55 protein-coding genes, 1 tRNA gene and 1 riboswitch (1 of these 57 running past the window's edge) are annotated in these 55,831 nt (G+C 73.7%); of the genes, 21 read left to right on the top strand and 35 right to left on the bottom strand.

The genetic code is table 11. The features are described 5' to 3' along the window. Positions 1-850 precede the first annotated feature (850 nt). Positions 851-1,171, top strand: coding sequence for a hypothetical protein (locus STTU_RS19410; protein ID WP_043255734.1), 321 nt, complete (start codon positions 851-853; stop codon positions 1,169-1,171). A gap of 267 nt (positions 1,172-1,438) precedes the next feature. On the opposite strand, the gene STTU_RS19405 is transcribed toward STTU_RS19410, so the two are convergent. Continuing rightward, positions 1,439-1,705, bottom strand: coding sequence for a GlsB/YeaQ/YmgE family stress response membrane protein (locus STTU_RS19405; protein ID WP_007825966.1), 267 nt, complete (start codon positions 1,703-1,705; stop codon positions 1,439-1,441). 126 nt (positions 1,706-1,831) lie between these two features. Continuing rightward, positions 1,832-2,455, bottom strand: coding sequence for a GNAT family N-acetyltransferase (locus STTU_RS19400; RefSeq protein ID WP_010279292.1), 624 nt, complete (start codon positions 2,453-2,455; stop codon positions 1,832-1,834). A gap of 78 nt (positions 2,456-2,533) precedes the next feature. On the opposite strand from STTU_RS19400, the gene STTU_RS19395 reads away from it, so the two are divergent. Beyond that, positions 2,534-3,880, top strand: a complete 1,347-nt coding sequence (locus STTU_RS19395) for a diaminopimelate decarboxylase (RefSeq protein WP_007825964.1) — start codon at positions 2,534-2,536, stop codon at positions 3,878-3,880. On the opposite strand, the gene STTU_RS19390 is transcribed toward STTU_RS19395, so the two are convergent. Further along, on the bottom strand, positions 3,864-4,268 hold the full coding sequence (locus STTU_RS19390) for a hypothetical protein (protein WP_043255732.1): 405 nt from the start codon (positions 4,266-4,268) through the stop codon (positions 3,864-3,866). The two genes, STTU_RS19395 and STTU_RS19390, sit on opposite strands and share 17 nt — an antisense overlap. Before the next feature lie 83 nt (positions 4,269-4,351). Between STTU_RS19390 and sigJ the strand changes: the two genes are divergently transcribed. The 5 genes from sigJ to STTU_RS19365 all read left to right on the top strand — a co-directional run bounded on the left by sigJ (position 4,352) and on the right by STTU_RS19365 (position 7,779). Further along, positions 4,352-5,260, top strand: coding sequence for an RNA polymerase sigma factor SigJ (sigJ, locus tag STTU_RS19385; RefSeq protein WP_043255730.1), 909 nt, complete (start codon positions 4,352-4,354; stop codon positions 5,258-5,260). Positions 5,261-5,624: 364 nt separating this feature from the next. Further along, positions 5,625-6,068 carry a hypothetical protein gene (locus STTU_RS19380; RefSeq protein WP_043255728.1) on the top strand — a complete coding sequence of 148 codons (444 nt, stop codon included), beginning with the start codon at positions 5,625-5,627 and terminating at the stop codon, positions 6,066-6,068. A 2-nt stretch (positions 6,069-6,070) separates the two neighbouring features. Further along, positions 6,071-6,925: a DUF4388 domain-containing protein gene (locus STTU_RS19375; RefSeq protein WP_007825960.1), complete on the top strand. Its 855-nt coding sequence runs from the start codon at positions 6,071-6,073 to the stop codon at positions 6,923-6,925. 38 nt (positions 6,926-6,963) lie between these two features. Then, the gene (locus STTU_RS19370) at positions 6,964-7,398 is read left to right on the top strand and encodes a roadblock/LC7 domain-containing protein (RefSeq protein WP_007825959.1); all 435 of its coding nucleotides are present in this window, start codon (positions 6,964-6,966) and stop codon (positions 7,396-7,398) included. Between the two features lie 6 nt (positions 7,399-7,404). Then, a complete protein-coding gene (locus STTU_RS19365; protein ID WP_007825953.1) occupies positions 7,405-7,779 on the top strand; it encodes a hypothetical protein in 375 nt (124 codons plus the stop codon). Between the two features lie 24 nt (positions 7,780-7,803). Here the strand turns inward: STTU_RS19365 and STTU_RS19360 are convergent, their stop codons facing one another. Together STTU_RS19360 and STTU_RS19355 are read right to left on the bottom strand one after the other, a co-directional pair. After that, on the bottom strand, positions 7,804-8,388 hold the full coding sequence (locus STTU_RS19360) for a hypothetical protein (RefSeq protein ID WP_007825949.1): 585 nt from the start codon (positions 8,386-8,388) through the stop codon (positions 7,804-7,806). A 93-nt stretch (positions 8,389-8,481) separates the two neighbouring features. Next, a complete protein-coding gene (locus tag STTU_RS19355; protein WP_007825948.1) occupies positions 8,482-9,321 on the bottom strand; it encodes a MurR/RpiR family transcriptional regulator in 840 nt (279 codons plus the stop codon). A 337-nt stretch (positions 9,322-9,658) separates the two neighbouring features. Here STTU_RS19355 and STTU_RS19350 point away from each other — a divergent pair, with 337 nt between their 5' ends. Next, complete coding sequence (locus tag STTU_RS19350) at positions 9,659-10,063, top strand: hypothetical protein (protein WP_007825947.1); 405 nt, start codon at positions 9,659-9,661, stop codon at positions 10,061-10,063. A 370-nt stretch (positions 10,064-10,433) separates the two neighbouring features. Here STTU_RS19350 and STTU_RS19345 read toward each other — a convergent pair whose 3' ends face one another. Beyond that, positions 10,434-11,822: a cystathionine beta-synthase gene (locus STTU_RS19345; protein WP_007825946.1), complete on the bottom strand. Its 1,389-nt coding sequence runs from the start codon at positions 11,820-11,822 to the stop codon at positions 10,434-10,436. Between the two features lie 166 nt (positions 11,823-11,988). On the opposite strand from STTU_RS19345, the gene STTU_RS19340 reads away from it, so the two are divergent. The 4 genes from STTU_RS19340 (at position 11,989) to STTU_RS19325 (ending at position 16,024) form a co-directional block, all read left to right on the top strand. Further along, positions 11,989-13,044 carry an SGNH/GDSL hydrolase family protein gene (locus tag STTU_RS19340; protein ID WP_234019272.1) on the top strand — a complete coding sequence of 352 codons (1,056 nt, stop codon included), beginning with the start codon at positions 11,989-11,991 and terminating at the stop codon, positions 13,042-13,044. A gap of 182 nt (positions 13,045-13,226) precedes the next feature. Further along, positions 13,227-14,447, top strand: coding sequence for an acetyl-CoA C-acetyltransferase (locus STTU_RS19335; RefSeq protein WP_009066292.1), 1,221 nt, complete (start codon positions 13,227-13,229; stop codon positions 14,445-14,447). Between the two features lie 287 nt (positions 14,448-14,734). Then, positions 14,735-15,586: a hypothetical protein gene (locus STTU_RS19330; RefSeq protein WP_007825943.1), complete on the top strand. Its 852-nt coding sequence runs from the start codon at positions 14,735-14,737 to the stop codon at positions 15,584-15,586. Positions 15,587-15,712: 126 nt separating this feature from the next. Beyond that, positions 15,713-16,024 carry a hypothetical protein gene (locus STTU_RS19325; RefSeq protein WP_007825942.1) on the top strand — a complete coding sequence of 104 codons (312 nt, stop codon included), beginning with the start codon at positions 15,713-15,715 and terminating at the stop codon, positions 16,022-16,024. Between the two features lie 131 nt (positions 16,025-16,155). On the opposite strand, the gene STTU_RS19320 is transcribed toward STTU_RS19325, so the two are convergent. Together STTU_RS19320 and STTU_RS19315 are read right to left on the bottom strand one after the other, a co-directional pair. Then, the gene (locus STTU_RS19320) at positions 16,156-17,064 is read right to left on the bottom strand and encodes a Bax inhibitor-1/YccA family protein (RefSeq protein ID WP_007825940.1); all 909 of its coding nucleotides are present in this window, start codon (positions 17,062-17,064) and stop codon (positions 16,156-16,158) included. A 134-nt stretch (positions 17,065-17,198) separates the two neighbouring features. After that, positions 17,199-17,804, bottom strand: a complete 606-nt coding sequence (locus STTU_RS19315; RefSeq protein WP_043255726.1) for a hypothetical protein — start codon at positions 17,802-17,804, stop codon at positions 17,199-17,201. Between the two features lie 333 nt (positions 17,805-18,137). Here STTU_RS19315 and STTU_RS19310 point away from each other — a divergent pair, with 333 nt between their 5' ends. Together STTU_RS19310 and STTU_RS19305 are read left to right on the top strand one after the other, a co-directional pair. Beyond that, the gene (locus tag STTU_RS19310) at positions 18,138-19,583 is read left to right on the top strand and encodes a catalase (RefSeq protein ID WP_007825936.1); all 1,446 of its coding nucleotides are present in this window, start codon (positions 18,138-18,140) and stop codon (positions 19,581-19,583) included. A 425-nt stretch (positions 19,584-20,008) separates the two neighbouring features. Beyond that, the gene (locus STTU_RS19305) at positions 20,009-20,722 is read left to right on the top strand and encodes a serine hydrolase (RefSeq protein WP_234019271.1); all 714 of its coding nucleotides are present in this window, start codon (positions 20,009-20,011) and stop codon (positions 20,720-20,722) included. 174 nt (positions 20,723-20,896) lie between these two features. On the opposite strand, the gene STTU_RS19300 is transcribed toward STTU_RS19305, so the two are convergent. From STTU_RS19300 to STTU_RS19285, 4 genes are all read right to left on the bottom strand, one after another. After that, a tRNA-Leu gene (locus STTU_RS19300) sits at positions 20,897-20,983 on the bottom strand. 332 nt (positions 20,984-21,315) lie between these two features. After that, on the bottom strand, positions 21,316-22,620 hold the full coding sequence (locus STTU_RS19295; RefSeq protein WP_007825923.1) for an SAM-dependent methyltransferase: 1,305 nt from the start codon (positions 22,618-22,620) through the stop codon (positions 21,316-21,318). Between the two features lie 433 nt (positions 22,621-23,053). Then, positions 23,054-24,475, bottom strand: coding sequence for an NAD(P)/FAD-dependent oxidoreductase (locus STTU_RS19290; RefSeq protein ID WP_029397462.1), 1,422 nt, complete (start codon positions 24,473-24,475; stop codon positions 23,054-23,056). A 783-nt stretch (positions 24,476-25,258) separates the two neighbouring features. Next, entirely contained in the window at positions 25,259-25,924 is a 666-nt protein-coding gene (locus STTU_RS19285; protein ID WP_007825919.1) for a TetR/AcrR family transcriptional regulator, read from the bottom strand. A gap of 98 nt (positions 25,925-26,022) precedes the next feature. Here STTU_RS19285 and STTU_RS19280 point away from each other — a divergent pair, with 98 nt between their 5' ends. Next, positions 26,023-26,928: an SDR family NAD(P)-dependent oxidoreductase gene (locus STTU_RS19280; RefSeq protein WP_007825913.1), complete on the top strand. Its 906-nt coding sequence runs from the start codon at positions 26,023-26,025 to the stop codon at positions 26,926-26,928. Positions 26,929-27,681: 753 nt separating this feature from the next. Here STTU_RS19280 and STTU_RS19275 read toward each other — a convergent pair. The 3 genes from STTU_RS19275 to STTU_RS19265 form a co-directional block, all read right to left on the bottom strand. Continuing rightward, positions 27,682-27,891: a DUF397 domain-containing protein gene (locus tag STTU_RS19275; protein ID WP_008747448.1), complete on the bottom strand. Its 210-nt coding sequence runs from the start codon at positions 27,889-27,891 to the stop codon at positions 27,682-27,684. Positions 27,892-28,015: 124 nt separating this feature from the next. Then, positions 28,016-28,204 carry a DUF397 domain-containing protein gene (locus STTU_RS19270; RefSeq protein WP_043255723.1) on the bottom strand — a complete coding sequence of 63 codons (189 nt, stop codon included), beginning with the start codon at positions 28,202-28,204 and terminating at the stop codon, positions 28,016-28,018. Further along, entirely contained in the window at positions 28,191-29,078 is an 888-nt protein-coding gene (locus STTU_RS19265) for a helix-turn-helix domain-containing protein (RefSeq protein ID WP_007825908.1), read from the bottom strand. Before STTU_RS19265 ends, STTU_RS19270 begins: the two co-directional genes overlap by 14 nt. A 235-nt stretch (positions 29,079-29,313) precedes the next feature. Between STTU_RS19265 and STTU_RS19260 the strand changes: the two genes are divergently transcribed. Genes STTU_RS19260 through STTU_RS19250 form a run of 3 tightly spaced genes read left to right on the top strand, consistent with a single transcriptional unit; the run spans position 29,314 to position 30,202 of the window. Continuing rightward, the gene (locus STTU_RS19260) at positions 29,314-29,730 is read left to right on the top strand and encodes an ATP-binding protein (RefSeq protein WP_007825906.1); all 417 of its coding nucleotides are present in this window, start codon (positions 29,314-29,316) and stop codon (positions 29,728-29,730) included. Continuing rightward, positions 29,727-30,017, top strand: a complete 291-nt coding sequence (locus STTU_RS19255; RefSeq protein WP_234019270.1) for a hypothetical protein — start codon at positions 29,727-29,729, stop codon at positions 30,015-30,017. The genes STTU_RS19260 and STTU_RS19255 overlap by 4 nt, the downstream gene beginning before the upstream one ends. A 26-nt stretch (positions 30,018-30,043) precedes the next feature. After that, positions 30,044-30,202 carry a hypothetical protein gene (locus STTU_RS19250; protein ID WP_007825903.1) on the top strand — a complete coding sequence of 53 codons (159 nt, stop codon included), beginning with the start codon at positions 30,044-30,046 and terminating at the stop codon, positions 30,200-30,202. Position 30,203: 1 nt separating this feature from the next. Here STTU_RS19250 and STTU_RS19245 read toward each other — a convergent pair whose 3' ends face one another. From STTU_RS19245 to STTU_RS19205, 9 genes are all read right to left on the bottom strand, one after another. Further along, complete coding sequence (locus STTU_RS19245; RefSeq protein WP_007825902.1) at positions 30,204-30,659, bottom strand: hypothetical protein; 456 nt, start codon at positions 30,657-30,659, stop codon at positions 30,204-30,206. A gap of 29 nt (positions 30,660-30,688) precedes the next feature. Beyond that, entirely contained in the window at positions 30,689-31,630 is a 942-nt protein-coding gene (locus tag STTU_RS19240) for a Ppx/GppA phosphatase family protein (protein WP_043255717.1), read from the bottom strand. Beyond that, positions 31,627-32,175 (bottom strand): DUF501 domain-containing protein, encoded by a 549-nt coding sequence (locus STTU_RS19235; protein WP_043255715.1) that lies wholly within the window; start codon positions 32,173-32,175, stop codon positions 31,627-31,629. Before STTU_RS19235 ends, STTU_RS19240 begins: the two co-directional genes overlap by 4 nt. A 136-nt stretch (positions 32,176-32,311) precedes the next feature. Then, a complete protein-coding gene (locus STTU_RS19230; RefSeq protein WP_007825900.1) occupies positions 32,312-32,800 on the bottom strand; it encodes an FtsB family cell division protein in 489 nt (162 codons plus the stop codon). A 163-nt stretch (positions 32,801-32,963) separates the two neighbouring features. Next, positions 32,964-34,250: a phosphopyruvate hydratase gene (eno, locus tag STTU_RS19225; protein WP_009066343.1), complete on the bottom strand. Its 1,287-nt coding sequence runs from the start codon at positions 34,248-34,250 to the stop codon at positions 32,964-32,966. Between the two features lie 518 nt (positions 34,251-34,768). Next, positions 34,769-35,479: a transglycosylase family protein gene (locus STTU_RS19220; RefSeq protein ID WP_007825893.1), complete on the bottom strand. Its 711-nt coding sequence runs from the start codon at positions 35,477-35,479 to the stop codon at positions 34,769-34,771. Positions 35,480-35,482: 3 nt separating this feature from the next. After that, a riboswitch (cyclic di-AMP (ydaO/yuaA leader) is annotated at positions 35,483-35,660 on the bottom strand. 188 nt (positions 35,661-35,848) lie between these two features. Then, entirely contained in the window at positions 35,849-36,895 is a 1,047-nt protein-coding gene (locus STTU_RS35925; protein ID WP_007825885.1) for a LysM peptidoglycan-binding domain-containing protein, read from the bottom strand. Between the two features lie 139 nt (positions 36,896-37,034). After that, the gene (locus tag STTU_RS19210) at positions 37,035-38,324 is read right to left on the bottom strand and encodes a cytochrome P450 family protein (RefSeq protein WP_007825884.1); all 1,290 of its coding nucleotides are present in this window, start codon (positions 38,322-38,324) and stop codon (positions 37,035-37,037) included. 233 nt (positions 38,325-38,557) lie between these two features. After that, positions 38,558-39,514 (bottom strand): quinone oxidoreductase family protein, encoded by a 957-nt coding sequence (locus STTU_RS19205; protein ID WP_043255713.1) that lies wholly within the window; start codon positions 39,512-39,514, stop codon positions 38,558-38,560. Positions 39,515-39,589: 75 nt separating this feature from the next. Between STTU_RS19205 and STTU_RS19200 the strand changes: the two genes are divergently transcribed. After that, positions 39,590-40,324: a TetR/AcrR family transcriptional regulator gene (locus STTU_RS19200; RefSeq protein WP_007825879.1), complete on the top strand. Its 735-nt coding sequence runs from the start codon at positions 39,590-39,592 to the stop codon at positions 40,322-40,324. Positions 40,325-40,396: 72 nt separating this feature from the next. Here the strand turns inward: STTU_RS19200 and STTU_RS19195 are convergent, their stop codons facing one another. From STTU_RS19195 to STTU_RS19180, 4 genes are all read right to left on the bottom strand, one after another. Next, positions 40,397-41,071, bottom strand: coding sequence for a response regulator (locus STTU_RS19195; protein ID WP_010276817.1), 675 nt, complete (start codon positions 41,069-41,071; stop codon positions 40,397-40,399). After that, the gene (locus tag STTU_RS19190) at positions 41,068-42,324 is read right to left on the bottom strand and encodes a sensor histidine kinase (protein WP_043255711.1); all 1,257 of its coding nucleotides are present in this window, start codon (positions 42,322-42,324) and stop codon (positions 41,068-41,070) included. Before STTU_RS19190 ends, STTU_RS19195 begins: the two co-directional genes overlap by 4 nt. A gap of 260 nt (positions 42,325-42,584) precedes the next feature. After that, entirely contained in the window at positions 42,585-43,796 is a 1,212-nt protein-coding gene (locus tag STTU_RS19185; RefSeq protein WP_043255709.1) for an acyltransferase family protein, read from the bottom strand. After that, the gene (locus tag STTU_RS19180) at positions 43,793-44,902 is read right to left on the bottom strand and encodes an alpha/beta hydrolase (RefSeq protein WP_007825874.1); all 1,110 of its coding nucleotides are present in this window, start codon (positions 44,900-44,902) and stop codon (positions 43,793-43,795) included. The genes STTU_RS19185 and STTU_RS19180 overlap by 4 nt, the downstream gene beginning before the upstream one ends. Before the next feature lie 283 nt (positions 44,903-45,185). On the opposite strand from STTU_RS19180, the gene STTU_RS19175 reads away from it, so the two are divergent. Then, the gene (locus tag STTU_RS19175) at positions 45,186-47,555 is read left to right on the top strand and encodes a GH92 family glycosyl hydrolase (RefSeq protein ID WP_007825873.1); all 2,370 of its coding nucleotides are present in this window, start codon (positions 45,186-45,188) and stop codon (positions 47,553-47,555) included. A 69-nt stretch (positions 47,556-47,624) separates the two neighbouring features. On the opposite strand, the gene STTU_RS19170 is transcribed toward STTU_RS19175, so the two are convergent. From STTU_RS19170 to STTU_RS19155, 4 genes are all read right to left on the bottom strand, one after another. Beyond that, complete coding sequence (locus STTU_RS19170; protein ID WP_007825872.1) at positions 47,625-48,680, bottom strand: nucleoside triphosphate pyrophosphohydrolase; 1,056 nt, start codon at positions 48,678-48,680, stop codon at positions 47,625-47,627. A gap of 33 nt (positions 48,681-48,713) precedes the next feature. Continuing rightward, a complete protein-coding gene (locus STTU_RS19165) occupies positions 48,714-49,547 on the bottom strand; it encodes a SurA N-terminal domain-containing protein (protein WP_007825871.1) in 834 nt (277 codons plus the stop codon). A gap of 286 nt (positions 49,548-49,833) precedes the next feature. Next, positions 49,834-50,682: a glycoside hydrolase domain-containing protein gene (locus tag STTU_RS19160; RefSeq protein WP_007825870.1), complete on the bottom strand. Its 849-nt coding sequence runs from the start codon at positions 50,680-50,682 to the stop codon at positions 49,834-49,836. Positions 50,683-50,830: 148 nt separating this feature from the next. Then, positions 50,831-51,589, bottom strand: coding sequence for an HNH endonuclease family protein (locus STTU_RS19155; protein ID WP_007825869.1), 759 nt, complete (start codon positions 51,587-51,589; stop codon positions 50,831-50,833). A 118-nt stretch (positions 51,590-51,707) separates the two neighbouring features. On the opposite strand from STTU_RS19155, the gene STTU_RS19150 reads away from it, so the two are divergent. After that, positions 51,708-51,974 (top strand): DUF6199 family natural product biosynthesis protein, encoded by a 267-nt coding sequence (locus STTU_RS19150; protein ID WP_007825868.1) that lies wholly within the window; start codon positions 51,708-51,710, stop codon positions 51,972-51,974. Between the two features lie 50 nt (positions 51,975-52,024). Here STTU_RS19150 and STTU_RS19145 read toward each other — a convergent pair whose 3' ends face one another. The 3 genes in view from STTU_RS19145 to STTU_RS19135 are tightly spaced (each overlapping or abutting the next) and all read right to left on the bottom strand, a layout consistent with a single transcriptional unit that may run on beyond the window. Further along, positions 52,025-53,272: an ABC transporter permease gene (locus STTU_RS19145; protein WP_009066374.1), complete on the bottom strand. Its 1,248-nt coding sequence runs from the start codon at positions 53,270-53,272 to the stop codon at positions 52,025-52,027. Beyond that, positions 53,269-54,099, bottom strand: coding sequence for an ABC transporter ATP-binding protein (locus tag STTU_RS19140; RefSeq protein WP_043255706.1), 831 nt, complete (start codon positions 54,097-54,099; stop codon positions 53,269-53,271). The genes STTU_RS19145 and STTU_RS19140 overlap by 4 nt, the downstream gene beginning before the upstream one ends. Further along, positions 54,096-55,831 carry the 3' portion of a hypothetical protein gene (locus STTU_RS19135; RefSeq protein WP_007825865.1) on the bottom strand. The gene runs 55 nt beyond the window's last position, so 1,736 of the gene's 1,791 nt are visible here — the last part of the coding sequence; its start codon lies off the right edge, out of view; the stop codon is at positions 54,096-54,098. Before STTU_RS19135 ends, STTU_RS19140 begins: the two co-directional genes overlap by 4 nt.

The following is a 55,831-nucleotide window of genomic DNA, read 5'->3' as shown; positions in this document are numbered from 1 at the left end:
GCCGGAGACGGCGCCGAGGCCGGAACGGGTGACAGGGTCGGTGGGGCGGGAACCGGCGGCCGGGCAGGACCGGCCTGTGCGGCGGGGACGGCCGGGCGGACAAGTGCCACCGCTCGCACGGGACCAGCCCTCCGGACCTCAGCCACCGGCCGAGCGAGCGCAGCCCGCCGGGCAGTACCAGCCCGTGAAGCGGGGACGGCCGACCGGGCAGACGCCGCCGGTCGGGCAGGAGCCACCGGCCGAGCAACCACTGGCGCGCAGGCAACCGCCACCCGCCGGGCAAGCACGGCACGTGCGGCAGGGACGGCTCGTACGGCAGGGGCGGCACGTGCGGCAGGCATGGCTCACGCCGCAGGCACGGCCGACCGGGCAGGAGCAGCCAGCCGAGCAACCATCGCCGACCAGACAAGCGCCACCCGCAGAGCAAGGACGTCCCGCGCGGCAGGCACAGCCAACCGAGCAGGAACCCCAGGCCAGGCAAGCGCCACCCTCAAAGCAAGGACCGCACGTGCGGCAAGGACGACCCGTGCGGCAGGCACGGCCGACCGAGCAAAAGCCCCCGGCCGCGCAAGACCCGCCCGCCGCGCAGGACCCGTCCGCCGCGCAAACACGACCCGCCAGGCAATCGCCACCCGCCGGGCAAGCGCCCCCCGCGCGGGAGGCCCCCGCCGAGCAACCGCCCCCCGCGCAGGAACCCCCCGCCCCCCAAGCGCGGCCCGCCGTTCCGTCCCCGCGTCCCGACCCTCGTCCGCCCGTCACCGGGTACCGGCTCTTCCTCACCGCCCCGTGGGAGAAGGTCTCCGCCGAGGACAGCGCGGGGTGGGGTGCTCTCGGGGGTGTCGCGGGTGGGGTGGATGTGTACCGGCCCGCCGCCGGTTCGGGGGTGCCCGCCGCTCTGGTCGTCGGGCTGGGGGACGGGGTGCCCGGTACGGGGTGGGAGGCCGCCGAGGTGGCGGGCGGGCCGGGCGTACGGCGCGAGAGGCCCGTTCCCGCGGGCGAGCGGCTGCCGGTGTCCGGGAGGGAGGTCGCGTACGCCGTGAAGGTGCCGGGCGGGCGCGGGCGTTGGTGCGTGGCCGTGTTCTCGGTACTGGACGTGGCGGAGCCGCTGGGCGCGACGCTCGTCGAGTGGTTCGACACCGCCATGGAGACCTTCGGCTGGACCTACGACTGACCCCCACTCCGAAGGCCCACACGCGCAAAGCCCCCACGCGCAAAGCCCCCCCGCGCAAAGCCGCCACACCCGAGGCCCCCGCCCAAGGCCCGTACGCCCCAAGCCCACCCGAGCCTTCGCCCAAGGCCGCCACACCCGAGGCCCGCACGGCCCAAGCCCCCCGGCCCCCGACCCCCGGCCCCCGGCCCCCGGCCCCCGGCCCAAGCCCCCCACGACGAAGGCCCCCGCCCGTACCTACGGACAGGGGCCTCGGCGGGCGCGGTGGGGTCAGCGGCGCGTGGACCTGGAGCGGTCCAGGGCGGCCACGCCGACACCGGCGAGCACGACCTGGATCGCGAGTTCTATCCAGTCGATGCCCTTCGTGTCGGCCACGTCGAAGGCCGCCGCGATGAACGTGCCGACGAGGGCGGCGACGACGCCGACCAGGATCGTCCAGATGATGCCGATGCGCTGGCGGCCGGGGACGACCAGGCGGCCCAGGATGCCGATCACGATGCCGATGATGACGGCGCTGATGAACCCTGAGATCTCCATGGCTTCTGCTTCCTCCGTTGTCGCGGTGACTGGCGCGGTGGCCGGCTCGGTGTGCGGCGGTGCCGGACCGCTTGGCACCACGCTCTACTACACGTGTGTAGAGCAGTGTGCCCCGGGCGAGCCCGCTCAGTCCTTGTTCCCCGCATCCATGCTCCGGAACTCGTCCTTCAGCAGACCGAAGAGAAGGACGTCCCGGTACGCCCCCTCCGTGTAGTCGTGCTCCCGCAGCCGCGCCTCCTCGACGAAGCCGAGACGGCGTTGCAGCGCGACCGACGCCGTGTTGTGCGCCCACGCCTCCGCGACCGCCTTGTGGTAGCGCCGCTCCTCGAACATGAAGCGGAGGACGAGCGTGACGGCCTCGCGCGCGAAGCCGCGCCCCTGGAAGCGGGGGTCGATCTCGATCCCGTACGCGAAGTTCCCCTGCCCCAGCTCGACGTGGTGCGTGCTGACCGTGCCCGCCCAGGCCCCGGTCGCGCGGTCCTCCACGACGAGGTGGAAGGTGTCGTCCTCCGCCTTCCTCGCCGCTGCCTCCTTGAGCCAGGTGCGATGGCGCTCGGCCGACCGCGGCACCTCCAGGCGGTCGCCGAAGCGCACGTGGGCCGAGTGCTGCCCGTACCGCATGAAGTGCGGCCAGTCCTCGGGCTCGACGGCCCGCAGGCGTACGCGCTCGCCGGTCCAGAAGTCGATCGCGGGGTCCGGGGGCGGGGGCGGGACAAGGGGTTCGGGGGTCGTGCGCGCGTCCGGCGTCATGGCGGGCATCCCATCAACCGCGCCCCGCACGGTCCACCAATTTTCGCGCCCCGCCGCCCCCGGTGGTCTGATGACGGCATGAGCGAAGCCGCGCCGGAGGAGGGTACGGGCGGCCCTTCCGAGGGCGGGCTGCGGCGGGAGCGCGCGGTGCGGGCCGCGGTCGTGCAGGGGATCGTCGGCGAGGACCGTCCGCTCGCCGGACTGCTCGACGTGACCGGTATCCGCCGCACGGCCCGCGCGCTCCAGTCGGCCTTCGCCCCGCTCGTCGCCGAGGGCGGACCCGCCGTACGGCACACCTTCGCGGTGCGCGCGACGCCGCTCGTGCCCGTCCTGCGGCTGCTGTACGAGGACCGGATCGGCGCCGAGGTCGCGAGCGCGGCCGAGCTGGCGCTCGCGCGGGCCGCCGGGGTGCAGCCGGGGCACACGGTGCTCGACTCGCCGACGAAGACGGTCGCCGAGCTGCGCGAGGCGCTGGGCAGCGGGGTGCTCGTGGACGTGGACGACGCCCAGGAGCTGGAGCGGCTCGACGCGCTGCGCGGCGAGGCCGCGGCGACCTCGACGTTCGGGGTGCGGGTCGATCCGCACGCGGGCGCGGAGCGGCGGGCGGTCTTCGGGGTGGCGCTCGGGCACGAGGGCGCGCGCGAATGGATTCTCTCGGCGTTCGCCGAGCGGCCCTGGCTGACGCGGCTGCACGCGCACTCCGAGGTGAAGAACGCGGGCGGGGTGGCCCCCGAGCGGCTCGCCGAGGGGGTGCGGAAGGTGTACGAGCTGGCCGAGGAGATCAACGCGGCGGCCGGGCGGCGGCAGGTCGACGCGCTCGCGCTCGGCGGCGGGCTCGCGGCGGGAGCGCGCGAGGGGGACACCGGGGACGGGGACGGGGCGGACTTCGCGGGGTACGCGGCGCTGCTCAAGGAGACGGTGCCGGGGCTCTTCGACGGGCGGTACGCGCTCGTGACGGGCTTCGGGCGCTCGCTGCTCGCGGGCCACGGTTTCCTGCTCGCGCGGGTGGAGTACGTCCGGGCCATGGGCGGGCGGCGGCTCGCGGTGACGCACGCCGGGACGCGGATGGCGGGGCACGCGTGCGGGCGGCGGCTCGCCGCGTACGACGCGCAGGGACGGCCCAAGGAGGGCCCCGCGCTCGCCCAGGACCTCGCGGGGCCCGCCCAGTTCGACGGCGAACTCCTCGCCTCCGGCGTCGAGTTGCCCGAGCTGGAGCAGGGCGACTGGCTCGCGGTGCTCGACACGGGCGCATACGGCTTCGCGCGCCACCAGGCGTACGACAGCCTGACCCGCCCGGGGATTCACGGGTTCGCGGCGGGCGCGGAGGGCGTGCGCTTCGCGACCGTGCGGGCCGCGCAGACGCTCGCCGAGTTCGTGGCGGAGTCGGGCGCGGCCCATACCCGTGCCCTCACGGACGACCTGTGACGTCCCGGCGCGAGGGCACCCACCGGAACGCCAGCGCCAGCACGCTCAGCGCGAACATCGTGACGCCCAGCGGGACATGGACCTCCGCGACGTGCCGGATGCCGAGGACGACCTGCGCCGAGGCGAGGGCGAGGAAGCCGGTCGCACACCAGATCTGGCGGGGCGAGGCGCCGCCCGGCTTCCAGGCGAGGACGGCCGCGAGCACGTAGAGCATCGCCGCCGCGTACATGACGCGTGCGCCGACGCTGTGCAGGGTCTCGCCGTAGGGGGCGGTGAGGAGGAGCCCGGCGGAGACGGCCTGGAAGAGGACCGTGAGCGTCTGGAGGGCCAGCGCGAGGCGCAGGAAGCGCTCGTGGGAGGTGGGCGCGGTCACCGTCTGCGCGGTCATGGGGTCCCCCTGTGCGGGTCGGTCGGTAAGGTCTCACCGGTCCGACGAGACGGGCCCGCGAAATGTGAGGCGGGGGACGGGACATGGACGCGGAGACGGGCACGGACGCGCGCGGGGTCGCCGGGGAACGCGGTCAACTCCTCAACGTCGCCTACCGCTTGCTCGGCTCGCTGACCGAGGCCGAGGACGCGGTGCAGGAGGCGTACGCGCGCTGGTACGGGCTCGCGCCCGCGCGGCGCGCGGCCGTTCTGGCGCCGGGCGCGTGGCTCACGACGGTGACGGCGCGGGTCTGCCTGGACGTGCTCGGCTCGGCGCGGGCGCGCAGGGAGCGGTACGTCGGCACGTGGCTGCCCGAGCCGCTCCCCGGAGCGCCCGACGCCGCCGACCCCGACGACCCCGCCGCGCGGATCGTGCTCGACGAGTCCGTGTCGATGGCCTTCCTCGTGGTCCTGGAGGCGATGACGCCCGCCGAGCGGGTCGCCTTCGTCCTGCACGACGTCTTCCGCTACCCCTTCGCCGAGATCGCCGGTGTCCTCGGCCGCAGCGCCGCCGCGTGCCGCCAGCTCGCCTCCTCGGGACGGCGGCGGCTCGGTGCGGCGCGGAGCGCCGGTCCCGTTCCGCTCGCGGACCGCGCGGCCGTCGTGCGGCACGTCAAGGAGGCGTGGGAGTCGCGGGACATCCCCGCGCTCGTCGGCCTCCTCGACCCGGCGGCCGTGATGACGGCGGACGGCGGGGGCCTGGCGGGCGCGGCGCTCCACCCCGTCGAGGGCGCCGCCGGGATCGCCCGCTACATGGTCGCGATCGCGGACCGGGCGCCGGGGCTCTCGCTCCGGCTGTGCGACGTCAACGGGCTTCCGGGGCTCGCGGCCTCGCAGGGCGGGGTCGTACGGACGGTCGCGGCCTTCGAGCTGGACGCGGGCCGCGTGGCGCGGATCTGGGTGATCCGCAATCCGGAGAAGCTGGGGCCCTGGGTGCGGGGCGCCGAGGAGTAGGGCCGTCCGCGGCCTGACGCGGTCGCACCGCACGCGCGCCCGTCACCCGTCACCCGTCACCCGTCACCGCGCCGATGTCCGCGTCGCGCGGAAAATACCCGAACTCCCCCGCTCCCGCCCCCTTTTCCCCCTTTCCGCCCCGGGCCCGCCCCTCGTCCCCGCACGCTCTCCCCACGGGTTTCCGGGCCGCTCCGGCCGGTGAACGGAGCGCGTCCCTCGGGGCGTTGGGTGCGGCAGGTGACGTGAGGATAGGGGGCGCGCGCATGTTCCGCTGGAAAATGCCAGAACTCCCCCAACCGGGTGAGTCCTTGCGTAACGTCGTGCTCACAAGCCGTACTTCGGGTCGGGGAAGGTGACGTTCCGCGTGCCAGGAATTGACGAGTGTCTGCTGGACGCCATGAGGCTCCCGGGTGCGCGGGGTGCCGGTGTCGTCGACTGGATCAGCGGACTCGCCCTCGGCACGATCGGCGAATCCCCCAACGGCGATCACGAGGCGACCGCGGCCGAGGCCGCCGAACTGGCGCGCATGGCCGCCGAGCACCGCGCCTTCGCGGCGACGACACAGGTGCCGCTCCCGGACGTCGCGGGCGGGCCGGCCGGCCGGGGACACCACGTGGGCCAGGTCGATCAACTGCTGCCCGTGGAGGACGTGATCGTCACGAACCGCGACAGCTACCACATCATCCGTTTCGTGCGGACGACCTTCGACAGCAGCGTCTTCATGCACCTGTGGCTCGACCGCGACGAGGGCAATCTCGCGCTCGCCCGCATCCGCATCGGGGAGATCGCCGAACGGCTGGTGCTGTGACCGTGGACACGCTCACGACCGAGGCGGTGACCGTCTCCCCGCTCCTGCGCCGCCTCGCCGAGGAGGGCGCGACCGGGACCCTGGGCCGCGACCGGGGCCGGCTCCACCTCGTGGACGGCAGGATCGTCCACGCCGAGGCCCCCGACTCGCCGCCGCTCGACGTGCTCCTGACGAGCGGCAGCACCCTCCCGGCGGCGGCCCTCGCCGCCGCGCGCGCCGGGGGCGGCGACGCGGGCCAGGTCGTGCGCGGCCTCCTCGACGCCGGGCTCGTGGGCGCGGGGACGCTGGAGCTGTGCCACCTCGGCGCGCTCCACGACGCCGCGTACTTCGCGCTCGCCCCCGCGGGCGGCCCCGCGCGCTTCCGGTACGGGAGTGCGCACCCCCTTGCGGTCGCGCATCCCGTGGACGCGGGTGCCGTCGAGCGCGAGTGCCTGCGCCGCCGCACCTTCCTCGACCGGCTGCACCCCTCGGACGCGCTCGACCACGCGCCGCTGCGGCGGCTCGCGACGGGCGGCCCGGTCGCGGTGAGCGCGCGCCGCCGCCCCGTCCTCGCGCTCGTCGACGGCCACCGCACCGCGCCGGAGATCGCCCGCGAGCTGGGCAGGCCCGCCTACCACACGCTCGTCGACCTGCGGCGGCTCGCGGCGGCGGGGCTCGTCGGCCCCGTCCGGGCCCCGCGCCGCGCCGAGCGGCCCCGGCACGCGGCGACCCCCGGCACGCCGGTCGCCCCCGGGACCCCGCCCGGCGCCCTCGCGGGCCCCCGCCCCCACCTGGGCGGCGGGGTGCTGCCCCGGGTGCAGGACCCCGACATCGCCCTCCTGCGCCGGTTGCGCGACGCGCTGGAGGCCGCGCTGTGATCCGTGGGCTGAGACAACGCGCCGAAAGGAGACAACTCATGTCGGCGGAGGCCGAAGTCCTCGACGAACTGCACCGGTTGCGGGCTCGCGTACCGCAGTTGACGGGGGCGCTCGCGGGCAGCGTGGACGGGCTCGTGCTCGCCCAGGACACCCCGGGCGTCGAGGCGGAGGGCCTCGCCGCGCTCACCGCCGCCTCGCTCGGCGTCGCGCTGCGGATGGCCGAGGCCACGGGGCGCGGCGGTCTGCGCGAACTGCTCGTGCGCGGCGAGCGCGGCTACGTGGCGACCTACGCCGCGGGCGGTGCCGCCGTGCTGACGCTCCTGGCCGACGCGCGCGTCAACGTCGGCAGGCTCCACCTGGAAGGACGCCGATCCGCGAGCCGGATCGGCGAACTGGTCGACGCGGCGCTCGAACGCGTCGCCGACCAGCGAGAGACGGTCCGGTCACCGAGGCCGGCCACGGAAAGGATGTAGCGACTCATGGCCAACACCGAAGCCTCCCTCAAGGACGCGATGGCATCGATCGACGGGGCTGTCGGAGTCGCCCTCGTCGACTACACGAGCGGTATGGCACTCGGCACGATGGGCGGCGGCAAGGACTTCAACCTGGAGGTCGCCGCCGCCGGGAACACCGACGTGGTCCGCGCCAAGCTCCGCACGATGGAACACCTCGGGCTCCAGGACAGCATCGAGGACATCCTCATCACGCTCGGCACGCAGTACCACATGATCCGGCTGCTCAAGGCGAAGGGCGGCAACGGCCTCTTCCTGTACCTCGTCCTCGACAACACGCGCGCCAACCTCGCGATGGCGCGCCACCAGTTGAAGAAGATCGAGGCCGAACTGGAGGTCTGAGCACGCCTCTTCGGGCCAAGGGCCTCAGCGACGCCGTGCCCCGCCGGGCGCGGCGTCGCCCGCCCCTGTCCCCGTCGTGGCCCAGCCCCCGGTGGTACGGGACACGGGGCCGCCCCCGCGCCCGCCGAGCCGGTCCGCGGGAAGCCAGTACAGCGCCTCCGCGCGCCGCTCCGCGCGCCCGAGCCACCGCGCCTTGAGCCACAGCCCGGTCCCGCAGCCCGCCAGGACGAGCCCGCCGACCGCCGGGACCGCGAAGGCGCTGCCGAGCGCCGCGAGCACGGCCAGCACGAGCCACCAGCGGTGCCCGCGCCGCCAGGCCCGTACCGTCACCGCGCGATCGCGCAGGATGTCGTCCCGCGCGGCCCGCACGGCCCCCGCCCGCCCGGCGCGGTAGCGGGCGCGGCGGGCGTACGCGGTGAGCGCGGCGGCCAGTGCGTACAGGAGCACGCCGCCGTAGAGGCCGATCCGGCGCCCGGTGAGTCCGGGCGGGACGAGCCCCGCTGCCGCCGCGAGGACACCCCACCACCACAGCGGTGCCGCGCCCGCGCGCACCACCACCGTGACCCGGACGAGTGCGCGCCTGCCCCGTCCCGTACCGCCTCTCGCCACCGTCGTCCCCTTCCCGCGAGCCGTACGCCTGTGCGGGCAGCGACGCTAACGGGGCTTGATGAGGGGAGGCTGAGAGCGGGTGCGGCGGGCGGCTCAGTCCGCGAAGAGGCCGCGCGCCGCCGCCTGCGTGTCGAACTCCTCCAGGCGGGACTCCGCGCCGGGGATGTGGTCGGCCATCGCCTCCAGGAGGACGCGGCCGAGGAGCATCGGGGCGCACGCGGTGTCGAAGGCGAGCCCGGTGCCGACGGCGGCGGGGAGGAGGAGGTCGGAGTGGGCGGCGACGGGGGCGAAGGAGGAGTCGGCGACGGTGACGACGGTGAGGCCGAGGCTCTGCGCGTACGCGAGCGCTTCGACGACCTCACGGGGGTGGCGCGGCAGCGCGAAGCACAGGAGTGTGCTCGCCCCGGCGCGGCGCGCGGCGTCGAGCCGGTCGCCGAGCATCGTGCCGCCCTCGTCGAGGAGCCGGACGTCGGGGTGGACCTTCGCGGCGAAGTACGAGAAGCCGAACGCCTGCGAGGCGGCGGCGCGCAGCCCGAGGACGGGCAGCGGGCGGGAGGCGGCGAGGAGGGCGCCCGCGCGTTCCACGGGGGCCGGGTCGGCGAGGAGGTCGGCGAGGCGGCGCAGGTTCTCGATCTCGCCCGCGACGGCCTGCTGGTACTCGTTCGGCTCGCTCTCGGGCGCCGTGGACTCGCTCGCCGGGGTGCTCTCGCGCAGGTGGCGGCGGAGCGCGGGGTAGCCGTCGAAGCCGAGCGCGACGGCGAAGCGCGTCACGGACGGCTGGCTCACCCCCGCCAGCTCGGCCAGCTCGACGCTGGAGAGGTACGGCACCTCGGCGGCCCCGCGCACCATGCAGTGCGCGATGCGGCGCTGCGTGGGGGTGAGGCGTTTCCCGTCGAACAGGGCCTGAAGCCGTGCGGCGGCACTCTCGCTCATGCCATTCAGTTAAGCAGACGGCTGCATGGATATATGCGGTACGGGGAAATCGGCCCGGATTCCCGGGGATTGCGGCCCCCGGGATGCGGGCAGGCGCCCCGGCGGCAAGGATACGAACGGGTACGAACCGTCCCGTACGGCGGCGAAACCCGTACCGCCTGAAAGGAGCGCGCATGTCCTCCAAGCGACGCCGCAAGAAGAAGGCCCGCCGCAAGCACGCCGCGAACCACGGCAAGAAGCCCCAGACCTGAGGGTGCCGGGGCAGGGCGGGCCACCGTGCGAAGAGGGGGGATTCCCCCCGTGTGCGGTGGCCCGCCGCTCCGTACGCTCACGGGGTATGGAGACCTCTGACCGCGAACTGCGCAAGGAACTCGACGCGACCCTCCAGGCCCGTCGCGAGCTGGGCGAGGAGTACGACACGGCGCTGATCGACTCCTTCCTGGAGAAGGTCGAGCGCCGGGTGGACGAGACGATCGACCGCCGCGTGCGCCGCGGCCTCGCCGAACAACAGGTCGTCGTGGCCAGGGGCTCGTCCCCGGGCCACCCGCGCGGCCGGTCCGGCCCCTGGCTGCACCAGTACGCCTTCGCCCTGATCTCCCTGGTCCTCGCCATCCCCCTCTCGGCGATCGCCTCGGCCCAGGGCGGCACGGCGGGCCTCATCGTGGCCTGGGCGGGCATCGTGGGAGTGAACGTGGCGGCCCGTGTGACACACATTTCCAGCCCCTCCGGCCCTGAAGGCTGAGCCGAAACCAAGCCCCTCCGGCGTTTGAGGAGCGGGGCCCGGGGCGGAGCCCCGAAGAACGGGCGGAGCCGGGGGGCGGAGCCCCGGCCGCAACCGAGCGCGAGGACCGCCGCACCCCCGGCCTCGCGACCGGGGGGCGGGACGACGGCGGTCCCCGCGGAGAACGCGAGCCCGGGTCAGGCCCGGGCCACGTCCCACTGGCGTTGGAGGTCCGGGAGCCGCTCCGGAGGTCCAAAACGCCGTATCGGTTGCCGGCCCGGAAGGGGAGCCGCTCCCTCCCTGCCGACAACCACCAATCTGCCGGACCCGTGTTAACGACGCGCTGCGCGCACGTGACGGCCTCGTACCACTTCCCCGGCGACTGCCCCCGCTACTTCCCCGCCTCACGCGCGAGGAAGGCGAGCAGGTCCTGCCGGCTCACGACGCCGGTCGGCTTGCCCTCCACGAGGACGATCGCCGCGTCCGCCGTGCCGAGCACCGCCATGAGGTCGGCGACGGGCTCGCCCGAGCCGACCTGTGGGAGCGGCGCGGACATGTGCTTGTCGAGCGGGTCGCCGAGCGAGGCCCGCTGTGCGAAGAGCGCGTCGAGCAGTTCCCGCTCCACGACGGAGCCGACGACCTCGGCGGCCATGACGTCCGGGTGGCCCGCGCCCGGCTTCACGATCGGCATCTGCGAGACCCCGTACTCGCGCAGCACCTCGATCGCCTGCCCCACGGTCTCCTCGGGGTGCATGTGGACGAGCGAGGGCAGCGGGCCCTCCTTGTACTTGAGGACGTCGCCGACGCGCGGGTGCTCGCCCGCCTCGTCGAGGAAGCCGTAGTCGTTCATCCACTCGTCGTTGAAGATCTTGCTGAGGTAGCCGCGCCCGCTGTCGGGGAGCAGCACCACCACGACGTCGTCGGGCCCGGCCTCGCGCGCCACCTCCAGCGCGGCGACCACGGCCATCCCGCAGGAGCCGCCGACGAGCAGGCCCTCCTCCTTGGCGAGACGGCGGGTCATCTGGAACGAGTCCTTGTCGGAGACGGCGACGATGGCGTCCGTGACGGTGCGGTCGTACGCGCTCGGCCAGAAGTCCTCACCGACGCCCTCGACGAGGTACGGGCGCCCGGAGCCGCCCGAGTACACCGAGCCCTCAGGGTCCGCGCCGATGATCCGCACCTTCCCGTCCGAGACCTCCTTGAGGTACCGGCCGGTACCGGAGATCGTGCCGCCGGTGCCGACGCCCGCGACGAAGTGCGTGATCCGCCCCTCCGTCTGCTCCCACAGCTCGGGACCCGTGGAGTGGTAGTGCGAGAGCGGGTTGTTCGGGTTGGAGTACTGGTCGGGCTTCCAGGCGTCGGGGATCTCGTGCACGAGGCGGTCGGAGACGTTGTAGTACGAGTCCGGGTGCTCGGGGTCCACGGCGGTGGGGCAGACGACGACCTCGGCCCCGTAGGCGCGCAGCACGTTGATCTTGTCCGTGGAGACCTTGTCGGGGCACACGAAGACGCACTTGTAGCCCTTCTGCTGGGCCACCATCGCGAGACCGACACCGGTGTTGCCGCTCGTCGGCTCGACGATCGTGCCACCGGGCCGCAGCGCCCCGCTCTCCTCGGCCGCCTCGATCATGCGCAGCGCGATGCGGTCCTTCACGGAGCCGCCGGGGTTGAAGTACTCGACCTTGGCCAGGACGGTCGCCTGGATGCCTTGGGTGACGCGGTTGAGCCTCACCAGCGGGGTGTTGCCGACGAGGTCGATCATCGAGTCGTGGATGTGCACCGTTGTCTCCGGCTTGCGCGTCTAGGGGGCTCGTACAGCTCGTTCCGAGTCACGACAGCCTACGGGGCGTGGCCGCCGCCTTGCCCCGTCCTCCGTATTCGCGATTGGCACACCCCGCCCGCGGGGCATTGAGTGGGTGTACGGCTACGAGGAGGTGCTGCGTCGCATGTCGTCGAGGGCGAGGGTGGCACGGAGGATCGCCGCGGGTGCGGCGTACGGCGGGAGCGGGATCGGGCTGCTCGGGGTCGCCGGGGTGGGACTGCTCCTGGCGGAGGTCCAGCTCGCGAAGCGGAACGTGGGCGTGGGCGAGATGGTGGTGCCGCCGCACGCGGACGGCCGCTACGGGCGCACGCTGGCGGCCGACGGCCCCGGGGCCGAGCGGCCCCCGATCCGCTTCACGATGATGGGCGACTCGCTCGCCGCCGGGCAGGGGGTGCGCCGGGCCAGGCAGACGCCCGCCGCGCTGCTCGCCTCGGGGCTCGCGGCGGTCGCGGAGCGGCCCGTGGAGCTGCGGAACATCGCGCTGCCGGGCGCGCGCTCGGACGACCTCGACCGGCAGGTCTCGCTCGTCGTCTCGGACCCGGACGGGGTCCCCGACGTGTGCTGCGTCATGATCGGCGCGAACGACGTGACCCACCACATGCCGCCCATGCGCTCCGTGCAGCTGCTCAACGCGGCGGTGCGGAGGCTGCGCACGGCCGGTACGGAGGTGGTCGTGGGCACGTGCCCCGACCTCGGCACGGTGGAGCCCGTGTACCAGCCGCTGCGGTGGATGGCCCGCCGCGTCTCGCGGCAGCTCGCGGCGGCGCAGACGATCGGGGTCGTGGAACAGGGCGGCCGGACGGTGTCGCTGAGCGACCTCCTCGGCCCGGAGTTCGAGGCGAACCCGCGGGAGATGTTCGGCCCGGACAAGTACCACCCGTCCGTCGAGGGGTACGCGACGGCGGCGATGGCCGTCCTGCCGACGCTGTGCGCGGCGCTCGGGGTGTGGCCGGAGGACCCGGCCGCGGACGAGGGCGTGCTCCCCGTCGCGAAGGCGGCGGCGGAGGCGGCGGCCTCCGGCGGTACGGAGGTCGCGGCGATGCCCTCGCACGGCGGTCGCCGCAGCCCCCTCGCCCTCCTGCGCAGGCGGGGCTCCGCCCCGGACCCCGCTCCTCGATCGCCGGAGGGGGGCACCGGCAACTCCACCGCAACCACAAGATTCAGCCCCTCCGGCGCTTGAGGAGCGGGGTCCGGGGCAGCGCCCCAGAAGGCCCCCGGCCCCCGGCCACCCACCCCCGCCCCAGCCATGAGCAAGCGCTTAGAAATGCGGCCCGTGTCACACCCCGCACCCCGTGACCCCCGCTCTACGTGCCGGTAGCTTCACAAGCGTCGTCGCCGTTGCCGCTGCCCGAGGAGCCCGCCATGCCCGAAGCCGTCATCGTTTCCGCCGCCCGCTCCCCGATCGGGCGGGCGTTCAAGGGGTCGCTCAAGGACCTGCGGCCCGACGACCTCACCGCGACCATCGTGCGGGCCGCGCTCGACAAGGTGCCCGAGCTGGACCCGCACGACATCGACGACCTCATGCTCGGCTGCGGGCTGCCCGGCGGGGAGCAGGGCAACAACCTGGGCCGCGTCGTCGCCGTACAGCTCGGCATGGACTACGTGCCCGGCCTCACCGTCACCCGCTACTGTTCCTCCTCGCTCCAGACCTCGCGCATGGCGCTGCACGCCATCAAGGCGGGCGAGGGCGACGTCTTCGTCTCGGCCGGGGTCGAGACCGTCTCGCGCTTCGTCAAGGGCAACTCCGACAGCCTCCCCGACACGCGCAACCCACTCTTCGCCGAGGCCGAGGCCCGTACCGCCGCCGTCGCGGAGAACGGCGCGGACGAGTGGCACGACCCGCGCGAGGACGGCCTCGTCCCGGACGCGTACATCGCGATGGGCCAGACCGCCGAGAACCTCGCGCTGCTCAAGGGCGTCACGCGCCGCGACATGGACGAGTTCGGCGTGCGCTCGCAGAACCTCGCCGAGCAGGCGATCGCGAAGGGCTTCTGGGAGCGCGAGATCACCCCCGTCACGACGCCCGACGGCACGGTCGTCAGCAAGGACGACGGGCCGCGCGCGGGCGTCACGCTGGAGGGCGTCGAGGGCCTCAAGCCCGTCTTCCGCCCCGACGGCCGCGTCACGGCCGGAAACTGCTGCCCGCTCAACGACGGTGCCGCCGCGCTCGTCATCATGAGCGACACGAAGGCCGCCGCGCTGGGCCTGACCCCGCTCGCCCGCATCGTCTCGACCGGCGTCTCGGGCCTCTCCCCCGAGATCATGGGCCTCGGCCCCGTCGAGGCGAGCAAGCAGGCGCTCCGGCGCGCCGGGCTCTCGATCGGCGACATCGACCTCGTCGAGATGAACGAGGCGTTCGCCGCGCAGGTCATCCCCTCCTACCGCGACCTCGGCGTGGACCTCGACAAGCTCAACGTCAACGGCGGCGCGATCGCGGTCGGCCACCCCTTCGGCATGACGGGCGCGCGCATCACGACCACGCTCATCAACAGCCTGCGCTTCCACGACAAGCAGTTCGGCCTGGAGACGATGTGCGTCGGCGGCGGGCAGGGCATGGCGATGGTCATCGAGCGCCTGAGCTGACCACCCCCGCGCGCCCCGTACGCCGCGCACGCGCCGCGCGCCCCGCACGCTCCGCGTACGCTCCAACACCCCGCGCGCACCTGATCAATTCGTGACCCGATCTCCCCCGGGATGTGACACAAATCCCGGGGGAGAACTGTTTGCGCAGGTCAGCATGGTTGAACCGGCAAGCATCGAGGGTGCATATCCACCCAACTGGTGACATTAGGCACTGACAGCGGGCCCTGTCAGGCGCCAAGCTGAGGGTGGACAGTTCGGGGGTCCCGTCGGAATCAGGAGTAACGCCAGTGAGCGCCCTGCCTCTTGCCCTGCTCATCGTCACGGCCGCCGCCGTCGTCGTCGGGCTCGTCGCGCTGCGCGTGGCCCAGGCCCTGCGCCGCGAGCTCGCCGCGCTCCGCGCCGAGCTGCTGCGGGGCGCCGTCCCCGCACCGCACGCGCAGGTCCCCGCGGCCCGTACGGACGCCGACACCATAAGGGCGGCCGTCGCCGACGCCCTCGCGGAGGAGCGCGAGCGCGAACTCGCCGAGGCGCGGGCCTTCTGGGCCGCGCAGGAGGTGCGGGAGACCGGTGAGCCGGGCGGCGGCCTCCCGGCGGGCGCCGAGGACCTGTACGCGCCCCGCCCCGCCGACGTCGCGGGCCTCGACGCCTTCGCCGAGGTGCACGGCCTCGGCACGGGCTTCGACCTCGCGGAGCTGGACGAGCTGCTCGCGCGGAGCCGGGACGAGGAGCACGAGCCCGAGCCGGAGCCGGAGTACCCGGAGGACTCCGCCGAGCTCGCCGCCGCGCGCCGCCGCCACCCCTCGCACCCCGATTTCGTCCCCTCGCAGCCGAACCCGATCGGCGACCACGCGGCGACGGTGGCGCGCCTCGAAGCGCTGGCCGCCGCGCGGACGACGCTGGCGGATGTCCGTCCCGGACCGCTCGGGACGCTGGACGTCTACGTCTTCGTGGACGGCACGACGCTGTGCGCGACGCCGGGCCACAGGGAGACGGCGGAGTTCCTGGCCGAGGCGGTACGGGAGGGGCGCGAGCCCTTCCTGCTGGGCGGCTCGGGCGTGTCCGGCGCCTTCGCCCTGACGTTCGGCTGCGGGGAGCGCAACGTCTACCTCTTGGCGGACCGCGTGATCACCTCGACGTGAGTTACCCCGGGGCTCCGCCCCGGACCCCGCTCCATGGAGCCCCGGACCCCCGCCCCATGGAGCCCCGGCCCGAGGCCGGGAGGCGCCCCGAGGGGCCGGGTGGTGTTCGCCCGCTACGCTCGGGGGGTGCTAGATACGTCCCCGTTCCTCAGCGCGGTCGAGCAGTTCGCCGACCGCCTGCGCGCCGCCCCCCAGAGCCGCCTCCAGCGCGGCGCGGCGGCCCGCGCCCTCGCCCTGGCCCAGGAGCTGGCCGCCCGCGCCCAGGAGCGCGAGGAACCCGGTACCGAGCCCCGCGTGATGCCGGACGCCGGCATGTTCGCCGTCTCCGACCAACTGACGGTCGCGGCCCACGACCTCGCACAGGTCCTGCGCACCCCCGGAGAAACCGAAGAGGCGACAGCCCTCGTTTCCGAGGCGCGCACCGAGGCAGGACTCTGACCGAGCGCCCCGGGCATAAGATCCAGCCCCTCCGGCGCTTGAGGAGCGGGGTCTGGGGCGGAGCCCCAGGAAGACGCGGAAGGGGCCGCCACCCCGCAAGGTGACAGCCCCTCCCGCCCCGCCGAAGGCGGTCAGTCGTTGCCCTGGAGAATCGCGATCAGCCGCAGGAACTCCATGTAGATCCACACGAGCGTCAGCGTCAGCCCGAACGCCGCCAGCCACGACTCCTGCTTCGGCGCCCCGTAGCGGATGCCGTCCTCGACCTGCTTGAAGTCCAGCGCGAGGAAGAGCGCGCCGAGCACGATGCCGATGATCCCGAAGAGGATGCCGAGGCCGCCGCTGCGGAAGCCGAGGCCGTCACCGCCGCCGAAGGCGGCGAAGAGCAGGTTGACCGCCATCAGGAGCACGAAGCCCATCGCGGCGGCCATCACGAAGCCCACGAAGCGCCGGTTGACCCGGATCAGGCCCGTCCGGTACGCCACGAGGACGGCGACGAACGTCGCCATCGTGCCGATGACGGCCTGCATGGCCGCGCCGTCGGCGATGTGCGTGTCCACGACGTTGCTCACGACGCCGAGGAAGACGCCCTCGAGCGCCGCGTACGTGAGGATCAGCGCCGGGCTGGCCTTGCGCTTGAAGGACTGCACGAGCCCCAGGACCATCGCCACGAGCCCCGCGCCGATCGCGATGCCGTAGGACTTGCCGAGGTTCGCCTCGTCGACGGGCAGCACCGCCCACGCGAGCGCCGCGAAGACGATGAGCGTGCCGAGGGTGCCCGCCGTGCGGGTGACGACGTCGTCCATCGTCATGCGGTCGGCGGTGGGCGGGGCCTGCGGGACGCCGTACTGGACGTCCGCCTGCGCGTAGGGGTTGTTCGCGTACGGATCGGTCGCCGGGGCGTCCGCGTACGGGTTCCCCGTGACCGGGCCCGGGGCGGTCCCGACTGCTGCTCCCCCGGCCTGCGGCGCGGCGTTGAAGCCCGCGGAACCGTTGTCGCGGCTGAAGCCCCGTCGCGAGAAGACCGGGTTGCTGCTCCTCATCTCACTCCTCCATGGCCACCCTGTGTGGCCTTGCGCTCCAGAGTAATGCTTAGGCAAAAGGAAGACTCTAGTGCTTGGGGAGGATCTTTCCTCCCCCGGCAGGAGAACGAGCCGTCCGCGGCGGGTGTTCCCGCTCACTCCCGCGCCGTCCGCAGCAGTTCAGCGCGCACCTCGGGGCTCCCCACCGCCGCGATCACCGTGTGCCCCGGCCCCAGCGCCGCGTCCGCCTCGCCCGTGACCCGCGTCCGCCCCGCGCCCGGCCCGAGGCCGTACCGCACGAGCACCGTCGCGCGCCCGCACCAGATCTCCGCGAAGACCGGCCCCCGGGGGGTGCGCGCGGAGGGGCCGAGCGGGTACTCGACGGGCTCGTCGGCGGGCGGGATCTCGGTGCGCAGGTCGACGAGGGGCCGCGCCGAGCCCGTACGCCGCCCCACGACGCCGCAGCGCCCGTCCCCCGCCACGTACACGAGGAAGCGGTCCCGGCCGCTGCGGACCGTCGCGAGGACGCGGCGGCCGAGAGCGGGCACGGGGGTGCCGGACGGGAGCGGGAGCGCGAGGGACGGGAGCGAGACGGCCGGCCGCGAGAGCGCTGGGAGCGAGGCGAGCGGCGCGGGGGACGCGGGCGCGGCCTCGTCGTCGGCCGCGTAGAGCCCGGCGCGCGGCGCTCCCGTACCCCCGCAGCCGGTGAGGGCGGGCGCGGCGAGGAGTGCGCAGAGCAGGAGCGCGGCGGTACGGGGCACGGGGGACTCCTCGGGGGAAGGCGCGGCTCCCCGGGGGCGGGGCGGGGGCGGGCGGGGGCGGGAAACCCGCAGTGTCCCCCGCCCCCGCCCCCGGCCGTCGTCCTTCCGCGCCGCTTCTCACCCGAGCGGGTGAAGGCGCTCCCGGCCCCGGGTTGCCGCCCCCGGCGCGCCGCCCGAGGCTGAGCGGGAGCCGTACCGAGCGAACCCGGTCGCTCACACCGCGTGAGGTGTGAGGCCGGGACCCGCCAGGCACCCCGAGCGGCTCCCGCACCAGGGGCGCGCACGCGGACCCCGTCCGCCGCGCCCCGCCGCGACGCGCGAAGGAGACCCGCAGTGGCCGACCCGATCTCCACCAACAACACCGGTATCCCGGTCGAGAGCGACCAGTACTCGCTCTCGGTCGGCCCCGACGGACCGATCCTGCTCCAGGACAACTACCTCATCGAGAAGATGGCGCAGTTCAACAGGGAGCGGGTCCCCGAGCGGGTCGTGCACGCGAAGGGCAGCGGCGCCTACGGGACCTTCGAGGTCACCAACGACGTCTCGCAGTTCACCCGCGCCGACCTCTTCCAGCCGGGGCGGCGCACGAAGATGCTCGCCCGCTTCTCGACCGTCGCCGGGGAGCAGGGCTCGCCCGACACGTGGCGCGACCCGCGCGGTTTCGCGCTGAAGTTCTACACGCAGGAGGGCGTGTACGACCTCGTCGGGAACAACACGCCGATCTTCTTCATGCGCGACCCGAGCAAGTTCCAGGACTTCATCCGCTCGCAGAAGCGGACGATCCCGAGCGCGCTGCGGGACAACGACATGCAGTGGGACTACTGGACGCTGTCCCCGGAGTCGGCGCACCAGGTCACGTACCTCATGGGCGACCGGGGCATCCCGAAGACGTACCGCAACATGAACGGCTACGGCTCGCACACGTACCTGTGGATCAACGGGGCCGGGCAGCGGACCTGGGTGAAGTACCACTTCCACTCGGACCAGGGCGTCGACCACCTGACCGACATGGAGGCCGCCGCGATGGCCGGGGAGGACGCCGACCACCACCGGCGCGACCTCTACGACGCGATCGAGCGCGGCGAGGCGCCCTCGTGGACGCTGTACGTGCAGACGATCCCCTACGAGGACGCCGCCTCGTACCGGTACAACATCTTCGACGTGACGAAGACCGTGCCGCACAGCGACTACCCGCTCATCGAGGTCGGGCGGATGACGCTGCACACCAACCCCACGGACTTCTTCACGCACATCGAGCAGGCCGCCTTCGACCCCTCGGACCTCGTCCCGGGCATCGGCCCCTCGCCGGACAAGATGCTCCAGGCGCGGCTGTTCAGCTACGCGGACACCCACCGGTACCGCGTCGGGACGAACTACACGCAGCTCCCGCCCAACCGCACGATCAACGAGGTCCGCTCGTACGCGAAGGACGGCGCGATGCGGTACTTCGAGCCGAACGTGGCGCGCCCGTACGCCCCCAACTCCTACGGCGGCCCGAGCGCCGACGAGGAGCGCTGGAACAAGCCGGCCGGGTGGCTCGTCGACTCCGCCGAGATCGTCCGCTCGGCGTACACGCTCCACCAGGACGACGACGACTTCTCGCAGCCGGGCACGCTCGTGCGCGAGGTCATGGACGACGCCCAGCGCGAGCGCCTCGTCGGCAACGTGACCCGCCACCTCGACAACGGCGTCTCGGTGAAGGTCCGCGAACGGGCCTTCGAGTACTGGCGCAACATCGACCCGTCGGTGGGCGACCGCATCGCGGCCAGCTTCGGCTGACGCCCCGGGGAGTCCTACGGGTACGGGGCCCGCCTCCGCTTCACGCGGGGGCGGGCCCCGGCGCGTGCCGGGCGGCACGACGTCCGGTGCGGGTCGGCACCGCCCGACCTCTATTCGTACTTACGTTCGCCATACGAGCGGGTGTGTTCACTTCTCGGGTGCCCCCTCCATCCCGCCGCTCACCCGGCTTATCCGGGCGGATCCCGCTCGGCCGCGTACTCCCGGCGGCCCTCGCGCTGTGCCTCGTCCCCGCGTGCGTCTCCACCACGGGCGGTGGCACCGCCGACGACGGCGCGGGAGACGCCCTCCCGGCCGGCTCCGCACGGACCGCGTCCGCGAGCCCCGTCCCCAGCGCGTCCGCGAGCCCTGCGCCCAGCGCCTCCGCGAGTCCGCCGCCGAACTCCGCCGCGCCCGATCCGGACCGCGTGCTCGACGAGGCGTTGCGCCCGGTCGCCTCCTCGGCCACCGGTCACTTCTCGGTGGCCGTGATGGCGGAGGGCGGCACCGTCACGGCCGGCTACGGCTCCGCGAAGCACGCGTACGCCACGGCGAGCATCGCGAAGGCGGCCATCCTCGCGACCCTGTTGCTCCAGGCTCAGGACCAGTACCGTTCGCTCTCCGCCTCGGAACGCGCGACGGCGAAGCTCATGATCACCAGAAGTGACAACGATGCCGCCGACACGCTGTGGACCCGGATCGGCGCCACCTCCGGCTACGCGGCCGGGATCGAACGCCTGGGCCTGCGCGAGACAGCGCCGGGCACGCAAGGCCACTGGGGCCTGACGCAGACGACGGCGGCCGACCAGCTCCGCCTGCTCGATGCCCTGACGTCCTCGGACTCCCCCCTGACGGCAAGCTCCCGCGCGTACGTGGCGGACCTGATGGGGAGCGTGGTGACGGGTCAGGACTGGGGCGTCTCCGCGGGGGCGGACAAGGACGCGCCGACCCGGTTGAAGAACGGCTGGATGCCGCGCAGCGCGACGGGCCTGTGGGTGGTCAACAGCATCGGCGTGGTCACCCACGAGGGCCGCCACCTGCTCCTCGCGGTCCTGAGCGACGACCAGCGCTCTCTGGAATCGGGCATCAAGCTGATCGAGTCGGCGGCGAAGGCCGCGACGGAGGCGGCGGAGAAGTTCTGAGAACCGCGCCACCGGACACGGACACCCGCCGGGCGCCGCTTCGCGCCGCGTGTCCTTTGGGGGTTGCACGCTCGCCATGCCTGAATGCGGCTGATGTGTTCCCGCGGTGTTCCCGCCGCCGCCGGAGATCAGCCGAAAGAGTGTTGTTTCCCCAGGTCAGCGCGGCGGAGGGGGTGGTGCCCGGAACCGGACTCGAACCGGTACGCCCCGAGAGGGGCAGCGAGGTTTAAGCTCGCCGTGTCTGCATTCCACCATCCGGGCGGGCCATGCACCCCGTTGCCGTCTCGCAGCCTATCGGGGGCGCTCCGTCCGCACGGGCGAACGGAGACTGCATCCTGTCTTATTTTATTGCTGCCTGACGCTCCGTCAGATCTCGGGGCAGGGATTTGCCCGCCGCCGACCTTCTCCGGGTGCGGCGGTAAATGACGGGAATTCACTGTCCTCTCCTTGAGACTCCGCGCGCGGGCCCTTCCACGGGCGGCCACGCGGCGACCGCCCCGCGTGCGCGTCGGTCAAGACGGTCCGCGGGGCGGTCGTGGTTCCGGTCCGGTACGGGTTGGTTCCTGGGCAGTTGTGCCGGGCCCCGGGCCGGGTCAGTTGTGCCAGGTACGGGGGCGGGGCGGCAGCCCGGATTCGCCCGCCTCCGGGGTGCGGACCGCGAGCACCTGGTTGACGCCGATGCGGTTGCGCGCGAAGGAGAGCGCCGAGGCCGCCATGTACAGGCGCCACACCCGGGCCCGTCCCGGCGAGGTGAGCCGGACGGCCTCCTCCCAGTGCGTCTCCAGGTTGCTCACCCAGGCCCGCAGCGTCCGGTCGTAGTGCTCGCGCAGCGCCTCGACGTCCCGCACCTCGAAACCGGCCCGCTCCAGGAGCGAGACCGTCGTCCCGACCGGGGCCAGCTCGCCGTCCGGGAAGACGTACGCGTCGATGAACTCGTCGATCGTGTACGCGGCCTCGTCGCGGAGCGGGCGGCGGGCGATCTGGTGGTTGAGGAGGCGTCCGCCGGGCCTGAGGAGGGCGTAGAGGTCGTGCGCGTACTCCTCGTACCGCGCCGAGCCGACGTGCTCCGCCATGCCGATCGACGAGATCGCGTCGAAGGGGCCGTCGCGGACGTCGCGGTAGTCCTGCACGCGGATCTCGACCTTGTCGCCGAGGCCCTCCTCGGCGACCCGTTTGCGGGCGTACGCGGCCTGCTCGCGCGAGAGCGTGACGCCGACGACCTCGACCCCGTACTCGCGCGCCGCGTGCAGCGCCATCGAGCCCCAGCCGCAGCCGACGTCGAGGAGCCGCTGCCCGGGGCGCAGGTCGAGCTTCGTGGCGATGAGGTCGAGCTTGTCGCGCTGGGCCTGCTCCAGCGTCCCGCCCTCGGTCCAGTAGGCGCAGGAGTAGACCATCGAGGGGCCGAGGACCAGCTCGTAGAAGGGGTTGCCGACGTCGTAGTGGTGGCTGATCGCCTTGCGGTCGCTGCCCTTGGTGTGGAGGTGGCCGCGGCCGGGGCGGCGGATCTCCTCGGGCGGCGGGGGCGGCGGCAGGCCGGGGCCCGCGAGGCGCAGGAGGGCGCGGCCCGCGGTGCGGACCTCGGGGCGGCGCACGGCCTGGAACAGGCTCTTCGGGGCGGTGTCGTCCTCGCCCCGGTCCCACACGATCGAGGAGAGCCGGTCGAGCACCTCGTAGAGGTCGCCGTCGACCGCCAGTTCCCCGGACACCCAGCCCCGCACGAGGCCGAGTTCGCCCGGCTTGAAGAGCAGGCGGCGCAGGGCCCGGCGGTGGCGTACGACGACGACGGGGGCGCCCGGCGGACCCGCCTCACTGCCGTCCCAGGCCCGTACCCGGACCGGGAGCGGGGACCCGAGCAGTTCCTGGGCGAGGTCGGTGAGCCGCGACGCGGCGTCCTGCATGGCGCACACCTCCGGGGGAGTTCCGCTGGGCGCGGGGAGCGCGTCAGGGGCGCGGGCCGTGACGTCTCCCCCCTACGTAAACACCGGGAGGGTGTTCGCGCAGTCCCACGTACAACGTAGAAGCAGTCGTCGTAAGGGAAGCGGAAAATCCGTGGTGGCGCCATGCTTTTCCGCCGGGGGCGGAACGGGGAATAGAGCGGGGCGGGCGGGGCAAGGACACCGGCGACCCGGGCGGGGGCCGTTCGGGCGGACAGTCGCGGGGCGCGGCGTCCCGCGGCGGGGCACGGCGTCCTGCCGCGGGCACGCGGAAGGGGCGTCCGCCCCACGGATGGCGGACGCCCCTTCCGGTACGTCGGTCCGGCGCTCCCGGTGCGCCGGTACGGGGACGGTGCGGCCCCCGAGGGAGCCGCACCGCGCACCCGGTGTCGCTGTGTCAGCCGGCCTTCGCGGGCTCGGCGGACTCGCCCTTGGCGGCCTCGGCCTTCGGCGCGGGGACCTCCGCGACGGGCGCGGGCTTCGGGGCCGGCTTGGCGGCCTCGTAGAACTCGCCGCGCGGGGTCTCGACGGCACCGAGCGAGACGGCCTCGCGCTTGAGGAACATCCCGAGCGTCCAGTCGGCGAAGACGCGGATCTTGCGGTTGAACGTCGGCATCGCCATGCCGTGGTACGCGCGGTGCATGTACCAGGCGAGACGGCCCTTGAGCTTGATCTTCATCTTGCCCATGACGATCATCGCGACGCCCTTGTGGAGGCCGAGGCCCGCCACCGCACCCTTGTTGGAGTGGCTGTACTCCTTCTGCGGGAAGCCCCGCATGCCGGAGACGACGTTGTCGCCGAGGACCTTCGCCTGCCGCAGCGCGTGCTGCGCGTTGGGCGGGCACCAGGCGTTCGGGTTGCCGTTCTTGCGGCCGACCATGTCCGGGACCTGGGCGTTGTCGCCCGCGGCCCAGATGTAGTTCGTGCCCGTGGCCTGGAGGTCGGCGCCGACGTCGACGTGACCGCGCGGGCCGAGCGGGAGACCGAAGCCGGCGAGCGCCGGGTTGGGCTTGACGCCCGCGGTCCACACGATGGTCCCGGCCTCGACCTCGAGGCCGTTGTTGAGCTTGACGTTGCCGTCGACACAGGAGTCCATGCCGGTCTTGAGGTAGACCTCGACGCCGCGCGACTCCAGGTGCTTCTTCCCGTACTCGCCGAGCTTGGGACCGACCTCGGGCAGGATCTTGTCCGCGACGTCGACGAGGAGGAACCGCATGTCCTCGCGGGAGACGTTGGGGTAGTCCTTGGCCGCGTCGCGGGCCATGTCCTCCAGCTCGCCCACCGTCTCGGCACCGGCGAAGCCGCCGCCGATGAAGACGAAAGTGAGGGCCTTGCGGCGGATCGCCTCGTCGTGGGTCGAGTCGGCCTTGTCCATCTGCGCGAGGACGTGGTTGCGGAGGCCGACGGCCTCCTCGACGCCCTTCAGGCCGATGCCCTGCTCGGCGAGGCCCGGGATCGGGAAGGTGCGGGAGACCGCGCCCATCGCGATGACGAGGTAGTCGAAGGGCAGCTCGTACGACTCGCCCACGAGGGGGGCGATCGTGGCGACCTTGCGGTCCTGGTCGATCGAGGAGACCTTGCCGGTCAGGACCTCGGCCCTCTTCAGGACGCGCCGCAGGGGGACGACGACGTGGCGCGGCGAGATGTTGCCGGCGGCGGTTTCCGGGAGGAAGGGCTGGTAGGTCATGTACGAGCGGGGGTCCACGACCGTCACGGTCGCCTCGCCGTAGCGCATCTTCTTCAGGATGCGCTGTGCTGCGTACAGTCCTACGTACCCACCACCCACTACGAGGATTCGGGGACGCTCCGTGGTGCTCATGGGATCGAGTATCCACCCGCCCCGCACAGGTACCTCGTGCGCCCCTTCACAAGGTTCCCCCACCCCTCTGCTACACTGCGCCGCCCACGTGACGCAGGTCATGTCGGCCGAGGGGAACCACCGGGCCTCGCGAGGCGTTCCGCACCCCCTGTGAGCAGCGCCTCAGCGCGAACGGGCGAGCCGTACCACCGCCCGCGACACCCCTCCGCAATCCCCCCGAAACCCTCATCCGCGCCCGGCGCCGCCCGCCTGAGTGCCTCCTGGATCACAACGGCGGCCCGGACCTCGCCCACGAGGACCGATTTCCTTGTGAAGGAAATCACGAACTTTCTCGCACGAGTACGGCGCTGGGGGCCGGAACCGGGGATTCCGGGGGCGGTTGAGGGGGTGCGGGAGGGTGGACGGAGGGGGTTCGGGGGCGGGGTGCGGGGGGCTTGCGCGGGGCGGTGCGGGGGTTTCGGGCGGGGGGACGGGGGCTTGCGCGCGGGGTACGGGGAGCGACGGGCCGGGGTGCGGAACTTGGAGGCGGCGCGGTGGTGCGGGGAGCCCTGCGGCGGGACCGGGAGGGCGTGCCCCCGAGTGCGGCTCCCGGTGCGCCCCTTCAGGAGACCCCGACGACGACGGCGCGAACAGGGCCGTTCGGCCCTCGGCAGCGGGCCGGTCGGGGCACGGCTGCTGTGCGACCGTTCCCGGCACAGCGCACGGAAACGGGCGGACGCGTGGAAACGACCGGACGCGCGAAAGCGGCCAGGCACAGGGGGGCAGTCGGCCGCGCCGAAGCGGTCAGGCGCGGGGCAGGACGCCGAGCAGAGCCGCGGTGAGTGAGATCCGCAGGGCCTCGCGCAGGTCCAGGTGGAGCACGCCGAGCGCGGGCTCGTCCTCGTAGGCGGCGAGGAGGCTGGGCGGTGGCGGGACGTACGCCGCCAGGGCGCCCGCCGAGATCAGGCTCGTCAGGCAGAACATCTCCGCGCCTTCGCCGAGTTCGGGCACGTGGCGGCGGACCAGCTCGACCATCCCCGCGAGCTTCGCGAGGGACGAGCGCTTGTGCCGCTTGACCACCTCGACCGAGACGTTGTGCTCAAGAACCCCGCCCTGCGCGCCGAAGAGGTCGCACAGCACCGTGCGGCTCGCCAGCGACCGGCTGAGGATCTCCGCCAGCCGCTCCGCCCGCACCTCCGGCGCCGCCTGCGCCTCGATGCCCTCGGCCAGCTCGTCCGCCAGTACGGCGAGCCAGTCCCCCAGGAAGTCGTCGAGGAGTTCGAGCAGCACGGCCTCGCGCGACTCGAAGTACCGCAGGACGTTGGACTTGGCGAGGCCCACCCGCCTGCTGAGCTCGTTGAGGCTCACCTCGGCCACGGGCATCTCGTCGAGCATCGTCGCGGCCGTGTCCAGGATCGCCCGGCGGCGGATCTCCCGCTGCTCCTCGCTGCGTGCTCGCTGAAATGTCACGCCCGCCAGCCTAACTTAAAGACCACCGGTTCCTTGACAGAAGACCGCCGGTCTTTTACGTTCCTCATAACAGACCGACGGTTTTTTGGGAGCGCGACATGAGCAGTGACAACTGGACCGAGCAGGACGTCCCCGAGCAGCGGGGGCGGGTGGCGATCGTCACCGGCGCGAACACCGGGCTCGGCTTCGAGACCGCCCGGACGCTCGCCGCGCGCGGGGCGAAGGTGGTTCTGGCCGTCCGCGACGCCGGGAAGGGAAAGCAGGCAGCGGCCCGTATGGCGGGCGACGTCACCGTCCAGACCCTCGACCTGACCTCGCTCGACTCGGTACGGTCCGCCGCGGCCGAGCTGCGCGAGGCCCACCCCCGCATCGACCTCCTGATCAACAACGCGGGCGTGATGTACACGCCGAAGCGGACGACAGCCGACGGTTTCGAACTCCAGTTCGGCACCAATCACCTCGGGCACTTCGCCCTCACCGGCCTGCTCCTCGACCGGCTGCTCCCCGTCCCCGGCTCCCGCGTCGTGACGGTCAGCAGCACCGGCCACCGCATCCGGGCCGCCATCCACTTCGACGACCTGCAATGGGAGCGTGCGTACAGCCGCACGGGCGCCTACGGCCAGTCCAAGCTCGCCAACCTGATGTTCACGTACGCGCTCCAGCGCCGGCTCGCGCGGCAGGGCACGACGGTGGCGACGGCCGCCCACCCCGGCGTCTCCAACACCGAACTCATCCGCAACACCCCCGCCCCGCTCCGCCTCCCGGTCACCTGGCTCGCCCCCCTGCTCACCCAGAAGCCCGAGATGGGCGCCCTGCCCACCCTGCGCGCCGCCACCGACCCGGCAGCGAACGGCGGCGACTACTACGGCCCCGGCGGCATGGGCGAACTCCGCGGCACCCCGAAGCGGGTCGCGTCCAGCCCCGCCTCCCACGACGAGGCAGTCCAGGAACGACTGTGGACGGTGTCGGAGAAGCTGACGGGGGTGACGTTCCCGGTGGGGTAGTCCTCATCCGCAGGCGTCCCGGCCGCGCGGACGCCCGCACGGCCCACGGCGGGGCAGGAGCGCCGACGCTCCGCCCGTCCGGCCCCACGTTACGACGGCACCCCGGCAGCGAGCGCCTACGGCCCTGACAACAGAACACGGTCGCGTGGGGCGCGGGCCCGCAGGTGCCCTCCGAGGTGAGTGAGCGCTCACCCACCTGGGAGGACACCTGCGGGCGCAAGGACGACGGGCGGCCTCCTCACGTAGAGAGGAACGGACCACGCCGGTCGACCGTGGGCCGGGCCGGGCAGGGCTCTGGCGGGCGGGCCGCATCGAGAGGCTGTCCACGCGGCACAGCGGTCGGGAGAAGTCCTTCGACGGCGTGCGGCTACGGACGACGGCCACGGACGACTGGTCCACCACCTCCAAGTGCCGCCCGAAGCACGGTCCCGCCGCTCGCGTCCTGCACCCCGCGAGAACGCGGTCGCGTGGGGGCCCGGAACGTGTCCCGCGAGGTGGGTGAGCACTCACTCACCTCAGGGGCACCCGCGGGCGCGAGGGGTGACGGGCGGCCTCCTCGCGTACAGGGGAACGCACCACGCCCCTCGACGCGCCGCGCACCGTGCGGGACGTCCACGACGAGGACGAACGCGTGGACACCGCCGGCCTGGGCCGCGCCCGTCGGCCAGGGGCGGACGGCCCGCTCTCGCGGGCACACGAAAGAGCCTCCCGGCCACCCCCGGTGCGGGGCGGACGGGAGGCTCTCGGACCGGGTCAGGCGCCGAGCGTTCCGGCGCCGGCCGCCGTGGCGAAGGCGGTGAGCGCGGCGGGGCTCACGACGAGGGCCGGGCCCGAGGGTCGCTTGCTGTCCCGTACGGCCACGGCCCGCGCGCCGAGCCTTCCGCACTCGACGCAGTCGGACTGCGTGCCGCTCGCCGAGGACTTCCACCACGTCACGGGAAGACGGGAGGCGTCACGAATCACGGGTGTTCCTTATCTGTGCGATGCGGCACGAGAGCCGGTCCGGCCAGAAACATGGTCGCGCCCCCGCACGCCCCCCGCGAGGGGGCCTGCGGGGGCGCATTCGCTGCGCGACGGGCGAGCCGCGCTACATCCGGCCCTCGGCCACGCTGCCGACGAAGACGTGCCAGCCCTCGTACGTGCTGTTCAGGACGGGGCCGGCCGCTTCCTTGCTGTCGCGCATGGCCACCGCGTCGCTGAGGTACGCGACCTCGACACACGCCTGGGTTCCGTTGCTGTGGCTCGACTTGAACCACGCGGCCTCATGAACGTTCATAGCTCCCTGCCACTTCCGAGATCAGGCGCCGTGACGAGGAGTCGTCCAGCGCCGCGTTCCAGATATCGGCGAATGCGCGGTCGTACCGCTGCACCTCTTTTTCCTTGTCCAGGTACAGACCTCCGGTGTACCCGTCCACGTAGACGGTAGGGGGTTCCTTGGCCGCTCCCTCTCCGTTCGTCGGGAAGCGAAGGATGTTGAACGGTCCGGTCACCACTCCGACGCTCATCCCTGCCGAGAAGGGCAGAACGCGCAGGGAAACGTTCGGCATTTGCGCGGCAAACACAAGGTGCGCAAGTTGGTGGGCCATCGCCTTCGGACCACCTACCGGACGACGAAGCACTCCCTCGTTCACGACGACGCTCAGCTGAGGGGGGTCAAATGCGCGCGTCAGCAACTCCTGACGCTGCGCACGGAGGCGAACGCGGCGTTCAAGCTCCGCCTCCTCGATGCCGTGCACGTGAGTACGGAAAATCTCGCGCGCGTACGCTTCCGTCTGCAACAACCCTGGGACCAGGTCGTTTTCGTACGCACACAGGCTCTCGGCGGCCTCCTCAAGGCCGACGAAGATGTCGAATCCCTCCGGGACAACGTCCCCGTACGCCTGCCACCACCCTCGCGCCTTCGTCTCCTTCGCGAGTTCCATCAGCGCCTTGGTCAGGTCCGGCGGAGCCCCGTACACGAAGCACATCGCCTGTACGTCGAGGCTGCGCAGCGGGGTCTGGCCCGTCTCGATGCGCCACATCTTCGCCTCGGACCACTCCAGCTCGACCGCCGCCGCACGGACCGTCAGGTGCGCCTTGTTGCGAAGCGCCTTGAGGTTCCTGCCCAGTTGACGACGCGGGACCGTCGATCCCGTCATGCCCTCCGCCATGCGTCCCCCTGTCCATGCCCTCAGTATGCGGACCGTTCGTCCTTCACGATGAAAGCGGAAAGCCGCTCAGCGCGCAGCCGGAAACATCCGTTCGACACTCTTGCGGGGAGACACCGCCGTGAAGTCTTGCACGGTGCCTCATGCGCCGGGCAGCGTGTGATTGCCACCGCCTGTGCGCGCGTCGACACTCCATGTCGCTTGTCGCGCACGGCACTTCCCGTTGAGAGGGTCCCGTATGGACACGGCTCGGCGTCTCGTAGAGGACGCCTCGGAACTCCTCGTACTGCCCGGCGAACCGCAGGCGGCGCGCCTCGCCCGGGAACACGTGCGCAGGGAGGCCCAATTGCTCGATCCGGGCGCCACCGACACGCACTTGGACGACGTGGTACTCGTGACCTCCGAGCTCGTGACCAACGCGATCCGGTACGGGACCGAGCCCGGGGACTTCTTCGCCGTGACCGTGCGGGCCGGCGAGGCCGGTACGCGGGTCGAGGTCCGCGATCCGGTCCGGCGCCGTCCGCGCCGGCGGGCCGAGTCCGAGGAACGGCAGCGCGGACGCGGGCTCTTCCTGCTCGACGCGTTGTGTCCCGGCCGGTGGGGCGCGTACGACACGCCGTTCGGGAAGGCCGTGTGGGCGGAGGTCGTGCGGTGACGCTCGTGCCGCCGCCGTTCATGTGGGGGTGTACGTCGTGCCTGCTGCTGTACGCGGGGGTGCTGCGGGAGGCGCGGGTCGGGGACGGGGCCGTACGGGCTCAACTCGCGCTCGCCGCGCACCTCGTGGACGACCACCCCGACGACGTACCGCCCCCGCACGGCGAGGGCTGCCGCGTCTGCCCCGGCTACGCCTCCGCCGCCGAGCCCACCGAGGTGGCCCGGCTGTGGGCCGAGCACCGGGTGCGGGAGTACTTCCTGCCGGAGAAGGCGGCGCGGCGGTGGTGAGGGAACGGTTCGCATACGCTCCGCGCGTGCAACAGCACGACGAACCCGCGGACGCCGAGGAGTGCCCTGCCTGCGAGGAGGACGCCGATCGCGCGCCGGCGCGGGAGGCACGGGCCGTACTCGCCGAGGGCGCGGCGACGGTGGGGATGGCGGAGGTGCTTGCGGTGGTGAGGGGCGCCGGTTGAGTCAGTCACGCCTTTCGGCGCGGGTGAGTGCTTGGCGCCAGGGCAGTGTCGTTCCATGCTCCGCTTCGTGACGCGCGCGAGTTCGTGCGGCGGTGACGGGCAGCGCGAGGAGCATCCAGCCCACGACGTAGGCGGCAAGCCGCAGCGGGACGGCATCGTCGGGCGGCGGCATCCTGAGGAGTCCACCCGAGAGGCCGTCCATCAGCGGAAGCACGAAGAGGACGAGAAGACCGAGGGGAAGAAGGGAGAACATCGCAACCCTGCAGACCGTCAGCCACAGAAACCTGCGTCGAGCGCGAGCCTGCCGCATCTGACGGGCCGCCACGGCTCGCGCGTCCTCGGTGGGCCTCGGAGAAACGACGAGGGGCCGGTAGTCGCCGTACCAGTTGCGGAACTGGAAGACGGGCCCGTGCCCCTCGCCACTGAACTCGTTGTACTGATCGCCGTCGCTGCGCACGCGCGATGGCTTCCCCCGGCGGAAGCCCCCTACTCCCCCGTCACGCTCCAAGCGATTCCGTCCAAAATGTCGTGTTCGCTCACGACCAGCTGCTGCGCCCCCGTCCGCCGCATGATCGCGCGGAGGATCAGGGCGCCCGAGGTGATCACGTCGACGCGGCCGGGGTGCATGACCGGGATCGCGGCGCGGGTGGCGTGGGTGCTGGTGAGGAGGCGGGTGGTCAGGGTGTCCACCTCGGAGCGGGTCAGGGTGCTGTGGTGGATGGCGGACGAGTCGTAGGCCGGGAGGTCCAGGGCCGTTCCCGCCAGCGTCGTCACCGTGCCCGCCAGGCCGACCAGCGTCGACGCCTCCGTGAGGGGGACCTCCGACTCCGCCTCGTCCAGGGCCGCTTCCACGTCCTTCTCGATCGCCGCCACCCGGTCCGCCGGGGGCGGGTCCAGGAGGGTGCCGTCGTCCGTCGTCAGGTGGCGCTCCGTCATGCGGACGCAGCCGATGTCGACCGAGCGCGAGGCGCGGGGGGACGTGGTGCCGAGGACGAACTCCGTCGAGCCGCCGCCGATGTCCACGACCAGGTACGTGTCCTCACCCAGTTCGCGGGTCGCGCCCGTGAAGGAGAGGCGGGCCTCCTCGGCGCCCGTGATCACCTCGGGCTCGACGCCGAGGATGTCCCGTACCCCGTGCACGAAGTCCTCGCGGTTCGAGGCGTCCCGGGAGGCCGAGGTCGCGACGAAGCGGATGTTCCCGGCCGGGACCTCGTGCGCCGCGATCGCCCCGGCGTACTGGCGGCAGGCCGCGAAGGTGCGCTCCAGCGCCTCGGGGGCCAGGCGGCCCGTGCGGTCCACGCCCTGGCCGAGGCGGACGATCTCCATGCGGCGGTCGAGGTCCGTGAGCGAACCCGTCGCCGGGTCCACGTCCGCGATGAGCAGGCGGATCGAGTTGGTGCCGCAGTCCACGGCTGCCACGCGGGTCACTTCGTGTCCTCCACGGAATCGTCGGTCGCCTTGCCCAGGTCCGAGCACGGCTTCTTCCGCCACCACTCCGGCAGCATCGCGAGCGCCTCGTCCCCGAGCGGGTTGACGCCGGGGCCCGCCGCGAGCGAGTGCGCGACGAGGACGTGCAGGCACTTGACCCGATCCGGCATCCCGCCCGCGCTCGGGAAGCCGGTCAGCTCCTCGATCGCGTCGCGGCGCTCGATGTAGTCCTCGTGCGCGGCGCGGTAGGCGGCGGCGAGTTCCGGGTCACGGGCCAGGCGCTCGGTCATCTCCTTCATGACGCCGTTCGCCTCCAGCGTGCCGATCGCCGAGGCGGCGCGCGGGCACGTCAGGTAGTAGAGCGTCGGGAAGGGGGTGCCGTCGGGCAGGCGCGGGGCGGTCTCGACGACGTCGGGCTCCCCGCAGGGGCAGCGGTGCGCGATCGAGCGCAGTCCGCGCGGCGGCCGGCCGAGCTGGAGCCTGAAGACCTCGACATCGGCCTCGGTGGGCTCGGTGGGCGCGGTGGTCGGCGGGGGCGTGTGCATGCGGGGCTCTCGATCGGGGGCGCGGGGTCGGGTGCGTACGGCCGCGTGCGTACGTACGCGGGTACGGGCTTCCAGTATCCCCGTACGGGCGCGGAGCCCGCCCCCCACCCGGCTCAGCCCAGGGCCGCCGCCCGGTTCAGCGCAGGGCCGCCGCGCGGTCGGCCTCGTCGATGCCGCCGAGGACGTTGGTGTACCAGGGGCGGGTGGCCGCCGCGTCCTCCGGCTCGGGGCCCGCGCTCGCGGCGCCCGGGACGAGGGCGGTGTAGCCGGTCTCGCCGGGGAGGACGTAGTGCAGGCGCTCGCGGATGCGCTGGCGGGCGAAGGCGGGGTCCTGCCAGCGGGCCTTCTCGTCGCGCAGCCGCTCCACGTCGTCCTGGTGGGTGCTCAGCTCGCGCTGCAGCTCGGCGATCTCGTCGCGCTGGGCGATGTACTGCCGCATCGGGTACGCGAGGGCGACGATCAGCGCGCACAGCACGAGGACGAGGATCGCGGCGCGCCCGGTGAGGCGGGAACGGTGGGCCTGGCGGCGGGACTGGGAGCGGTAGACGCGGGCCGCCGTCTGCTCGCCGAGGACGCGCAGACGGGTCGCGGTCGAGAAGCGCTCGCCGTCGTTCTTCCGTGCCATGACGGATCTCCCCCCTCGTGCGGGTCTCGCGCGCCGTGCGCACAGGCGTACGGCACACACGCGTACGCCCCCGCACACGGTACGGGACCGGGTGCGGGGGCGTGCGGAGGCTCAGCACCGCGTACGCGGCGGGGTGCCTCGGCGCGTACGGGCCGGGGGCGGGTCAGCCCTTGAAGCGCGGGAAGGCCGAGCGGCCCGCGTACACCGCCGCGTCGTCGAGGATCTCCTCGATGCGGAGCAGCTGGTTGTACTTGGCGACGCGCTCGGAGCGGGCCGGGGCGCCGCTCTTGATCTGGCCGCAGTTGGTGGCGACGGCGAGGTCGGCGATCGTGACGTCCTCGGTCTCGCCGGAGCGGTGGGACATCATGCACTTGAAGCCGTTGCGCTGGGCCAGCTCGACGGCGTCCAGCGTCTCGGTGAGCGAGCCGATCTGGTTGACCTTGACGAGGAGGGCGTTCGCGGACTTCTCGTCGATGCCGCGCTGGAGGCGCTCGGGGTTGGTGACGAAGAGGTCGTCGCCGACGAGCTGGACCTTGTCGCCGAGGCGCTCGGTGACGGTCGCCCAGCCCTCCCAGTCGTCCTCGAAGAGCGGGTCCTCGATGGAGACGAGCGGGTAGGCGCCGACCAGCTCCTCGTAGTACGAGGTCATCTCGGCGGCCGTGCGGTCCTGGCCCTCGAAGCGGTACTTGCCGTCCTTGTAGAACTCGGAGGCGGCGCAGTCGAGCGCGAGCGCGACATCGCGGCCCGGCACATAACCGGCCTCCTTGATCGCCTCGACGATGAGGTCGAGCGCGGCGCGGTTGGAGTCGAGGTTCGGCGCGAAGCCGCCCTCGTCGCCGAGCCCGGTGGACAGGCCGCGCTCCTTCAGCACCTTCTTCAGCGTGTGGTAGACCTCGGCGCCCCAGCGGACGGCCTCGGAGAACGACTCGGCGCCGATCGGCGCGATCATGAACTCCTGGATGTCCACGTTGGAGTCCGCGTGCGAACCGCCGTTGAGGATGTTCATCATCGGCACCGGGAGCAGGTGCGCGTTGGGGCCGCCGAGGTAGCGGAAGAGCGGGAGGTCGCTCGCCTCGGAGGCGGCGTGCGCGACGGCGAGCGAGACGCCGAGGATGGCGTTGGCGCCGAGCGAGGACTTGTCGGGCGTGGCGTCGAGGTCGGACATCGCCTGGTCGATCAGGCGCTGCTCGGTCGCGTCGTAGCCGACGAGCTCCGGGCCGATCTGCTCGATGACGGCGAGGACGGCCTTCTCGACGCCCTTGCCCTGGTAACGGTTGGCGTCACCGTCACGCAGCTCGATGGCTTCGAAGGCACCGGTGGACGCACCGGAGGGCACGGCAGCACGGCCGGTGCTGCCGTCGTCGAGGCCGACCTCGACCTCGACCGTGGGGTTGCCTCGGGAGTCCAGGATTTCCCGGGCTACGACGACGTCGATGGACGGCACGAGCATCTCCTTCTGGGATGTGGAGCAGGTCTGCGGGGGCCCTTGCGGGGTCTTCCGCTGCATGAGCCTAACCGGCCCGGGGGCCGGTACCGGCCTACGCCCGGGACTCGGCCGCAATCCGTGGGACAGAGCCGGTGAATGGGGCGAATCGGGTGGGCGGAACGGGGCCGATCGGGGCATCTGAGCCGAGGGGGTGACAGGTGAGCCGCGCTGGTGAGCGGGGGTGCGCGCGGGTGAGGGGATACGGGGCGTGGGCGGGCCGCGGGGGCGGGGGCCCGGCGCGGGGCGGAACGGAGCGGGGGCGGCCTGCCGGGGCGGGGGCGGAATGGGGCGCGGCGGGGCGGCGCGGTGCGGTGCGGGGGCGGCGCGGTGCGGTGCGGGGGCGGCGCGGTGCGGTGCGGAAAGTCCGTCCTGCCGCGTACGGGTGGAACGGGGGGCGCGGAAAAGCCCCGCCCCGTCGCGTACGGGGGAGAACGCGACGGGGCGGGGCGGTCCTGCGTGGGGGACGAGGGTCCCCGGTGGGGTCAGCTGAGGTGGAGCTGCTGGCCCGGGTAGATGAGGTCGGCGTCCTTGACGATGTCCTTGTTCAGCTCGAAGAGCTTGTTCCAGCCGCCGGAGACGTGGTGCTTCTGGGCGATCTCGCTGAGGCTGTCGCCCTTGACGACCTTGTATTCGCCGTCGCCCTTCGGGACGGTGATGCCGGTGTCGGTCTTGACCGTGCCGGTGGTCGACTTCGGGGTGGTGTGCTGCTGCTGCGGGGCCTGGCGCTCCTGGCTGCGCGAGGCGCTCTGGTCGCTGGAGGAACGCTCCTGCGGCTGCGACTGCTGACCGCCACCGCTGGGGTTGACGCCCGGGTCGACGCCGTCGTTGCTGAGGTTGCCGGCGCCGGCGCAGGACCAGGCACCCGGGCCCTGCATGTCGAGGAGGCGCTCGGCGGTGGCGATCTGCTGGTCCTTGGTGGCCAGGTCGGCGCGCGAGGCGTACTGGGTGCCGCCGGCGGCGGCCCAGGAGGACTGGCTGAACTGGAGGCCACCGTAGTAGCCGTTGCCCGTGTTGATGGACCAGTTGCCGCCGGACTCGCACTGGGCGACAGCGTCCCAGGTGGAGGTCGAGGCGGCGGAGGCGCTGCCGGTCGCCATCAGCGGGACGGCGATCGCGGCACCGGTGACACCGGCGAACGCGACGATTCGGGTGGTACGACGGCGACGGTGCTTGGCCTTGCCGGAAAACAGCATGGAGGGTCTCCTCACCGACGCCTACGAGGTGAGCTGTCGGGTTCGGGCCTGTGAGTTGCCCGGCCGGACGGCGGCTGCCGCCCGGCTTCACCCCTAGCCCCGGACCGGCGCCCGGTCTCCCGGGCGCCGGCTGGGACGCAAACCTTGGTTCCCCCGCTCCTGCCTTCGGCGCGTGACGCGACGACTGTCCCGAAACGGGCGCCGGCAGGATTCGGCGTGACGACCGTCGGGGCCTCCCGGTGGGGAAGCGAGCACGACGTTAAGCAACAAATCAGCGGAACTTCAAAGACGATCAGGGCGGTTGAGACTCATGTCTCACTCGACCCCTACCGGACAATAACGGACAGACACGGTCAACCGCTTGTCCGGTTATCGCCCTGAATCCGCACCAAGATCCAGGCTCTGGCCAGGAAGAATGAGGTCCGGGTCAGTCCCGATGATCTTCTTGTTCTGCTCGTAGAGCCCGGTCCAGCCGTCGGCGAGCTCGTGCGCCTCGGCGATGCTCCAGAGATTGTCCCCTTCGCGCACCTTGTACGCGTCCGTCTTGTCCGCCCCGTCCGCACCCTTCTGACCCTCCGTGTCCGTGGCCGCGTGACGCCCGCCGGGGGCGGAGCGGTCGGCACCGGAGTCGCGGTCGTCGCCCGACGTGGCGGACGTCTCGCCGGAGGGGTCGCCGCCGGGGACGGTGGTCGACTCGGAGGGCGAGGCGGAGCCGGTGGCGTCCGCGGTCTCGGAGGACGAGGCGGAGGAGTCGGGCTTCGCGTGCTTGCCGCGGCTCTGCCCCGCGGCGCCGTCCTTGCCCGTGGCGCCGTCCTTGTCCTTGCCGGAGGGGCTCGCGGAGGCGTCGGCGGAGGGGGCCTCGCCGGAGGCGTCGGCGTCGGGCGTCTTCGAGGCGGAGGGGTCGGCGCTCGCCGAGGACGAGGAGGAAGCGTCCGCCTCCTTGCCCTTCTTCTCCTTCTTGTCCTGCTTGTCCGTCTGCGCCTTGCCCGTCTCCGTGGCGCTCGGCGTGTCCTGCGGTGCGGGCGTCGAGGCCGTCGAGCCGTCCTCGGCGGTGAGCCCGGCGCTCAGGGCGCAGCCGGGCCAGGCGGAGGGGCCCTGGGTCGCGAGGATGCGCTGACCCACCTGTATCTGCTGGGCGGGCGTCGCCATGTCGGCACGGGGCGCGAGGTCGAGACCGCCGTTGGCCTCCCACTCCTCGTCGGAGAGCTGGAGGCCGCCGTAGTAGTCGTTGCCGTTGTCGGCCGCCCAGTCGCCGCCGGTCTCGCACTCCACGAGGCGGTCCCAGGGACCCTGGTCGGCGCTCGCGGTCCCCGCGCCGAGGAGGGGGATGGCGATGGCGGAGCCGGTGACCCCTGCCGCGATGACAAGGGCCGGGGCCTGGCGGGGGCGTCGGTGGCGACCGTTCCCGGAGAGCATGCGGTGCCTTTCGCAAGCAGCTGAGGGGTCAGCTGGTGGGACAGATGATCCGGACGTGAACGTAGCGGGATTCGAACGCTCGTCACAAGTCGATGCAGCACTGATCACGCGAACATCACATTATTGACGCGCGTTCAGTTCACGACTGCTCACATCCCTGTCCAGAGGGTGTGAAACGGACGGGAAGGGTGCGTAGGCCGCGCATGATGAGGCCGCCGCGCCAGCGCAGTTGTCCGGGGTCCGCGTCGAGCGCGAGGTCGGGGAGGCGCGTGAAGAGGCGGGCGAGCGCGGTCTTCCCCTCCAGGCGGGCGAGCGGGGCGCCGAGGCAGTAGTGGATGCCGTGGCCGTAGCCGAGGTGCTGGTTGTCGCGGCGGGCGAGGTCGAGCGTGGCGGGGCCGGGGAAGCGGGCGGGGTCGCGGTCGGCGGCGGCGAGGACGACGAGGACGGGGTCGCCGGAGCGGATCTGCCGGCCCGCGAGGTCGAAGGACTCGGTGGCGTAGCGCCAGGTGGCGAGTTCGACGGGGCCGTCGAAGCGGAGGAGTTCCTCGATGCCGGTGGTGAGGAGGGCGTCGCCGTGGTCGGGGCCCGCCAGGGCGTCGTGGAGCGAGGCGCGCTGACCGGGGTGCTGGAGGAGCGCGAACGTACCGTTCCCGATCAGGTTGACGGTCGTCTCGAAACCCGCGAAGAGAAGGATGAAGGCCATGGCGGCGGCCTCGTTCTCGGTGAGGTGCTCGCCGTCGTCGGCGGCCTGGATGAGCGCCGAGATGAGGTCGTCGCCGAGGTCGCGGCGTTTCCTGTGGATGAGTTCGGCGAGGTAGCCGCGCATCTTGCCGACGGCGCGGCCCACGCCCCCGCGCGGGCCCTGTCCGTGCCGGATCATCATGCCCGCCCAGTCGCGGAAGTCGTCCTGGTCCTCGCGCGGGACGCCGAGGAGGTCGCAGATCGCGTAGATGGGGAGCGGGAAGGCGAACTCGTGGATGAGGTCCGCGCTGCCGCGCGCGGCGAAGCCGTCGATGAGGTGGTCCGTCAGCTCGGCGACGCGCGGCGCGAAGGCCGCGACGCGGCGCGGTGTGAACGCCTTCGAGACGAGGCGGCGCAGCCGGGTGTGGTCGGGCGGGTCGATGTTGAGCAGGTGCGTCATCAGCTCGGCCTTGCGCTCCCCCGGGATACCGGTCTTCCCCCGCGCCCCGGCGCCCTCCGCGTGGTGCGCGGGGTTCTTCGAGAGCCGGGGCTCGGCGAGCGCCCGCCGCGCGTCCTCGTACCGCGTCACGAGCCACGCCTCGACACCGCTCGGCAGCCGGGTCCAGGCGACGGGCTCGTGCTCGCGCAGCCAGGCGTAGGAGGGGTAGGGGTCGGCGGCGAACTCCCGCGAGAAGAGGGCGGGGGCGTGGGGGGTGGGGGCCTCGGCGGGGAGGGGGGTGCGGGGCATAGGGAGACGGTAGCGAAGCGCGCGGTGGGGGCGGGGGTGGGTCGCCGTCCGGCGGGGGTGGCCTCTTCGGGGGCTCCGCCCCCGGGCCCCCGCTCCTCAAACGCCGGAGGGGCTGGATTGTTCGGGCCGGCGCTGAATTGGTCGGGCGGGCGCTGGATTGGTCGGGCGCCGCTGGATTGGTCGGGCGGGCGCTGGATTGGTCGCGCCGCCGCTGGATTGCTCGGGGGCGCTGCTCAGTTGCCGGGTGTCAGTACCAGGCGGCCGAATACGTTTCCCGTGTCCATTTCCGCGTGTGCCGCTGCTGCCTCGGTCAGGGGCAGGGTCGCGTGGACGACCGTGGCGAGGTCGCCCCGGGCCGCCGCCGCGAAGTGGGTGGTCCGTAGCGTGCGCAGGGCTTCCGGGGCGATCGTCGCGAGGCTCAGCGTGGCGAAGGTCAGCGACTTCTGGAAGGCCGTCATCAGGTGCGTGCCGAAGTCCTCGGGCGGCTGACCACCGACCGCCCCGACGCTCACCAGGCGGCCGTTCGGGGCGAGGAGGCCGAGGAAGGCGGGGAGGTCGGGGCCCGAGACGACGTCCAGGATCACGTCGTACGGGGCCGCGCCGGGCGTCGGCGTGCGACCGGTCGTCTCCGCGGCGCCGAGCGCGCGGAGGCGGGCCGCGCGGTCCGGGGCCGACGCGGTCGCCGTGACGACGGCGCCCGCGCGGGCGGCGAGCTGTACGGCGGCGATGCCGAGCGAGCCCGAGGCGCCGCGCACCAGCACGCGCTCCCCCGCCGCGAGCCGCGCGCGGTCGAGCCCGAAGTGCGCGACCGCCCCGGCGCTGCCGAGCGTGACGGCGGCGGCGGGGGTCAGGTCCGGTGGGAGGGGCACGAGCTGGTCCGCGGGGGCGAGGACGTACTCGGCGTAGCTCCCGCCCGCCCCGCTCGCCGCCCACACGCGGCGCCCGCGCCAGGCCGGGTCGACCCCGGGGCCGGTCTCGGTGACCGTACCGGCGGACTCGCCGCCCGGGACGAAGCCGGGCGCGAAGCCGTACGCGGCGAGCGCGCCCCGGCGGATGAGGACGTCCACGCCGCCGACGCCGATCGCCTCCGTCGCGACGAGGACCTGGCCCGCCGCCGGGCGAGGGGTGGGGAGGTCGACCGTCTCCAGGCCCTCGGGCTCGCCGAAACTCCTGATCACGATGGCTTTCACGGGTGCGCTCCTTCGGCGTCGGGGTCTCTCCCGGACCGTAACGGACGCCCCCGTCCGGTTGGCTAAAGTGAGAGCGTGACCGACGATCTCTCTCGGAGCGGACGGGCCGAACAGGCCGGACAGGCCGGACGGGCCGGACGGGCCGAACAGGCCGGACGGGCCGGACGGGCCGAACAGGCCGGACGCGCCGACGCGCGCGAGAACCGGGAGCGGGTTCTCGCCGCCGCCCGGGACCTCTTCCGTGCCGAGGGCGTGGACGTGCCGCTGCGCGAGGTCGCGCGGCGGGCCGGGGTGGGGCCCGCGACGCTCTACCGGCACTTCGCGACGAAGCAGGCGCTGCTCGCCGAGGCGTTCGCCGAGCCGTTGCGCGCGTGCCGCGAGATCGTGGCGGCGGGGGCCGCCGACCCGGACCCGTGGCGGGGGCTGTGCGCGGTGATCGAGGGCCTGTGCGCGCTGCACGCGCGGGACCGGGGCCTGACCGAGCTGTTCCTCTCGCACCTGACGGGCCCGGACATCGCGGCGGCGGCGCGGGGCCGCGCCGAGGACCTGCGCGCGATGGCCGGCCTGGCCCGGCGGGCCCAGGCGGCGGGGAGGCTGCGCGCCGACTTCGTCCTCGACGACCTCCTCCTGATGCTCCTCGCCAACAAGGGCATCCACGGCGGCCCCGCCCCGGTCCCGCCCGCGGCGTCGGCCCGCTTCGCCGCCTACGTCGTCCGCGCGTTCGCGGCGGACCCGGGGCGCGAGGGGGAACTGCCGGGGGCGGTGGGGGTCGCGAGGGCGCTGGGACTCTCGGGCCGACCGTCGTCCTGACGCTGGGCCCGCCCCCGCCCCGCGCCCCTGCCGTCCCGGCCCCGCGCCCCCTGCGCCTCCCGCCCCGCGCCCCTACACCTCCCCCGGCGCCACCAGCCCCGACTCGTACGCGAAGACCACCGCCTGGGCCCGGTCGCGCAGGCCGAGCTTCGTGAGGACGCGGCTCACGTGCGTCTTCACCGTCTGCTCGGCGAGGACCAGGCTCTCGGCGATCTCGGCGTTGGACCGGCCGCGCGCCACGAGGGTGAGGACCTCGGTCTCGCGCTCGGTCAGCGCCTTGAGGCGCAGCGCGGGCTTCCCGGGGGCGGGGCGCTGCCGGGCGAAGTCGGCGATGAGGCGGCGCGTCACGGAGGGCGCGAGCAGGGCGTCGCCCGCCGCCACGACCCGTACGGCGGCGATGAGGTCGGCGGGCGGCGCGTCCTTCAGGAGGAAGCCGCTCGCCCCGGCCCGCAGCGCCTCGTACACGTAGTCGTCGACGTCGAAGGTCGTGAGCATCAGGACGCGCGGCCGGTGCGTCACGCCGGGCGGCGGCGCGAGGAGGCGGCGCGCGGCCTCCAGGCCGTCCATCTCGGGCATCCGTACGTCCATGAGCACGACGTCGGGGTGGGTGCGGCGGCTCAGCTCGACGCCCTGGGCGCCGTCGGGGGCCTCGCCGACCACGTCGATGTCGCTCTGGGCGGCGAGCAGCGCGGCGAAGCCCGCGCGCACCATGGCTTGGTCGTCGACGATGATGACGCGCGTCGTCACGTGCGGTCCCTTTCGGTCAGGGGGAGCCGGGCGGCCACCCGGTAGCCGCCGTCCGGCAGCGGGCCGGTGTCCAGGGTGCCGCCCACGAGCCGTACGCGCTCGCGCATTCCGACGAGACCGTGCCCGGTCCCGCTCGTCTCCAGCGGTCCGCCGGGCGGCTCGGGCGGCGGCTCGTTGACGACGAGGACGGTGAGCGAGGCGCCGTCGGAGGAGAGCGCGACACGGGCGGGGGCGCCGGGCGCGTGCCGGACGACGTTCGCGAGCGCCTCCTGGACGATCCGGTACGCCGAGAGCCCCACCGCCTCGGGGACCCCGGCCTCGCAGGGGGCGTACTCCACGGGAATCCCCGCCCGCGCCGTCGCCTCCACGAGCCGCCCGATCTGCGCGAGGCCCGGCTGCGGCGCGAGTTCGCCGCGCGTCTCCTCGTTGCGCAGTACGCCGAGCAGCCGGCGCATCTCGCTCAGCGAGGCGCGCGCGGTCGCCGCGATGGACGTGAACTCCTCGCGCACGTCGGGCGGTACGTCGGCGAGACGGTAGGCGGCGGTGTCCGCCTGCACCGTGATGACGGACATGTGGTGCGCCACGACGTCGTGCAACTCCCGTGCGATGCGCGTCCGTTCCTCCAGCAGTGTGCGCCGGTCGCGCTCGGCCTCGCTGATCGCCTCCTGCGCGACGAGGCGGCGGTTGACCTCGTACCGCTCCTTGAGCGCGGCGGCGAGGACGAGCGCGACACCGCTGAGCACCGCGAGGACGATGCCGTTGGCGTGCGCGTCGTCGGGCCGCAGGAACTCCAGGACGGCGGTCGCGCCCGCCGTCGCGAGCCACACGCCCAGGAGCGTCCGGCGGCTCTCGCGCAGGCCGAGGGCGAGGCAGAGCCCGAGGTACCCGACGATCACGGGGGCGGGGAACGGCCACAGCAGCGGCTTCCCGAGATCGGTGGAGAGCAGAACGAGCGCCCCCATGACGTCCACCGCGAAGATCACGTACCAGGCGGTCAGCGGGCGGACGACGGCGAGGAGCAGCGGCGCGGCCTGCGCGATGGCGAGCGCGCTCGCGAGTCCGCCGTCGAGCCGGTAGTCCGAGACGAGCAGGTTGAGCTGGACGGGCAGCAGGACGACGGCGAGTACGAGCGCCACGCCCCACGGCAGCAACCGCGTCCACGGGCTCCGCGCCCCCGCGAACAGCGCGCGGTACTCCTTCGCCGAGTTCGCGGGCCCGTTCTCCGAGGTCGTGGGCCCCTTCTCCGAGGTCATGCGCTCCACCCTCTAACGCGCGACGCGACGGTGTCCGCGGACGCGCGGAATCCGGCCACCCCACACAACGCCACCCCACGCATCGCCACCTCACACATCGCCGTCCCACACATCGCCACCTCGCACATCGCCGTCCCACGCACCGTCATTCCGCGCGCCGCCGGCCGACGCCGCGCCGCCCCGCACACCGCCCTCACGACCCGGCTCACGCCGCCGCCACCTCCCCGATCTCCCCGCGCCGCACGACTCCCCACGATCCCTCACGCGGCCAGCGCGAAGTACCCGAACCCCGCCGCCAGCACCCCCACCGCCACCGCGCGCACCGCCCCGGTCCGCTTCCACGGCTCCTCCAGCGGCCTCGCGTACTTCGTGATCACCACGAGCAGCCCCGCGAAGAGCGGCATCCACGCGAGGCGCGCGAGCACCCAGCCGACCGTGTCCGGCGCGGTGGTCAGCCCCGGGAGCGCGCCGAGGAAGGAGCCGGGGATCGCGGCGGCGAGCATCGCCGACTGGTGCCAGCACAGGAGCGTCATCGCCGACAGGTTGACGAGCACCACGGGGGCCCACAGCGCGGGCCGCCGCAGCAGGCGCGCGAGCCGCTCGCGCAGCAGGATCGCCGCGCCGCACTGGGCGGCGGCGAGCGCGAGGACGAGCAGGGACGGCGGGTGCGAGTTGGTCCGGGCCTCGCCGGGCACCCCCACCATCGACACCGGGTAGTGGAGGACGAGCAGGAGCGTGGCGAAGAGCGCCGTGCCGCCCCCGAGGAGCAGCCACCCCCCGCGCCGCCCGAGGCGCCCGTCCCCCCAGGAGACGCCGAGCTGGTAGGCGAACATCCAGCCGGGGAGCAGGTTCAGCAGGCTCAGCCACGAGGGCATCGCGTCCGCGTACGGCCCGTACCGCAGGAGGTCGACGACGGCGACGGAGCCGAGCAACGGCAGCGCGGCCCACGCGCCGAGCCGCTCGGAGGCGCGGACGCAGTACGGCGTGAGGGCCGTGACGACCGCGTAGACGCCGACGAACCACAGGGGCTGCACGACCAGGGTCGCGGCGGTGTGCAGGGTGTCGGCCGGGACGCCGAGGCCGTAGTGGAGGAGCGGGAGCAGCAGCGCCCACACCGCGGTGACGCCGAGGAGCGGGCGGCCGAGGCGCTTGACGCGGCCCGCGGTCCACTGCCGCGCGGAGCCCGTGCGGCGCCGGTAGGAGAGGTACGAGGCGTGGCCGCCGACCAGGAAGAAGATGCCCAGCATCTGGAGCACCCAGCTCGCCGGGGCCAGGCCGCCGAACGTCGCGAGCGGGCTCGCGTTGTGCAGCCCGCCGCCGCTGTCGCGCGTGAGCCCGCCGAGGAGCCAGTGACCGGTGGGGACGGCGAGGAGCGCGAGCGCGCGCAGGCCGTCGAGCGCCCGGTCGCGGTGGGGCGGGGTGCGCGCGTCGAGCCGGGCCGCCAGCCGCGTGAAGCCGGTCGTCGTCCTCATCGCAGCTCACCTCCCGCGATGGCGCCGAACGCGGTGAGCGTGGAGGTGCCGGGGGTGAAGTAGGCGTCGTGGGCCGGGACGTCGGTGGCGGGCAGTACGGTGGCGCCGAAGCCGGGTGAGGTGGGGCCGGGGCCGTGGCCGAGGCCCAGGAACTCGGTGTGCGGGACGTGCGTGATCCAGTCGTGCGGGGACTCCGCGGCCCAGACGTGCGCCCCGGTGCGGAGCGCCGCGACGTTGTCGGCGCGCATGCCGGGCGAGCCCATGACGACGAGGTCGCGGGCGTCGGTGCGCGAGGCGGCGAGGCCGCAGACGACGGAGCCGTAGCTGTGGCAGAAGAGGGCGGGGGCGGGGAGCCCGGCCGCGTCCAGGCCCTCGGTGAACCGGGTCAGCCGCTTCGCGCCCGCCTCGGCGAGCCGGCCCGTCGCGAGGTCGACGCCGATGCCGTCGGGCGTCGTGTACCCGGCCCAGGCGATGACGGCCGTGTCCTCGCCCGCCGCCTCCCGGAGGTCGGTGGCCCACCGCGTGAGGCGGGCGGAGGACGCGAGGTCGATGTCCGAGCCCGGGACGACGACCGCCACGTGCGTGGCCGTGTCCAGGTCGCCCACGACCCGCGCGACGAGCCCGCGCCCGCGCGGGTCGTACGCCAGCACGTGCGGACCGGCCGCCGCGTTGGCCTCGTACCGGAGGGCCACGGGGACGCCGTCGAGATTGCCGACGACGCCCGGGTGCGCGGCGACGAGCCGGTGCCGCTGCGGGCCGCTGAGCCCGGCGAAGAAGGCGGCGACCTCGGCGGGGCTCGCGGTGACGGGGTCGGGCAGCCTCGCGCCGAAGGAGTCGTCCGCCCGCCAGGCCGCCGTGCCGGGAGGCGGACCGCCCGCCACGGCCTCCCCGCTCGCCGAGGCCCAGCCCGCCGCGCCCCCGACGAGCGAGAGGGCGAGCAGGGTGGTCAGTAGGGCGCGTGCCAGCGCGGTCCGGAAGCGCCGCGCGCCGAAACGTCCCGCCCCGGAACCCCCCGCCCCGACCGCGTCAACCGCCCCGACCGCCTCAGCCGCCTCAGCCGCTCCAACCGGTCCCGCCCTGAAATGTCCCGCCCCGAGGTCTCGCATTCCCCCGTCTCCCTCCCTGTCGTCCGTCCTGACGGGAGGGAAGGTAGGAAGACGGCGTACGGCCGGGCATCACACCGGGGAGCCACGTCGCGGGTGGTACCGGGGTAGCGGGCGGGCGCCCCGGCCGGTACCCGGGTAGGGGGTCGCCCCCCGACACCGCCGGACAGGGGGCGGGCACATACCGGCAACTCGCGCTTCGGCCCGCCCTCTTGACCCCCTCCCCGCCCCGTCGAAGAATGACCCGCTGACAACGTTGTCTCAGCGGCTGGAGGGCATCCCCCACATGTCATGGCCTCATCGATTCCGCAGGCGGGGCGCGGTCGCGCTGCTCGCCGGAACGCTCGTGGGCGGTGTGCTGCTCGCGCCCTCCGCGCAGGCGGTCACCGGGCACGCGCCGGGGCGGGACCACCTCACCGACCTGGTCAATCCCTTCATCGGCACCTCGAACGAGGGGAACACCTACCCCGGAGCGGCGGTGCCCTTCGGCATGGTGCAGCTCTCCCCGGACACCGGTCACACGACCGGCTACGACTACCAGCAGGACCACATCAAGGGCCTGAGCCTGACCCACATCTCGGGCGTCGGCTGCGGGCTCGGCGGCGATCTGCCCGTCCTCCCCACGACGGGGGACATCACCGAGACGGACGACGCGAAGTACGCCTCCGCGTACAGCCACGACGACGAGGAGGCCCACCCCGGGTACTACCGGGTCGGCCTCAAGACGTACGGCGTGCGGGCGGAGGCCACCGCGACCGAGCGGACCGGGAAGCAGCGGTACACCTTCCCGGCGACGGACAAGGCGAACGTCCTGCTCAACGCCGGTCAGTCGCTGCACCGGACGGTCTCGACGAAGGTCGAGGTCCTCGACTCCCGCACGGTCCGCACCGCCATCACCGGCCGGGGCTTCTGCCAGGACACCGTGCCGTACACCGTCTACACGATCACGCGCTTCGACCGGCCCTTCGCCTCGTACGGCACGTGGGCGGACGGCAAGGTGACGGCCGGTGCGAAGTCCTCGGCCGCGAAGGAGGGCGGCAACGGCGCCTACGTGCGCTTCGACACCCGCAAGGACCGCACGGTCGAGGCGACGACCGCCCTGTCCTACGTCGACGCGGCGGGCGCGGCCCGCAACCTCAGGGCGGAGGGCGGGACTTCCTTCGACCGGGCGCGCCGCGCGGCGGACGCGACGTGGGAGAAGCGGCTCGGCACGGTCGCGGCGCAGGGCGGTGACGAGACGCTGCGCCGCACCTTCTACTCCTCGCTCTACCGGTCCTTCCTCGCCCCGAACCTCGGCGCCGACGTGGACGGCCGCTACACCGGCTGGGACCAGAAGAAGCACCGCGCCAAGGGCTTCACGTACTACCAGAACTGGTCGCTGTGGGACACGTACCGCACGCAGACCCAGCTCCTCTCGCTGCTCGCCCCGCACGAGGCGCGGGACATGGCGCTGTCGGTGCTGCGCGTCGACAAGGAGAGCGGCTGGCTGCCCAAGTGGGGGTACGGGACGGTCGAGACGAACATCATGACGGGTGACCCGGTCACCCCGTTCCTCACCAACGCCTACCAGCAGGGACTGCTCAAGGGCCACGAGGAGGAGGCGTACCGGGCGCTGCGGAAGAACGCGGACGGGGTGCCGCCCGCGGACTCCCCGGCGGTCGGCCGCGAGGCCAACGCCCAGTACCTGAAGGACGGTTACGCGCCGTACATCAAGGGCCGCCCGCACGCCAAGCCAGGTGACTCGGACTTCGACCACGGCGGTTCCGCGACGCTCGAATACGCCCTGTCCGACGCCATGCTGAGCCGGATGGCGAAGGACCTCGGGCACGACGCGGACGCGCGCCGCTACGCGGAACGCGCCCAGAACTACCGGAAGATCTTCGACCCCTCGACCGGCTTCTTCCGCTCCCGCGACGCCTCGGGCGCCTTCGCCGGGCCCGCCGACCCCGCGCAGAGCGAGGGCTTCCACGAGGGCACGGCGTGGCAGTACCAGTGGATGGTGCCGCAGGACCTGCCGGGCGTGATCGGCCTGATCGGCGGCCAGGACGCGGCGCGGCAGCGCCTCGACTCCTTCTTCGCCTACGACCAGCTCGTGGCCGACCCGGCGAAGACGGCCCGCGAGGTGTGGGTCAACGGCCCGTACGACTACTACAACGCGGACAAGTACAACCCGCAGAACGAGCCCGACCTCATCGCCCCGTACACGTACCTGTCCACGGGGCAGCCGTGGAAGACCACCGATGTCGTGCACGCGGCGCTGACCCTGTTCACCGACACCCCGACCGGCATGACAGGCAACGACGACCTCGGCACGATGTCGGCCTGGATGGTGCTCTCGGCGATCGGCGTGTACCCGGTGCAGCCGGGGACCGACACCTGGAGCCTGTCGACGCCGGTCTTCGACCGGGTCGATCTCACGCTGGACAAGCGCTACTACCCGGCGGGCCGCTTCACGGTCACGGCGCCGGGCACGTCGGCGGACCAGAGGTACACGCGGTCCGTGCGGCTCGACGGCAAGGCGTGGGACCGCACGTACCTGACGACGGACGACCTGCGCGAGGGCCGGCGGCTCGACTTCGCGGTGGGCACCGAGCCCTCGTCGTGGGGCACGGCGGCGGGCGACGCGCCACCGGCGGTGACGCCCTCGCGGCCGTAGCGGCGGCGGGGACGGTACGGGGCGGGTCCACCGGCAGCGCGACGGTGGACCCGCGCCCGTGTGTGCGCCCTACGCCTCCTCCGCCGCGTCCTCCGCCGCGCTCCCCTTCGCCGTCTCCGCGCGGCGGATCGCGTCGCGGTAGGCGCGGGCGGAGGCGCGCAGGGACGCCTCCGGGTCGACGCCCGCCGCGTCGGCGCGGGCCGCGAGCGCGAGGAGGGCGGGGCCCCAGTCGGCGCCCGGCTCGGGCACGGGGACGGGGAGTCCCGCCGTACGGGCGCGGGCCGCGAGCTTCGCGGCGAGCGAGAGCGCGGGCTGCGCGAGCGGGATGCCCTCGGTGACGGAGGCGCGCTGCTTCTCGTCGGCCTTGGCGGCGAGCCACAGCGTGCGGACCTCGTCGGGGGTCTCGGCGCTCTCGTCGCCGAAGACGTGCGGGTGGCGGCGGATCAGCTTCTCGACGAGCGCGCCCGCGACGTCGTCGACGGAGAAGGGGGCCTCGGTGTCGTCCTCGGCGATACGGGAGTGGAAGACGACCTGGAGCAGGACGTCCCCCAGCTCCTCGCGCAGCTCGTGCCGGTCCCCGTCCTCGATCGCCTCGACCAGCTCGTAGACCTCTTCGAGCGCGTACTTGGCGAGGCCCTCGTGCGTCTGGCGGCTCGACCAGGGGCAGTCGAGCCGAATGCGGTCCATGACCTGCACGAGGTCGATGAGGCGGGCGCCGGGGAGGTCGTACGAGGCGGGCAGCAGCTCCAGCTCGGGCATGGTGTGCCGCCCGGAGCCCGCGAGCGCGGCGAGGCGGTCGGTGAGCTTGTGCTCGTCGGCGCCCTCGCCCGCCACGACGACGACCGTCGAGCCGTCCGCGCAGGCGGCGACGAGTTCCTCGGCGGCCGGGACCCCGGTCTCGACGCCGACCCCGGCCTCGCGCAGGTACGGGAGCTGGGGGTGCTCCGCGTCCGCGCACAGCACGCGGGCGGCGCCGCGCAGGGTCTGCCAGGCGCGCCAGGACAGCAGCCCTGGCGCGACCCGGTGACTCGTGGTCAGCAGGACGATGCGGCCGGTGCCCCTGCTGTCCCCGGGGCTGTCGGGGCGGTCTTCCGGGCCGTTTCCGTGGCTGGTTTCGTTCACCACGGCAACGTAACCCAGGCGGGGCCGCGTCCTCGGTCAGCCCTGCCCCGTTTCGGCGCCGGTCCCCTCCGGGGCGCCCGCGTCGGCCCCGGCCGCCTCGCCGGAGGGGGCGCGGCTGACGTCGCGCAGCCAGGCCGGGCGGGCGTCGGCGCGGGTGGCCTTCGCGGCGTCCCACGTGCCGTAGCGCGGGTTGACGTCGACCTTGAGCTTCTTCGCGGTCGCCGCGAGGGTCTTGTCGACGGTCGCCTTGCCGTCCGGGCTCGACGGGTCGGCGCCGAGCGCCGCGTACAGCTTCTGCTCGGCGATGTTCTCGCGCAGGGCGTCGTCGAGGCGGGACGGCGGGACGCCGTACCGGGTGAGCCATTCGACCTTGAGGCCCTGCTCGCCGCCCGCCTGCTGGGTGAGCTGCGCGCGGGCGCTCTGCACCTCGGCGCGGCTGACGGTGACGCCCTTGTCGGCGGCGGCGCGGGCGACGACGCGGTCGCGCACCATGCCCTGGAGGGTGGGCCGCGCGAGGCTGCCGCTGCCCGAGATGATGCGCTCGGAGGTCTGCGCGTCGGAGCTGAGTTCCCGTACGGCGTCGTGGAGTTCGCCGACGCGGTGCTGGAGCTGCGCCTCGGTGATCCGGGTGTTCCCCACGACGGCGGCGGCGCCCGGGTGCGCGGTGCCGCCGCAGGCGCTGAGCAGGGGCGCGGCGGCGAGGGCGAGGGCGGAGAGCGCGGAGGCGCTGAGGCGACGGCGGGCGTGGCGGCGCGTGGGGGTCCCCCCGGCCGAAGGCTGGCGGCGCGTGGGGGTCCCCCCGGCCGAAGGCTGGCGGCGCGTGGGGGTCCCCCCGGCCGAAGGCTGGGGGCGGATGGAGCGGCGGTGCAAGGTGGGCCTCCCTGCGAGCAGTTTGTGCGTCGATGCACAAAGTCCGGAGTCGATCGTAGGAGGTGGCCGCGCGGAGGGCCACCACCTTGGCGCAACGAGTCGGGACGGGGAAGCGGTACGGGGTCCTTCGGGACGGTACGGGGCCCTGCGGGGGCCGGACGGGGGCCGGACGGGGGCCTGCGGGGGCGGGACGGGCTGTCATGCGCCGCCCGCTCTCAGGGTTCCGCTGTGCCCACCCGTTCCGCCCCCGCCGAACGAATGCCCACAGCGGAACCCGGGTGGGGGCTCAGCCCGTGAGCGCGACCGGGCCGTCCCAGGCGCTGCGGTCGACCGTGATCGTGTAGGCGCCGCGCTTCTCCTTGCTGTTGACCATGTACTGGTGGCCGCGGCTGTGGTCCGTGTACAGGCTCTTGGACCAGGGCCAGTCGCTCGTGGTCGTGTTGACCTTGTCCCACTTGGCGTACCAGAGGTTGCCGGGGAGGTCGGTGCGGTCCTTCGCGGTGGCGATCGCGGCGGCGCTGGAGCTGCTGAAGCCGTAGAAGCCGCCGCGGTAGATCTTGCCGCGCAGGGTCTTCGTGAAGGCGCGCGTGTAGGAGAGCACGGCCTTGGCGCAGGAGGCGTTCTTGGTGTCGTACGGCTCCATGTCGAGGAAGATCGGGCTCCCCTTTTTCATGCCGAGCGCCGCCGCCTTCGCGACCGCGTCCGCGCCGTCCTTCGCGCCGAGCGCGGAGGCGTTGGCGGTCGTCATCTTCTCGGGGTTGGCGCTCTTCTGGCACGGCGGCTGCGCGCCCACGTACAGCGGGATCAGCTTCCAGCCCTGCTTGCTCACGGTCTTGACCCACGAGGCGGTGAGCTGCGGTTGCGCGCACCCGCGGTTCTTGCCGCCGATGTAGACGGCGGCGGCCCCGTAGAAGCCGGTGTGCCACGCCTTCATCGCGGCGCTCGACGGCGCGGTGCACGTGTCGAAGGCGCGCCCCTTGAACGTCTTCTGCGCGGGCCACACGGTGCTGGCCCCCGCCTGGGTCGCCGCGAAGACCCCCACCCCCGCGACGACGGCCGCGCTCGTCCCGAGGGCGATCCACCGCCCCCGCTTCGACCGTCTGTGACTGCCGCCCCGCTGACCGGACTTGGTCATGTTTTTCCCCACCCTTGACTTACCTGCCGAGATCACCCGCATCGCGAGCACCGCAAGATATCGCGCGCGGGCGCGGCAGGGGACACGGGTGCCCCGGTCGGCGTGACGGGCGGTTCACCGCGTGGCGGCGGTCACCGCGCGGGGGCGGTCACCGCGCGCGGAACCGCGCGGGGGCCTTGGTCGGGGCCGTGCCCTCGGGGAGTTTCTGGTCCGGGCAGGTCGTGAGGACCTTCTTCATCGCGGCCTTCTCGGCGGACGTGACCCACAGCCCGTACTTGGCCTTCACCGCGACCTGGCCCGCCACGTACGTGCAGCGGTAGCCCTTGTTGCCGGGGAGCCACGTCGCCGTATCGCCCTCGCCCTTGCTGCGGTTGGGGCCGGCGCTCACCGCGAGGAGGTTGAGGGGGTCGTTGGCGAGGGCGATCCGCTTGCTCGCCTCCCACTTCGACGCGCCCTTCTGCCAGGCGTCCGAGAGCGAGACGAGGTGGTCGATGTCTATCTTGCTCGCGCCGCGCGTGAAGCGGATGTCGTCGCCCGAGTACGGGTCGTCGTTGAGGACGCCGCTCGCGATGACGCAGTCCCCGCTCTTGTACTTCACGTCCTTCAGGTCGCGCTTGAGGATGTCGTTGCGGGTGTCGCAGTGGTTGGAGTCCGTGTCGGCCCACGCGGAGCCGAACTTGTCGCGGTCGTAACCGGTCTTCGGAGCGCGCCCCTTGACGGTCAGCCCGTCCACGGCCTTGAGCGCCGAGCCCTCCGCGCCCCGCGCCGCGGGCTCGCTCGCGGAGCCGCCGCTCGCGCCCCCGCCCGACACCTCGACGTCCTTGCATCCCGCCGCGCCGAACAGCAGCCCGCCGAGCGCCACCGCGCCCACCGCCGTGCCCGCGCCCCGCCGCACCCCGTACCGCATCTCGCCACCCCTCACCCGCCACCGGTCCCTCCGGCCGCCCCCTCTGTGTACCCGGCCGCCGGTCCGGAATACCGGGCGGGGTGGCGTACGCCCCGGGCGCAAGGGAATCCGGCACCGCATGACACCGCATCACGGGCTGTGGCTCGCCGAGGCGCACACCCCTTCGCCCTTCTCCTTCGTCGTCCTCGCGATCATCTTCGCGCTGTCCGTCACCCAGCTCGTGAGCCCCCGGCTGTTCTGGCGCCTCAACCGCCCCCTCCAGCGGCCCTTCGTGAAGGACTACGACGCGACCGAGCCCTCCACGAAGGGCTACGCCGTCATGCGCCTCACCGCGGGGATCGTCGCGGCGGCCTGCCTGGTCTTCCTGGTGACGGCGCTGCGCTGACTTCGGCGCACGGCCCGCCGGGCCCGCTCCATCCGCCGAAAGATCGCCCCCTACCTCCGCAGTGCCTCCGCCGGTTGGATGCGGCTTGCTCGCCAGGCCGGGTAGAGGCCGGCGAGGAGGCCCGTCGCGAGGCCCACGAGCGGTGCCGCCGCGACCGTCGCCGGGTCCACCACGGGCGTCCACTCGCGCCACGCCGAGACCACGACGACCAGGACCGTTCCCAGGCTCGTGCCGATCAGGCCCCCCAGCACCCCCAAGGCCCCCGACTCCGCGAGGAACTGGGCCATGATGTGCCGCGCCCCCGCGCCGAGCGCGCGTCGCAGCCCGATCTCGCCCGTACGTTCCAGGACCGCCACGAGCGTCGTGTTCGCGATGCCCACCGCGCCGATCACGAGGCAGATCGCGGCGAGGAGGAGGAAGAGCCGGGACAGGTCGGAGGTGACCGAGGAGCGCAGCGAGCGCGGGTCGGGGGGCGGGGTGGCCTTGAGGTACGAGGGGTGCGCGGGGTCGAGCGCGACGGGCGCCTCGTGCGCGATCTGGCGGGCCGCCCCGGGGCGCGTCTCGATGAGCATCTGCGTGCCGCCGCGCTTCGGCGCGCCCCACACCCGGTCGGCCGTGCGGGGCGGCACGACGACGTTGAGGAGGAGTTCCGGTTTGCGGCGGACGTCGGAGAGGATGCCGACGACCGTGAACGCCTGACCGTCGATGAACACGGCGGGCCGGGTCGCCGTCGTCGTGATGCCGAGCCGGGTCGCGAGCCCTTCGCCGAGGAGGGCGACGGGCGTGTCCGAACCGGCGAGGAAGTCGTCGTAGAGGCGGCCCTCGGCGACCGAGGCGCCCGCCGCGTCGAGCATCCCGGGCGAGGCCGCGTACACCTTGACCTGCTCCGTCGTGCCGCCCGCGACCGGGCTTCCGGAGACGCCGCCGCTCGCCGCGCCCTCCACCTCCCAGTACAGCCCCGCGTGCTCGACGCCGTGCAGCCGCTCGATCCGCCGCTCGGCGTCCTCCGGGAAGGAGACCCCGGCGAACTCGTCCTGCTGCGCGCCGACGTCCCGCACGCTCACCTCGGTCGCCGACAGGAGGCTGAAGCGGTCGTCGATCTGCGAGGACGTCGTCGCGGTGAGCCCGAGCACGGCGACGAACGTGCCGACGCCGAGCACCGTGCCGAGCGCGGTGAGCGCGGAGCGGGCGGGCCGCTGGAGCATCCCGGAGACGGCTTCGGAGAGCAGGTCGCGGCGTGAGAGGCGGGAGGGCTCGATGCGGGGGCCGCGCGGCGTCCGGGAGGCGAGGCCGATCACGCGGGCACCTCCCGGTCCCGGACCGTCTCCGTCAGGCGGCCGTCCCTGATGCTCACCGTGCGGCTGCCGTGCGCGGCCACCGCCGGGTCGTGGGTGATGACGAGGAGCGTCATGCCCTCGCCGTGCAACTCGTCGAGCAGGCGCAGGATCTCGCCCGCCGTCGCGGTGTCCAGGTTCCCCGTCGGCTCGTCGCACAGGAGCAGCGAGGGGCGCGCGACGAGGGCGCGGGCGACGGCGACGCGCTGGCGCTCGCCGCCGGACAGGCGCGTGGGCAGCGCGTCGGCGCGGTGCGCGAGGCCGACGCGGGCGAGGGCGGTACGGGCGCGCTCGCGGCGTTCGGCGCGCGGGACGCGGCGGTAGACCATGGCGAGCTGCACGTTCTCGACGGCGGTGCGGTGCGGGAGCAGGTGGAAGGACTGGAAGACGAAGCCGATACGGCGCCCGCGCAGCGCGGCCCGCTCGTGCTCGGCGAGCCGCCCGGTGTCGATCCCGTCGAGCAGGTAGGTGCCCTCGGTGGGCGCGTCGAGCAGACCGACGACGTTGAGGAACGTGGACTTCCCCGAGCCGGAGGGCCCCACGACGGTCACGAACTCGCCGGGCCGCACGCTGAAGTGGCAGGGGCGGAGGGCGCGCACGGCGGGCGGCCCGGGATAGGTGAGCCCGGTGCCGCGGAACTCGACGACGGGGGGCGGCGGGGGCGGGTCGCCGTCCGGGCCGCCCTCGTACGGGGGCGGGGCCGCGCCGTCCTCGTACGGGCCCGGGGCCGCGCCGTCCTCGTCCGGGGCCGCGCCCCGCTCGCGCCGCCGTCCCCGCCACGGCCCCCTCATGAGCCGCCGCCCGCGCGGCTCGCGCCCGTCACGACGCGGTCGCCCTCCACGAGCTTCTGGCCTCCGGCCGGGCGGACCTCCACGTAGCCGTCCGCCTGCGCCCCGGTCCTGACCTCGACGCGGGTCTGGGCCCCCGAGGCGCGGACGACGGTGACCGCGCGGCGGCCGTCCGCGCCCGCCGAGACGGCGGTGACGGGGACGACGAGCACGGGCCCGTCCGTCGCGCCCGCCTGGATGCTCACGCGCAGATCGGCCCCGGCGAGCGCGGCGGGGAGCTTCTTCGTGGTCTGGACGGTCATGCGGTAGCCGGTGGCCTGCGCCTCCCCGCCCGAACCGCCGTCCTGCGACGGGTCGTTGCCGTCCTCCCCGCCGCCCGCTGCCCCGTCGCCGCCGCTGCCGCCCGCGCCGCGCGCGGCGTCCTCGGCGCGCTGCGAGTCGACGCCGGAGACGGTGGCCTTGTAGGTGCGGCCCGAGTTCTCGTCGACGACCTCGGCCTTCGCGCCCGTGCGGACCAGGCCCTTCTGGTTGTCCTGAAGGTAGGAGGTGACGAGGAGTTCTCCCGAGGAGACGGTCATCGCCGTGCCGTTGACGTGCGCGCCCACGGCCGCCGAGACGGTGCCGACGCGGGCGGGGAAGGCGGTGAGGTAGACGACTTCGGCGGCGGGCAGCATGGGCCCGGACTTCGCCTTCGCGTCGTCGTACCGCTCCTCGGCGCGCGCCAGGTCCTCCTGCGCGCGCACGACGGCGCGGCGCGCGCTCGGGTCGTCGGCGGCGGCCGGGCCCCCGACGAGCGCGCCCCGTTCGCCCTGCGCGGAGGCGCCGGGCTTCTGCGGGCCCGGGTCGGTGGGGGCGGAGGGGTCCGGGGCGGGTGACGTCCCCGGGTCCGTACCGCCGCCCTGGTCCTTGCCACCGCCCTGCTCCTTGCCGTCGTCCTGGTCCTTGCCGCCGCCCGTGCCCGTCGTGGGCGCCGTGCTCGCCTGTGCCGCCGCCGTGCGCGCGTCCTCCAGCGCGCGGCGTGCCGCGAGCACGGCGTCGGCGGCGCCCTGGAGCGCTTCGCCGTCGTCGTCCGTGGCGGGGCGCGGGTCGTAGCCGAGTGCCCGGTAGAGCGCGCTGAGGGCGCTCTTCGTGCCCGCGCCGAAGGAGCCCGAGGTGTCGCCGCCCGTGCCGTGGCCGAGCGAGCGGAGCGCGGCCTGGAGCTGGCGCACGTCGTCGCCGCTCGTGCCCGGCTTGAGGTCGCGGTAGACGGGGGTCGCGCCGCGCAGGGCGATGACGGGGCGGCCCGAGACCTCCATGAGGACGGTCCCCTCGCGCACCGTGTCCCCGGCCTTGAGCGGGAGCTTCGTGACGATGGGCTCCGCGCCGTCCGCGCCGCCCGCCGTCGCGGGGGCGATCTCGCTCGTGCGGGAGGCGCCCGCGGTGCCGCGCACGACGATGTTCTGCCGCAGCACGCGCTTCTCGACGGGGGCTTCGAGCACGTCGGGGGGCGGGGCCTTGCTGTCGGCCGCCGCCTGCGCGGGCGACTTCACGAACTGCGCGGCCCCGAGCCCGGCCCCGGCGAGCACGACGGCCCCGGCGACGACGACGGCGACCCAGCGGCGCCGGGTCATGCGGAAGCCGGTCCGGGCGGCGGGGACGGGCGACTCCGGGGCGGGCGGCTCGGCGGCGGGTGCCTCGGCGGCGTGTGCCTCTGCGGTGGTCGGCTCGGCGGTGGACGGCTCCGCGGTCCGCGCCG

The organism is Streptomyces sp. Tu6071 (assembly GCF_000213055.1).
GTDB classification, from domain to species: Bacteria; Actinomycetota; Actinomycetes; order Streptomycetales; family Streptomycetaceae; genus Streptomyces; species Streptomyces evansiae.
The sequence above is the reverse complement of the archived record's forward strand: the minus strand, read 5'-3'. Positions and strand labels throughout refer to the sequence as shown.

Bases quoted from the DNA above. Each gene is read 5' to 3' on its own strand.
- STTU_RS19340 (WP_234019272.1), top strand. From the start codon at position 11,989: ATGTCGTCGAGGGCGAGGGTGGCACGGAGGATCGCCGCGGGTGCGGCG.
- STTU_RS19390 (WP_043255732.1), bottom strand. From the start codon at position 4,268: ATGACCGCGCAGACGGTGACCGCGCCCACCTCCCACGAGCGCTTCCTG.
- STTU_RS19295 (WP_007825923.1), bottom strand. From the start codon at position 22,620: ATGCAGGACGCCGCGTCGCGGCTCACCGACCTCGCCCAGGAACTGCTC.
- STTU_RS35925 (WP_007825885.1), bottom strand. From the start codon at position 36,895: ATGCTCTCCGGGAACGGTCGCCACCGACGCCCCCGCCAGGCCCCGGCC.
- STTU_RS19355 (WP_007825948.1), bottom strand. From the start codon at position 9,321: ATGAGCGAGAGTGCCGCCGCACGGCTTCAGGCCCTGTTCGACGGGAAA.
- STTU_RS19280 (WP_007825913.1), top strand. From the start codon at position 26,023: ATGAGCAGTGACAACTGGACCGAGCAGGACGTCCCCGAGCAGCGGGGG.
- STTU_RS19140 (WP_043255706.1), bottom strand. From the start codon at position 54,099: ATGAGGGGGCCGTGGCGGGGACGGCGGCGCGAGCGGGGCGCGGCCCCG.
- STTU_RS19335 (WP_009066292.1), top strand. From the start codon at position 13,227: ATGCCCGAAGCCGTCATCGTTTCCGCCGCCCGCTCCCCGATCGGGCGG.
- STTU_RS19400 (WP_010279292.1), bottom strand. From the start codon at position 2,455: ATGACGCCGGACGCGCGCACGACCCCCGAACCCCTTGTCCCGCCCCCG.
- STTU_RS19190 (WP_043255711.1), bottom strand. From the start codon at position 42,324: ATGACCTCGGAGAAGGGGCCCACGACCTCGGAGAACGGGCCCGCGAAC.
- STTU_RS19320 (WP_007825940.1), bottom strand. From the start codon at position 17,064: ATGAGGAGCAGCAACCCGGTCTTCTCGCGACGGGGCTTCAGCCGCGAC.
- STTU_RS19235 (WP_043255715.1), bottom strand. From the start codon at position 32,175: ATGCACACGCCCCCGCCGACCACCGCGCCCACCGAGCCCACCGAGGCC.
- STTU_RS19220 (WP_007825893.1), bottom strand. From the start codon at position 35,479: ATGCTGTTTTCCGGCAAGGCCAAGCACCGTCGCCGTCGTACCACCCGA.
- STTU_RS19150 (WP_007825868.1), top strand. From the start codon at position 51,708: ATGACACCGCATCACGGGCTGTGGCTCGCCGAGGCGCACACCCCTTCG.
- STTU_RS19265 (WP_007825908.1), bottom strand. From the start codon at position 29,078: ATGGCGGAGGGCATGACGGGATCGACGGTCCCGCGTCGTCAACTGGGC.
- STTU_RS19370 (WP_007825959.1), top strand. From the start codon at position 6,964: ATGTCGGCGGAGGCCGAAGTCCTCGACGAACTGCACCGGTTGCGGGCT.
- STTU_RS19180 (WP_007825874.1), bottom strand. From the start codon at position 44,902: ATGCGAGACCTCGGGGCGGGACATTTCAGGGCGGGACCGGTTGGAGCG.
- STTU_RS19160 (WP_007825870.1), bottom strand. From the start codon at position 50,682: ATGACCAAGTCCGGTCAGCGGGGCGGCAGTCACAGACGGTCGAAGCGG.
- STTU_RS19175 (WP_007825873.1), top strand. From the start codon at position 45,186: ATGTCATGGCCTCATCGATTCCGCAGGCGGGGCGCGGTCGCGCTGCTC.
- STTU_RS19270 (WP_043255723.1), bottom strand. From the start codon at position 28,204: ATGAACGTTCATGAGGCCGCGTGGTTCAAGTCGAGCCACAGCAACGGA.
- STTU_RS19230 (WP_007825900.1), bottom strand. From the start codon at position 32,800: ATGGCACGGAAGAACGACGGCGAGCGCTTCTCGACCGCGACCCGTCTG.
- STTU_RS19260 (WP_007825906.1), top strand. From the start codon at position 29,314: ATGGACACGGCTCGGCGTCTCGTAGAGGACGCCTCGGAACTCCTCGTA.
- STTU_RS19185 (WP_043255709.1), bottom strand. From the start codon at position 43,796: ATGAGGACGACGACCGGCTTCACGCGGCTGGCGGCCCGGCTCGACGCG.
- eno (WP_009066343.1), bottom strand. From the start codon at position 34,250: ATGCTCGTGCCGTCCATCGACGTCGTCGTAGCCCGGGAAATCCTGGAC.
- STTU_RS19290 (WP_029397462.1), bottom strand. From the start codon at position 24,475: ATGAGCACCACGGAGCGTCCCCGAATCCTCGTAGTGGGTGGTGGGTAC.
- STTU_RS19365 (WP_007825953.1), top strand. From the start codon at position 7,405: ATGGCCAACACCGAAGCCTCCCTCAAGGACGCGATGGCATCGATCGAC.
- STTU_RS19395 (WP_007825964.1), top strand. From the start codon at position 2,534: ATGAGCGAAGCCGCGCCGGAGGAGGGTACGGGCGGCCCTTCCGAGGGC.
- STTU_RS19405 (WP_007825966.1), bottom strand. From the start codon at position 1,705: ATGGAGATCTCAGGGTTCATCAGCGCCGTCATCATCGGCATCGTGATC.
- STTU_RS19350 (WP_007825947.1), top strand. From the start codon at position 9,659: ATGGAGACCTCTGACCGCGAACTGCGCAAGGAACTCGACGCGACCCTC.
- STTU_RS19210 (WP_007825884.1), bottom strand. From the start codon at position 38,324: ATGCCCCGCACCCCCCTCCCCGCCGAGGCCCCCACCCCCCACGCCCCC.
- sigJ (WP_043255730.1), top strand. From the start codon at position 4,352: ATGGACGCGGAGACGGGCACGGACGCGCGCGGGGTCGCCGGGGAACGC.
- STTU_RS19155 (WP_007825869.1), bottom strand. From the start codon at position 51,589: ATGCGGTACGGGGTGCGGCGGGGCGCGGGCACGGCGGTGGGCGCGGTG.